The 57,671-nt window shown below is 41.4% G+C and carries 54 protein-coding genes, 2 tRNA genes and 2 pseudogenes (2 of these 58 only partly in view); 40 read left to right on the forward strand and 18 right to left on the reverse strand.

What is annotated here, in order from left to right:
* Together MKS91_RS01095 and MKS91_RS01100 are read left to right on the forward strand one after the other, a co-directional pair.
* Nucleotides 1–575, forward strand: the end of a protein-coding gene (locus tag MKS91_RS01095) for a hypothetical protein (protein WP_258568999.1). Its footprint begins 1,126 nt before the window's first position; only the last 575 of its 1,701 coding nucleotides appear in the window; its start codon lies off the left edge, out of view; its stop codon occupies nt 573–575.
* 86 nt (nt 576–661) lie between these two features.
* Nucleotides 662–1,264, forward strand: coding sequence for a hypothetical protein (locus tag MKS91_RS01100; protein ID WP_258569000.1), 603 nt, complete (start codon nt 662–664; stop codon nt 1,262–1,264).
* Between the two features lie 320 nt (nt 1,265–1,584).
* On the opposite strand, the gene MKS91_RS01105 is transcribed toward MKS91_RS01100, so the two are convergent.
* From MKS91_RS01105 to uvrB, 4 genes are all read right to left on the reverse strand, one after another.
* Nucleotides 1,585–2,301: a queuosine precursor transporter gene (locus tag MKS91_RS01105; protein ID WP_258569001.1), complete on the reverse strand. Its 717-nt coding sequence runs from the start codon at nt 2,299–2,301 to the stop codon at nt 1,585–1,587.
* 66 nt (nt 2,302–2,367) lie between these two features.
* Nucleotides 2,368–2,865, reverse strand: coding sequence for a hypothetical protein (locus MKS91_RS01110; RefSeq protein ID WP_258569002.1), 498 nt, complete (start codon nt 2,863–2,865; stop codon nt 2,368–2,370).
* Between the two features lie 167 nt (nt 2,866–3,032).
* Complete coding sequence (locus MKS91_RS01115) at nt 3,033–3,164, reverse strand: hypothetical protein (RefSeq protein ID WP_258569003.1); 132 nt, start codon at nt 3,162–3,164, stop codon at nt 3,033–3,035.
* A gap of 58 nt (nt 3,165–3,222) precedes the next feature.
* The gene (gene uvrB, locus MKS91_RS01120; protein ID WP_258569004.1) at nt 3,223–5,208 is read right to left on the reverse strand and encodes an excinuclease ABC subunit UvrB; all 1,986 of its coding nucleotides are present in this window, start codon (nt 5,206–5,208) and stop codon (nt 3,223–3,225) included.
* A gap of 79 nt (nt 5,209–5,287) precedes the next feature.
* On the opposite strand from uvrB, the gene MKS91_RS01125 reads away from it, so the two are divergent.
* Nucleotides 5,288–6,484: a pyridoxal phosphate-dependent aminotransferase gene (locus MKS91_RS01125; protein WP_258569005.1), complete on the forward strand. Its 1,197-nt coding sequence runs from the start codon at nt 5,288–5,290 to the stop codon at nt 6,482–6,484.
* Between the two features lie 45 nt (nt 6,485–6,529).
* Nucleotides 6,530–6,605 (forward strand) — tRNA-Asn (locus tag MKS91_RS01130).
* Nucleotides 6,606–6,614: 9 nt separating this feature from the next.
* On the opposite strand, the gene MKS91_RS01135 is transcribed toward MKS91_RS01130, so the two are convergent.
* The gene (locus MKS91_RS01135) at nt 6,615–7,547 is read right to left on the reverse strand and encodes a hypothetical protein (RefSeq protein WP_258569006.1); all 933 of its coding nucleotides are present in this window, start codon (nt 7,545–7,547) and stop codon (nt 6,615–6,617) included.
* A 50-nt stretch (nt 7,548–7,597) separates the two neighbouring features.
* Complete coding sequence (locus MKS91_RS01140; RefSeq protein ID WP_258569007.1) at nt 7,598–8,002, reverse strand: hypothetical protein; 405 nt, start codon at nt 8,000–8,002, stop codon at nt 7,598–7,600.
* Between the two features lie 112 nt (nt 8,003–8,114).
* On the opposite strand from MKS91_RS01140, the gene MKS91_RS01145 reads away from it, so the two are divergent.
* Together MKS91_RS01145 and MKS91_RS01150 are read left to right on the forward strand one after the other, a co-directional pair.
* Nucleotides 8,115–8,612 (forward strand): hypothetical protein, encoded by a 498-nt coding sequence (locus tag MKS91_RS01145; protein ID WP_258569008.1) that lies wholly within the window; start codon nt 8,115–8,117, stop codon nt 8,610–8,612.
* A gap of 18 nt (nt 8,613–8,630) precedes the next feature.
* Complete coding sequence (locus tag MKS91_RS01150) at nt 8,631–9,041, forward strand: hypothetical protein (protein ID WP_258569009.1); 411 nt, start codon at nt 8,631–8,633, stop codon at nt 9,039–9,041.
* Nucleotides 9,042–9,092: 51 nt separating this feature from the next.
* Here MKS91_RS01150 and MKS91_RS01155 read toward each other — a convergent pair whose 3' ends face one another.
* Nucleotides 9,093–9,512 (reverse strand): hypothetical protein, encoded by a 420-nt coding sequence (locus MKS91_RS01155; protein WP_258569010.1) that lies wholly within the window; start codon nt 9,510–9,512, stop codon nt 9,093–9,095.
* Between the two features lie 131 nt (nt 9,513–9,643).
* On the opposite strand from MKS91_RS01155, the gene MKS91_RS01160 reads away from it, so the two are divergent.
* A complete protein-coding gene (locus MKS91_RS01160; protein WP_258569011.1) occupies nt 9,644–10,468 on the forward strand; it encodes a DUF2797 domain-containing protein in 825 nt (274 codons plus the stop codon).
* Here the strand turns inward: MKS91_RS01160 and MKS91_RS01165 are convergent.
* A complete protein-coding gene (locus MKS91_RS01165; protein WP_258569012.1) occupies nt 10,446–11,828 on the reverse strand; it encodes a class II fumarate hydratase in 1,383 nt (460 codons plus the stop codon). The genes MKS91_RS01160 and MKS91_RS01165 overlap by 23 nt on opposite strands.
* Nucleotides 11,829–11,928: 100 nt before the next feature.
* On the opposite strand from MKS91_RS01165, the gene MKS91_RS01170 reads away from it, so the two are divergent.
* The 3 genes from MKS91_RS01170 (at nt 11,929) to MKS91_RS01180 (ending at nt 16,174) form a co-directional block, all read left to right on the forward strand.
* A complete protein-coding gene (locus MKS91_RS01170) occupies nt 11,929–13,539 on the forward strand; it encodes an acyl-CoA dehydrogenase family protein (protein ID WP_258569013.1) in 1,611 nt (536 codons plus the stop codon).
* Nucleotides 13,540–13,602: 63 nt separating this feature from the next.
* Nucleotides 13,603–15,783 (forward strand): hypothetical protein, encoded by a 2,181-nt coding sequence (locus MKS91_RS01175; protein ID WP_258569014.1) that lies wholly within the window; start codon nt 13,603–13,605, stop codon nt 15,781–15,783.
* A gap of 43 nt (nt 15,784–15,826) precedes the next feature.
* Nucleotides 15,827–16,174, forward strand: coding sequence for a thioredoxin domain-containing protein (locus MKS91_RS01180; RefSeq protein WP_258569015.1), 348 nt, complete (start codon nt 15,827–15,829; stop codon nt 16,172–16,174).
* Here MKS91_RS01180 and MKS91_RS01185 read toward each other — a convergent pair.
* Together MKS91_RS01185 and pssA are read right to left on the reverse strand one after the other, a co-directional pair.
* Nucleotides 16,171–17,394: an MFS transporter gene (locus tag MKS91_RS01185; protein WP_258569016.1), complete on the reverse strand. Its 1,224-nt coding sequence runs from the start codon at nt 17,392–17,394 to the stop codon at nt 16,171–16,173. The two genes, MKS91_RS01180 and MKS91_RS01185, sit on opposite strands and share 4 nt — an antisense overlap.
* On the reverse strand, nt 17,384–18,136 hold the full coding sequence (gene pssA, locus MKS91_RS01190; protein WP_336604802.1) for a CDP-diacylglycerol--serine O-phosphatidyltransferase: 753 nt from the start codon (nt 18,134–18,136) through the stop codon (nt 17,384–17,386). Before pssA ends, MKS91_RS01185 begins: the two co-directional genes overlap by 11 nt.
* Nucleotides 18,137–18,261: 125 nt before the next feature.
* Between pssA and MKS91_RS01195 the strand changes: the two genes are divergently transcribed.
* Nucleotides 18,262–18,927 carry an LOG family protein gene (locus tag MKS91_RS01195; protein ID WP_258569018.1) on the forward strand — a complete coding sequence of 222 codons (666 nt, stop codon included), beginning with the start codon at nt 18,262–18,264 and terminating at the stop codon, nt 18,925–18,927.
* Entirely contained in the window at nt 18,917–19,444 is a 528-nt protein-coding gene (locus tag MKS91_RS01200) for a CDP-alcohol phosphatidyltransferase family protein (protein WP_258569019.1), read from the forward strand. The genes MKS91_RS01195 and MKS91_RS01200 overlap by 11 nt, the downstream gene beginning before the upstream one ends.
* On the opposite strand, the gene MKS91_RS05295 is transcribed toward MKS91_RS01200, so the two are convergent.
* Nucleotides 19,423–20,376, reverse strand: coding sequence for a sodium:calcium antiporter (locus tag MKS91_RS05295; protein WP_258569020.1), 954 nt, complete (start codon nt 20,374–20,376; stop codon nt 19,423–19,425). The two genes, MKS91_RS01200 and MKS91_RS05295, sit on opposite strands and share 22 nt — an antisense overlap.
* Nucleotides 20,377–20,475: 99 nt before the next feature.
* Here MKS91_RS05295 and MKS91_RS05350 point away from each other — a divergent pair, with 99 nt between their 5' ends.
* The 13 genes and pseudogenes from MKS91_RS05350 to MKS91_RS05355 form a co-directional block, all read left to right on the forward strand.
* Nucleotides 20,476–20,901, forward strand: coding sequence for a signal peptidase II (locus MKS91_RS05350; RefSeq protein WP_425248418.1), 426 nt, complete (start codon nt 20,476–20,478; stop codon nt 20,899–20,901).
* 36 nt (nt 20,902–20,937) lie between these two features.
* Nucleotides 20,938–24,042 (forward strand): isoleucine--tRNA ligase, encoded by a 3,105-nt coding sequence (gene ileS, locus MKS91_RS01210; RefSeq protein ID WP_258569021.1) that lies wholly within the window; start codon nt 20,938–20,940, stop codon nt 24,040–24,042.
* A 94-nt stretch (nt 24,043–24,136) separates the two neighbouring features.
* Nucleotides 24,137–25,876, forward strand: coding sequence for a hypothetical protein (locus MKS91_RS01215; protein WP_258569022.1), 1,740 nt, complete (start codon nt 24,137–24,139; stop codon nt 25,874–25,876).
* Between the two features lie 3 nt (nt 25,877–25,879).
* A complete protein-coding gene (locus MKS91_RS01220) occupies nt 25,880–26,614 on the forward strand; it encodes a ubiquinone/menaquinone biosynthesis methyltransferase (protein ID WP_258569023.1) in 735 nt (244 codons plus the stop codon).
* Entirely contained in the window at nt 26,596–27,141 is a 546-nt protein-coding gene (locus MKS91_RS01225; RefSeq protein ID WP_258569024.1) for a hypothetical protein, read from the forward strand. Before MKS91_RS01220 ends, MKS91_RS01225 begins: the two co-directional genes overlap by 19 nt.
* 103 nt (nt 27,142–27,244) lie before the next feature.
* Nucleotides 27,245–28,777 carry an AarF/UbiB family protein gene (locus MKS91_RS01230; RefSeq protein ID WP_258569025.1) on the forward strand — a complete coding sequence of 511 codons (1,533 nt, stop codon included), beginning with the start codon at nt 27,245–27,247 and terminating at the stop codon, nt 28,775–28,777.
* Nucleotides 28,759–30,081, forward strand: a complete 1,323-nt coding sequence (locus tag MKS91_RS01235) for a TolC family protein (protein ID WP_258569026.1) — start codon at nt 28,759–28,761, stop codon at nt 30,079–30,081. The genes MKS91_RS01230 and MKS91_RS01235 overlap by 19 nt, the downstream gene beginning before the upstream one ends.
* Nucleotides 30,074–31,141 (forward strand): efflux RND transporter periplasmic adaptor subunit, encoded by a 1,068-nt coding sequence (locus MKS91_RS01240; protein WP_258569027.1) that lies wholly within the window; start codon nt 30,074–30,076, stop codon nt 31,139–31,141. Before MKS91_RS01235 ends, MKS91_RS01240 begins: the two co-directional genes overlap by 8 nt.
* Nucleotides 31,128–31,781 carry an ABC transporter ATP-binding protein gene (locus MKS91_RS01245; RefSeq protein ID WP_258569028.1) on the forward strand — a complete coding sequence of 218 codons (654 nt, stop codon included), beginning with the start codon at nt 31,128–31,130 and terminating at the stop codon, nt 31,779–31,781. The genes MKS91_RS01240 and MKS91_RS01245 overlap by 14 nt, the downstream gene beginning before the upstream one ends.
* Nucleotides 31,778–32,929, forward strand: coding sequence for an ABC transporter permease (locus tag MKS91_RS01250; protein ID WP_258569029.1), 1,152 nt, complete (start codon nt 31,778–31,780; stop codon nt 32,927–32,929). Before MKS91_RS01245 ends, MKS91_RS01250 begins: the two co-directional genes overlap by 4 nt.
* A gap of 29 nt (nt 32,930–32,958) precedes the next feature.
* Nucleotides 32,959–34,158 (forward strand): acetyl-CoA C-acetyltransferase, encoded by a 1,200-nt coding sequence (locus tag MKS91_RS01255; protein WP_258569030.1) that lies wholly within the window; start codon nt 32,959–32,961, stop codon nt 34,156–34,158.
* Nucleotide 34,159: 1 nt separating this feature from the next.
* Nucleotides 34,160–36,097 carry a 3-hydroxyacyl-CoA dehydrogenase NAD-binding domain-containing protein gene (locus MKS91_RS01260; protein WP_258569031.1) on the forward strand — a complete coding sequence of 646 codons (1,938 nt, stop codon included), beginning with the start codon at nt 34,160–34,162 and terminating at the stop codon, nt 36,095–36,097.
* A 429-nt stretch (nt 36,098–36,526) separates the two neighbouring features.
* A pseudogene (locus MKS91_RS05355) lies at nt 36,527–36,715 on the forward strand (leucine-rich repeat protein); the annotation flags it as partial.
* Between the two features lie 355 nt (nt 36,716–37,070).
* On the opposite strand, the gene MKS91_RS01265 reads toward MKS91_RS05355, so the two are convergent.
* A complete protein-coding gene (locus MKS91_RS01265) occupies nt 37,071–37,220 on the reverse strand; it encodes a hypothetical protein (RefSeq protein WP_258569032.1) in 150 nt (49 codons plus the stop codon).
* Between the two features lie 187 nt (nt 37,221–37,407).
* On the opposite strand from MKS91_RS01265, the gene typA reads away from it, so the two are divergent.
* The 13 genes and pseudogenes from typA to recR all read left to right on the forward strand — a co-directional run bounded on the left by typA (nt 37,408) and on the right by recR (nt 50,879).
* On the forward strand, nt 37,408–39,213 hold the full coding sequence (gene typA / locus MKS91_RS01270) for a translational GTPase TypA (protein ID WP_258569033.1): 1,806 nt from the start codon (nt 37,408–37,410) through the stop codon (nt 39,211–39,213).
* 39 nt (nt 39,214–39,252) lie between these two features.
* Nucleotides 39,253–40,932 carry an arginine--tRNA ligase gene (gene argS, locus MKS91_RS01275; RefSeq protein ID WP_258569034.1) on the forward strand — a complete coding sequence of 560 codons (1,680 nt, stop codon included), beginning with the start codon at nt 39,253–39,255 and terminating at the stop codon, nt 40,930–40,932.
* Nucleotides 40,932–41,240: a hypothetical protein gene (locus MKS91_RS01280; protein WP_258569035.1), complete on the forward strand. Its 309-nt coding sequence runs from the start codon at nt 40,932–40,934 to the stop codon at nt 41,238–41,240. Before argS ends, MKS91_RS01280 begins: the two co-directional genes overlap by 1 nt.
* A 69-nt stretch (nt 41,241–41,309) precedes the next feature.
* A tRNA-Met gene (locus MKS91_RS01285) sits at nt 41,310–41,386 on the forward strand.
* Between the two features lie 53 nt (nt 41,387–41,439).
* The gene (locus MKS91_RS01290; RefSeq protein WP_258569036.1) at nt 41,440–41,853 is read left to right on the forward strand and encodes an LSm family protein; all 414 of its coding nucleotides are present in this window, start codon (nt 41,440–41,442) and stop codon (nt 41,851–41,853) included.
* A gap of 1 nt (nt 41,854) precedes the next feature.
* Entirely contained in the window at nt 41,855–43,348 is a 1,494-nt protein-coding gene (gene nusA, locus MKS91_RS01295; RefSeq protein ID WP_258569037.1) for a transcription termination factor NusA, read from the forward strand.
* Nucleotides 43,349–43,809: 461 nt separating this feature from the next.
* Nucleotides 43,810–45,522, forward strand: a pseudogene (infB, locus tag MKS91_RS01300) (translation initiation factor IF-2); the annotation flags it as partial.
* Nucleotides 45,515–45,868, forward strand: a complete 354-nt coding sequence (locus tag MKS91_RS01305; protein ID WP_258569039.1) for a ribosome-binding factor A — start codon at nt 45,515–45,517, stop codon at nt 45,866–45,868. The pseudogene infB and the gene MKS91_RS01305, both read left to right, overlap by 8 nt.
* Complete coding sequence (gene truB / locus MKS91_RS01310) at nt 45,855–46,733, forward strand: tRNA pseudouridine(55) synthase TruB (protein ID WP_258569040.1); 879 nt, start codon at nt 45,855–45,857, stop codon at nt 46,731–46,733. Before MKS91_RS01305 ends, truB begins: the two co-directional genes overlap by 14 nt.
* A 233-nt stretch (nt 46,734–46,966) precedes the next feature.
* Nucleotides 46,967–47,242 carry a 30S ribosomal protein S15 gene (gene rpsO / locus MKS91_RS01315; protein ID WP_258569041.1) on the forward strand — a complete coding sequence of 92 codons (276 nt, stop codon included), beginning with the start codon at nt 46,967–46,969 and terminating at the stop codon, nt 47,240–47,242.
* Entirely contained in the window at nt 47,239–49,380 is a 2,142-nt protein-coding gene (locus tag MKS91_RS01320) for a polyribonucleotide nucleotidyltransferase (RefSeq protein ID WP_258569042.1), read from the forward strand. The genes rpsO and MKS91_RS01320 overlap by 4 nt, the downstream gene beginning before the upstream one ends.
* 145 nt (nt 49,381–49,525) lie before the next feature.
* Nucleotides 49,526–50,314 (forward strand): hypothetical protein, encoded by a 789-nt coding sequence (locus tag MKS91_RS01325; protein WP_258569043.1) that lies wholly within the window; start codon nt 49,526–49,528, stop codon nt 50,312–50,314.
* Nucleotides 50,283–50,879: a recombination mediator RecR gene (gene recR, locus MKS91_RS01330; RefSeq protein WP_258569044.1), complete on the forward strand. Its 597-nt coding sequence runs from the start codon at nt 50,283–50,285 to the stop codon at nt 50,877–50,879. Before MKS91_RS01325 ends, recR begins: the two co-directional genes overlap by 32 nt.
* Here the strand turns inward: recR and MKS91_RS01335 are convergent.
* On the reverse strand, nt 50,876–51,391 hold the full coding sequence (locus MKS91_RS01335; protein WP_258569045.1) for a hypothetical protein: 516 nt from the start codon (nt 51,389–51,391) through the stop codon (nt 50,876–50,878). The genes recR and MKS91_RS01335 overlap by 4 nt on opposite strands.
* Before the next feature lie 90 nt (nt 51,392–51,481).
* Between MKS91_RS01335 and MKS91_RS01340 the strand changes: the two genes are divergently transcribed.
* Together MKS91_RS01340 and MKS91_RS01345 are read left to right on the forward strand one after the other, a co-directional pair.
* On the forward strand, nt 51,482–52,054 hold the full coding sequence (locus tag MKS91_RS01340) for a hypothetical protein (RefSeq protein ID WP_258569046.1): 573 nt from the start codon (nt 51,482–51,484) through the stop codon (nt 52,052–52,054).
* Nucleotides 52,055–52,104: 50 nt separating this feature from the next.
* Nucleotides 52,105–54,567 carry a hypothetical protein gene (locus MKS91_RS01345; RefSeq protein WP_258569047.1) on the forward strand — a complete coding sequence of 821 codons (2,463 nt, stop codon included), beginning with the start codon at nt 52,105–52,107 and terminating at the stop codon, nt 54,565–54,567.
* Here the strand turns inward: MKS91_RS01345 and MKS91_RS01350 are convergent.
* From MKS91_RS01350 to rlmB, 5 genes are all read right to left on the reverse strand, one after another.
* Nucleotides 54,524–54,775, reverse strand: coding sequence for an FAD assembly factor SdhE (locus tag MKS91_RS01350; RefSeq protein WP_258569048.1), 252 nt, complete (start codon nt 54,773–54,775; stop codon nt 54,524–54,526). The genes MKS91_RS01345 and MKS91_RS01350 overlap by 44 nt on opposite strands.
* The gene (gene dnaB / locus MKS91_RS01355) at nt 54,772–56,136 is read right to left on the reverse strand and encodes a replicative DNA helicase (protein WP_258569049.1); all 1,365 of its coding nucleotides are present in this window, start codon (nt 56,134–56,136) and stop codon (nt 54,772–54,774) included. The genes MKS91_RS01350 and dnaB overlap by 4 nt, the downstream gene beginning before the upstream one ends.
* Nucleotides 56,133–56,582 carry a 50S ribosomal protein L9 gene (rplI, locus tag MKS91_RS01360; protein WP_258569050.1) on the reverse strand — a complete coding sequence of 150 codons (450 nt, stop codon included), beginning with the start codon at nt 56,580–56,582 and terminating at the stop codon, nt 56,133–56,135. Before rplI ends, dnaB begins: the two co-directional genes overlap by 4 nt.
* Before the next feature lie 16 nt (nt 56,583–56,598).
* Nucleotides 56,599–57,150, reverse strand: coding sequence for a 30S ribosomal protein S6 (gene rpsF, locus MKS91_RS01365; RefSeq protein ID WP_258569051.1), 552 nt, complete (start codon nt 57,148–57,150; stop codon nt 56,599–56,601).
* 106 nt (nt 57,151–57,256) lie between these two features.
* Nucleotides 57,257–57,671: the 3' portion of a 23S rRNA (guanosine(2251)-2'-O)-methyltransferase RlmB gene (rlmB, locus tag MKS91_RS01370; protein ID WP_258569052.1), read on the reverse strand. 284 nt of this gene lie beyond the right edge of the window; only the last 415 of its 699 coding nucleotides appear in the window; its start codon lies beyond the right edge, outside the window — the gene reads right to left on this strand; it ends in the stop codon at nt 57,257–57,259.

Genomic DNA, 57,671 nt, shown 5'->3' on the forward strand with positions numbered 1-57,671 from the left:
AGGTCTATATTTATAATAACTATTATCAGACTCATTTTGAGACATTGGGTGAATTAGAACACTTATGTGATACCCATGAAGTGACAGGATTTTTGACGTGGGTTTCCAGATTTTTTGCAGATAAGGATCTAACAGCCAATAGTACCCTTACTCCAAAAAGCTCAGAATCCCTTACGCCAAAACCCGTGTCTGAAATACAACCAGTAGCGCATGAAAATAATATGTCAGAATTGGTTGCTGCTATCATTTCCTCACTAGATGGCTCATTGCCCCAACTCAAAGCACAAAATATGGCACAAAGCTTTCTAAAGGCGCATCCTACTCTTAGCAATTTAACGGATGAAGACTCTAAAATGATTAAAGATTTCATGAACAATGAGAGTCTAAGTCCTGAAAGCGCCCAACAGTTTAAAGAAAGCATCAATATTGCTGCCATCGTAACGCATCTTATGCCTTTAGCTTTGGGTCTTGTTGCACCAAACTATTTACCCATGCTCATTATTTTGGTGGCGCTGTGGCTTGGTTGTGTTAAAACCTGTGACCCTGAAAGCTTGGTCACCAAAAAACCAATTTAAAAACATGTTTTAAAAAGTGTTTCTCTAATAATGCCTTGAGTAAATGTTCAACTTCCTTAGGTTATTATATATAACTTAAGGATATTATGATGAACAACAAACACAACTGGAACAATGCCCTATTCTTATTAGAACAGGTTATCAAACTATCAAGCGACCTTGATAAATACACAATGATACATCAAAGCCCTGAAATCAATATGGTATTTGTTGAAGTCTTAGCATCTAAAAGCGGCACAGTAACCGAACGTGATGTTGCAAATCTACTCGCTCAACATAATATCCCACATCATATCAGACAATATGCACCATTTGGGATCCAAATCACCCAATTAACAGAGCGGACGCCGCCCCTCTATGATGCATACCATCAGATAACAAACAAACACTGCCAAGCTATCTTAAAAAATACTGGGCACAAATCTGATACCATTAGAAGCTTGCACCAATTCATGAAATCTCGGTCCCAAACAGATACATTTAACGTGGTTAATGCTCAGTATCAACAGACCCTTTACCGCTTAGCTTGCCACTTATCTGATATGCTGCATCCTAGCGTCACACAAGATCCATTAGCCACCAAACAACCACAAGAAGACATTAAGAGATACCCTCAAAAGCTGAATAATCCCATTTGCCCAAAGGCATCTGAAGAAGACAGTTTGATATTTGACACACAGTGTCAATAGTAAAAACGGAGTTTCATATGCCAACACCAGAAGAAATATTTGGTAGCCAGATTGCATCCGTACTGCTAAAAAGTTAAAACCCTAACCCAAAAGGTTAATGCCCTTAACCAAGATATTGAAGAACTGTCCTCTGAGATTGACCAGCTACCAAAGACCGCTTCTGCAGCAATTCTTCACGAAGCCATCCAATCTATTAAGCAACAGACACCCTCTCAAAGAAATCATCCTCCCCCTACCCTACCTATAGATAGGTGTGACACACAAGATAAATCGACATCTTCTACTAAGCACTAGTCTTCCAAAAAAGCCCGTTTTATCGATTAAGAGGCCTGGCTAATTTTCTGCCATAAGCCTGACAATCTCTGTGATATGGCTGTATTAAATACCATACAGCCTGAGCAGAGTATCTTCACTAACGATGAGAACACAATAATATCCCACAAAGATGCGGCAATATCGCCCAATGCATACAGACTAAATAGTACGGTATCTAACACTTGAGAAAAGATCAGTGAGAACAACACACGTGCCATGAAGTATCGATCTCCGGCCAGAGTGCGCATCCATGAGAACAGGCGATTGTCAACATACTGCACCACCAGATATACCACAGCTGACACCATGACAATTTTAGGGAAAGGCTGCATGAGCTGATGATAGGCAGCATCCATCTTATCGCCAGGCAACGCTTCATAAGACACCTGAAAATATGCCGCCAATGCCAGTAATGCCAAACCTGCAAAGGAATACACCATGGCTTGGTGCACTGCCTTATCATCATAAGACTCACGAATATAGTTTAAGACCAAGATAACACCCACAGCATACACATCTGCTGTTGTTACCTGCAAACCAAATAATGACATTTGCTTCAAGACCATCAGATTACCTAAGATAGCATACACAACCATCAAGGTTGTTTGCACCTCAGCAGATTTATGGCGACAATAAAAAGCAAGGCTACCAACCCAAACGATATGCACAAAAAACCACAATTCATTCATCACATTCTCCAAATCCCTTTCTAAAAAAGACATTAATTATCATTGTGATAAATATATCACACTTCATATTGAATCGCAATATAGACAATCATAATGTCTTTAGGAGTCTGTATCTGACCGTGCTGAGGATATTTTGATCATAGCCCACATGATGAAGGCCAACACCGTACTCATCAACGCAATGTTTTGAACGTTAAAGCCATTATCACTCAAAAACACATAGCCACAGGTCAGTAACATAATAGCAAATGACCCTTGGATATAACTGCTTAATCCCCTTCTAATACATAACGGAATAAACACCAACCGCCACAGCACAAACAGTATGACTGATTCAAAAAAACCAATGCCAGGGGAGTGCTCTTCAACCCCCTTACCCGGAAAGGAAATCCATTCATAATTCACCACAAGCAGCATAAAAATAACTTGGGTAAAATGATAACAGCTTACCTGACACGCTTCAGCATAACGGGCTAATTTATCAACATTAAAAACCATTACCCTAAAAAGAGCAAATAATGCCATTAGGGTTACCAATGTGCCTATGGGGTACTCGCAAAACAATCTCTCTGGAAGCAAAGGCGTTGTAGACGACATGTAAAATATCCATATTATAAATAACACAAAGGAAATAATTCGCATACTGATCCTATTGTGCCAAGTCACCAAATCGCCAGTCGAAATAAAATATGCAGGTATTAAAATAAGCATCAACATGTAGATGAATGCACCAAACATTGGGTATTGCAAAAGAACTGGACTCGTTAACAACAATGCAAGAAAACTAACGCCCCCGTGACAAACAACAGTGCAGCTACAGCCTCCAACTGGGTTCGGCTTTTCTTGACTTCTAAGAACACCCTACTTTTTGTGTTATTATTAACAATCGTGTGCATAATTATGATCCTTTATTTAATAATTCATATTATAACCAAGACACAATCATCTTGCAACTTACTGAAACAAAACTCGCTTTAAGCGCTTGAGTTCATCTCGACATTCCGCAGCTGTTTCAAAATCTAGGGCATCGACTGCTTTAGACATATCTTTTTCAAGCTTCTGGATCATCGTTTTGATTGTATCATCTGACAAACCGTGTAAATCATCATGGGCATGATCATCTTGGGCATCTTTAACATCATTGGATAAAATGTCTCCAACCTCTTTGCGAATGGACTCTGGCGTAATACCATGTTCTTCATTATAGGCCTGCTGAATCTCACGACGACGGTTGGTTTCATCCATGGCTATTTTCATGGACTTGGTCTCTTTATCAGCATACATAATAACCCGACCATTCACATTCCTTGCTGCACGACCAATGGTTTGGATTAATGACGATGTTGAACGCAGAAAGCCTTCTTTATCGGCGTCCAGTATCGCCACCAATGCCACTTCTGGAAGATCAAGACCTTCTCGTAATAAATTAATACCTACCAGAATATCAAAGTCTCCACGCCTGAGTCCTTTCAATATTTCAATACGCTCAACCGTTTCAATCGATGAGTGTAGATACTTGACCCTCAACCCTTGCTCATCTAAATAACCCGCTAGATCTTCAGACATCTTCTTAGTGAGTGTTGTCACCAACACCCGCTCCCCTTTAGCGATGGCTTTTTTAGCTTCTCCTAATAATGAATCAACCTGGCCCACAGCGGGTTTTACGGTGATATGGGGATCCAGCAAACCGGTTGGACGGACCAGCATTTCTACGGTTTGGGATGCGTGCTCTTTTTCATAAGGGCCTGGTGTTGCTGATACATAAATGGTTTGAAAATCCATTGCATCAAATTCCTCAAACCTCAGTGGACGGTTATCCATAGCTGATGGCAAACGAAATCCATACTCTACCAAGTTACTCTTACGTGATCGGTCACCATGATACATCCCACCAATTTGAGGCACTGTGACATGAGACTCATCAATGATCACCAATACATTTGAAGGAAGATAGTCCATCAGTGTTGGTGGTGGATGCCCCGTAGGTCGGCCCGATAAATACCGCGAGTAATTCTCCACACCTTGGCAATAACCAATCTGTTCCATCATCTCGATATCATGTAAGGTGCGCTGCTCAAGACGTTGTGCTTCTAATAATTTACCTGCAGCTTTAAACTCAATCAAACGCTTCTCAAGATCCGTTTTAATCTCTGAGACCACCTTTGGAATCCGGTCTTTTGGGCTAACATAGTGCGTCCTTGGATAAATCACCACCTCTTTTTTATTCTCCATCACTGCACCTGTGAGTGGATCAAACAGTGCGATCGACTCAATCTCATCATCAAACAAGGTGCAACGAATGGCCAACTCTTCTGATTCAGCTGGGAATATGTCAATCACATCGCCTCTGACCCGGAATAATCCCCGCTCAAAAGACAAATGGTGCCGACGGTACTGCATCGTGGTCAAGGCATGAATGATATCACGTTGGCCTAAAGTTTCACCAACAACCAATGACAGTGACATTTCTTGGTATGATGTGGGATCACCCAGCCCATATATTGCAGACACACTGGCGACAATAATGGTATCATCATGTTGTAAAATAGACTTGGTCGCTGCAAGTCGCATTTGCTCAACCTGTTCATTGATTGCGGCATCTTTCTCAATAAAGGTATCTGTCCCGGGAACATAAGCTTCTGGCTGATAATAGTCATAATAAGACACAAAATATGCCACATGGTTATTGGGGAAAAAGGCTTTCATTTCACCAAATAACTGTGCTGCTAGGGTTTTATTCGGTGCCAAAATGATGGCTGGGCGACTGGACTCTGAGATAATATTTGCCATGGTAAATGTTTTACCAGAACCCGTAACCCCAAGGATCGTTTGTTTCTGATGGTTATTTAAACCTTTTACAAGTTTTTCAATAGCTTTAGGCTGATCTCCTTGGGGAGAAAATCCAGAATTTAGTTTAAAATGATTTGACTTAGTGCTCATAGTAATATACATAATAAATACCATTCATGATGACATAAGATCGTTATGATATCTAGTATCAATGACCCAGGAGGCATATATGTCATTTAAACTTAGCAAACGATCCCAAAGACTTAAGCCGTCTGCCATGTTTGAAATATCTAGCAAAATTTCACGTATGCGAGAAGCAGGTCATGACATCATTGCCATGGGTATTGGAGAAACCGATGATATTGATACACCACTACATATCAAAGCAGCTGCTATTGATGCCATTCATGATGGAAAAACCAAATACACCCCTGTCGATGGTATTCCAGCTTTAAAACAAGCCATTGCACACAAGCTACTACAAGAGAATGATTTAGAGTATAACCCTTATGAGATCATTGTATCCACTGGGGCAAAACAGTGTATTCACAATGCACTGATGTGCCTGGCTGAGCCTGGTGATGAAGTGATCATGTTCGCACCGTATTGGACCTCGTATATGGATAATGTACATTATACGGGCGCCACCCCGATTGTGATCCCCTCTTCTATTGATCATGGTTTTAAAATCAACCCTGACCATTTAGCAGATGCCATCACCGAAAGAACTCGGGTGATTATTTTAAATACCCCCAACAACCCTTCTGGTGTCCACTATACGCCGCAAGAACTAAGAAAAATTGCAAATATTATCAAGAAACACCCTGATATTGTTGTGATATCAGATGAAATCTACGAACACATCCTTTGGTCCAATGAGCCGGTTCAAAACATCCTTAACATCGCGCCAAAGCTTCAGGATCGTACCATTATTATCAATGGTGTTTCAAAAGCATATGCCATGACAGGATGGCGGATTGGTTATGCCGCAGGCCCGAATGAAATCATTAAGCAGATGAAGAATATTCAATCTCAGTCCACATCAGGCACCTGCAGTATTGCTCAACATGCTGCCCTGGAAGCTTTAGATGGTAACCAACGTTCTATTGAACAAATGACTCAAACATTTTTAACCCGACATAACCTCCTATATAACTTCCTGAATAGCTTGGAAGGCTGCAAAGTCCATCCTGCAGATGGTACCTACTATTTATTCCCAGAAGTCTCAGGAATCATCCAAAAATTAGGCCTTAAAAATGATATTGAACTGGTCGATTACCTGCTTGAAAAAACCGGGGTTTCTGTGATTCCTGGTAGTGTCTTTGGCATGACGAATCATTTACGTATCAGCTTTGTCTCCTCTGAAGAGAAGATCCAACAAGCCATTTCTCGGATTCAAAGTCAATTAACGCCCTTAGATGATTAAAACCCTCTTGACCTCAAGTTAAAAAGGGGGTAATATTTCGAACGATCCTCGGTAGCTCAGTTGGTAGAGCAGGTGACTGTTAATCACTTGGTCGGCGGTTCGAGTCCGTCCCGGGGAGCCAACTTCTTATCTACTTGTATGCAACATCTAAGCCCAAAGCTATTAACTGGTCAACATCTCCAGTACCAAGTTTTTTATTTACAATAGCATCACACAGTGGCCTAGAATCCAAAACTTGTAGTGGCATGGCGCCATATACGGCTATTTTTGCCACAACCTCACCTGAAGCACCTGCTGTTAGCGTCCGTACAAAAGTCATTTTTAACTGCTCACAAGCCAAACTCATGGTTGAAACACCAAGGGGATGTCCAATCTTTGGAATGTGCCCAGACCATGGTTTCTCAGCCTCACATGTCATGAAAATAGCAGACCGTTCCCCCTTCATCACTTTACCCCAATAAAATGTTACAAATGTAACAACCTCTGGAATAATCTGGAAGGTAAGCAAATTATCCGTTCTTGGGAACGAACAAACACCAGATAATGGCTGATAAGAATCATCAACAGACATGAAAGGAATGGCTGTAATGCGCTTTTCTGCCATAATATCGGTGACACCGCAAACCATTAGCGATAAGCCATCGACACAACCCAGACTTTTAGCAAGGGCCACACGATCTCTTATTAATGCAATCGCAGGTATCAGTGCCCCCCAAAGTATTCCTAAGGCTTTATAATGCTCCAAGTAAGCATGTTGAATCTTGGCATTAAACATGCTAACCACCTGAGATAATGCGATACCGTCAGGTGAGAAATCCGTTGATAATGATAATGCACAAAACTTACTCTGAGCCAATGCCATCACTTTTTGACATTCATCAACAAACTTAATAATGGGTCTTTTCTTCAATAACGAATCAGGTATTAAAGCGATCATAGCCTCTTCAGCACTCTGAGCCTCCCCTATCTCTATATACTTTTCATCTCTATGTGGCTCAAAAATTTCCATCGCCTTGATTGCTGTTTGTAATATGGTTAATTCTTTTTTATTATCGATGGGCATATGTAACCTTTATACTAATTTGAGAGTATTGCATTATATGCACGATTTATTTATAGCGCAAGGTGTCCATGAAAATAATCCCATGGGTTAGCAATGGTAGGATCCGAGGGCGACTCTATAGGCAATATTACTGTCTGAGTCATAGGCTCTACATATGGCATCATTGTCAATAATAGGTTGCTCTGTTGGATCTTCATTAGCCGCTCTTGCCGATTCATCCGCCGAACTTTTAACCTATTGACGCTATACACAGAAAGACTTTGTTTCGTCTCTTTAGCCTTATCTTTGTGTCTTGCTACTCGGTTAGCCTTTACTTTTTTTCGCGTTATGACAGACTTTCTTGCTCTTATGGCCGCTTTAGTGTTTTTAAACAACATCACATCGACACAGCCAAATGTGACTTCACCCTCATCACTTGGATGCTTAGAATGATTATTTTCAGGGATTGTTCTCATATTAGTACTTATTTTTCCTTGAAATATACCCTAAATAATTAACAAAATCAACATAATGTTGACACACTGCTAAAAACACACTACACTATGCAAAAATCAAAAAGAGAATATTATGTTTTTAACAACAATAGCTATTACTGCAACTGCTGCTTACTTCGCTTACAAACAGTACACGCAGTCACCTGCAACTGAAGCACCTGTCAGCGTCTCATTTGACGAAGCCTTTAAAGACGCCGTAGAACTTCTGCGCGCACAAGCTCGTCGTGATCAAAAGATCCACGAACTATGGGCAAAAGTCAATAAAAAACCCGCTCAAAAGATGTTAATCATGCCATGCACAATCATCGATAATTTAATCAAAAACTATAGCAAAGGGGCAGAGTGTGAAAAATTGATGCTTAAAGTGGCATTCGTTCGTACGCTTGCTATGTTGCATAAGACGGATGTCACAATTAATACAGTTTCTAGAAATATGCTCATAATATCATTAATAAAGTTGCGTAAGTCTCTTCCTGGTGTCAAAGAGGCTTATCCTAGCGACCACGACAACATTAAGAAGATGCTCCCTGATGCAACAGCCTTTTTAAAAAATTGTTCTAAACCTAAATAAAACCACGAGGAAATAACAATGAACATATATACAATCATCGATTCAATTCGCAACATCTTTTTCCCAGAAGCTGACACACCGATAGACGAACCATATGTACTCATTAGCAATGAAGAGGTCCAGGCTGAACAAGAAGAAGAGCTACGCGCTGCACAAGAAGAAGAGCTACGCGCTGCACTAGCAGAAGCAGCAAGAACCGCTGAAAGATTAGCAAATGTAAACGCTGAGGCCTTGGCTCTAGTACTCCAGCACAATCAGTTAAGCGCACAACTTGCCGACCAGCCTATGTCAACATCTATGACTTCATCTTTGACTTTAGAGGAGTTATTAGCTCAATTAGAAGAAAACCCTGATGAGAGCCAGCAGTTGACTGATTTACAATCTGAAGCGCTCGAAAATGAGCTTAGAAGTGAAGGTCTAGACATTTAAATCACTTGACAACATCCTGTGAATAATTAAAGACCGCTTTGGCGGTCTTTGTTATTCTGAGGACTTAACCTCTGAAACATGATCAACCTCTTGGTCAACCATATCCCAAAATGATTCAAACTGAGACATAATGCGACGATGCTCTTTGTGCGCCATCTTAACATGCTTTGAAATATCATCAGCGCTAAATGGTTTATAATGCATTCGTTGCTTACTACCTGATTTACCACTACTCCACTGATAAGACCATTGGCTATTTTGAGACAGCGCAGGTTTGAGCTCTGATAATCTAGCCCAGCCTGTTGCCTTGGTTTCAACATCGGTTATTTTAACCCAGTCTTGAGTCTCTATAATATATGCATGCTCAGCATCAACATCACCAATCACAGCTGTTTTTGCATCTGGCTTCTCATACATTTGCACAGAATAAGACACCACCACGGACATCAACAACGCTGTTCTATGAAACATAACTCCTCCTGTGTGACTGATTACATTTATCATAAAGAATGCCTAAAATGAAGTCAATCGATTCTCAGCCGCTTGAACTTGAAATATAGCACTACAATTTAGTACAGTAGTTCTATTTATGGGAGACAGTTATGAGTACTACAGGCTATCTACAAAAGATGTCTGGCACTCAAGGTGCCGAAGTTGAATACAGTCTGTTACTCAACCAGAAAACACTGTCGCTTTCTCAGGCACTGGGGCAATTCATTACCATCAAATATTTAAATCATATACAATGCCAGGCATGCCATAAGTCCACTTCCAAAAGCTTTAACCAAGGTTTTTGTTATTCGTGCTTTAAAAAACTTGCAAGAAATGATCGCTGTGTCATGAGTCCAGAACTGTGCCACTTCGCCCAAGGTACCTGCCGTGAACCAGATTGGGGAATTGCACATTGCATGCAAAAACATATCGTGTACCTTTCTTGGACCTCTCAATTAAAAGTGGGTTTGACAAAACCCTCTCAAATCCCAACACGTTGGATTGATCAAGGTGCAACAGCTGCTGTTGCCATTTGCGAAGTTTCCTCGAGGTATCATGCTGGCTTAATTGAAGACTACCTAAGGCAATGGTACAAAGACAAAACACAATGGCGAAAAATGCTAGAAGGCGTCGATATGTCAATTGACTTGGCTTCAGCTGCTGCCGAAGCACAAGAGAAAATCTCTCAAGGCAGTTTTTCTCAACCCCTGAAAGATGATGTTAAGATCCTTGATATAAACGTGCAACAATTTAACTTCCCTATCGACTATGATGGTCCAATCAAAGCACTAAGTTTGGATAAACAAAACATTGTCCAGGGCTATTTACTTGGAATCAAAGGCCAATATCTACTATTTGATACCGGCGTCTTCAATATTCGCAAACACACCTCTTACAAAGTAATGCTTGCCATCACACCATCTCGTCCGGATTAACATGCTGGTCATAGTCCGCTTCTGAAACCAGCCCCAGCGACATCGCAGAAGCTTTTAACGTTAACTGGTTCTCATGAGCATGATGGGCTATCTTAGCACAGGCTTCATAACCAATCACTGGTTTTAATGCTGTGATCAACATCAGTGACTCTGACAAGGTGTCTTTGACCTTTTCTTCATTTATAGTTAACCCAACCAGTAGATTGTCTTTAAAGCTAATACACGCGTCATTAACCAACTGACATGACTGCAAGATATTATGAATAATAAGCGGCTTATACGTATTCAGCTCAAAATGCCCCCGACTATTGGCATTGAGAATTAAATGATTATTTGCCATTACCTGCAAGCACACCATTGACATCGCTTCACATTGAGTAGGATTCACCTTACCCGGCATAATGGATGACCCTGGCTCATTGGCGGGTAACGATAACTCACCCAAACCACAACGTGGGCCTGAACCCAGCCAACGAATGTCATTGGCCATTTTTTCAAGATTTGAAGCCAAGACTGCCAATTGGGCACTGAGGCGGCTGATGGCATTATGGGCACTTAATTCTGAAAAATTATTAGAGGCTTTGGTAAATGGGATATTTAACTGATCCACCAAGTTATCAAGAACCGCATCCACAAACCCTTCTTGTACATTGATCCCAGTCCCTACAGCAGTAGCACCCACTGGCAATTGGTACAACAAACTTAATGTATCATGAATCTGATCAATCGCCTCTACTACAAAAGTATGGTAAGCTGAAAATGATTGGGTAAAAGTAATTGGAACAGCATCTTGCAGATGGGTACGCCCCACCCTCACAACACCATCAAAATCTTCCATCTTTTGCTCAATAGCGCCTTTAAAAGACACCAAGGTTGGCAATAAATCCATCACCAAAACTTTACATAACGCAATGTGCATGGCACAAGGAAAGCTATCATTAGAGGACTGCTGCGCATTAATATGATCATTCGGATGCAATGCCTTCTTATCATCATTGGCAAGATCTAGAGTTTTATTCGCAAAATGTGCAATGACTTCATTCACATTCATATTGCTTTGTGTCCCACTACCCGTTTGCCAAACACTTAAAGGAAATTGATCATCTAACTCTGATTTCATAATCGCTTGGCATGCTGATTCGATAGCCTCATACTGCGCCTCTGAAATCACATTGCATGCTTGATTTGCAATAGCACAAGCTTGTTTAAAATGCGCATAACCATAAATCAGTTCAAGCGGCATCAACTCTTGACCTATCGCAAAATTCTCTATAGAACGTTGCGTTTGAGCCCCCCAATAAGCCTCTTTTAAGACCTTGATACTGCCTATACTGTCTTTTTCAGTGCGATATTCTGTCATCGTAAATTCCTTTAAATCTCTCATAAAACTGACATTATACTAATCTTTCCAGACAAGTTCTGCAAGTGTGCTATAATTCTAACATGAAGGAGGACAAAGAATGTATAAACCACCATTAGCAGATTACCAAAACCTGCTAACACAATATGCCGGTGACCACAAAGAGTATGACTTGGCCACAATGCAACAATTTTTACAAGCTGTTGGCAAATTTAGCCAAGAGCGTTTATGGCCTACCAATAAGATTGGCGACCAAGAAGGCATTATTTATAACCCTTCGGAGCATTCAGTTTCTGTACCTAAAGATTTTCATGAGTGCTATAAAATCATCTGTGACAATGGCTATACCTCAACCGCATTAGACCCCAAGTATGGTGGTGGCGGCGGTCCATGGGTCCTACACCATATCATCTCTGAAATGTTAGCCTCGGGTAATCTATCACTCAGTACCTGCCCAATGCTCACCAACGGCGCAGTCACAACCCTCATTGCCAATGCCAGTGATTCTCTCAAAGAGCAATATATTGAACCAATGGTTTCAGGAAAATTCTCAGGCTCTATGTGCCTAACTGAACCACAATGTGGTACTGATCTTGGGCTCATTAAAACATTAGCAGAACCCAAAGATGATCACTATCTCATCACAGGACAAAAGATTTGGATTACATTTGGGGAACATGACCTTAGCGACAATATCGTTCACCTTGTATTGGCAAAAACACCCAATGCCCCAGATGCAACCAAAGGTATTAGCCTTTTTCTTGTTCCAAAATACTTACCTGATGGCAATCGTAACCTGGTATTTTGTGGTGGCGTGGAACATAAAATGGGTCAACATGCATCCCCTACTGCTGTATTAAACTTGGACAAAGCACAAGGTTGGCTTGTTGGCGAAGAACGCCATGGCATGAAATGCATGTTTGAAATGATGAACCCAGCTCGGATTGGTGTTGGCGTACAAGGATTGGCCGTATCTGAAGCGGCATATCAATTGGCCTTTGATTTTGCCTCACAACGCCGTCAGTCACGTTCATTAGACCCAAAACAACAAGACCAGGGGCATACTGCCGATATCATCCTGGTTCACCCAGATATCAAAAGAATGCTTTTAATTATTGAATCAACCAATTATGCCATGCGCCACTTAATTGCATACTGTGGCTACCACCAAGATCAAAATAACCTAGATATCGTTGATTTACTGACCCCGATCATTAAAAGCTACGTGACAGAACAAAGTCTTGATAATGTCTCTTTAGCCATGCAATTAATGGGGGGGATGGGTTATGTACAGGATGGACTTTGTGAACAATTATACCGTGACGGGCGCATTACGATGATATATGAAGGCACCAATGGTATTCAAGCACTGGATCTCATTGGTAGAAAAATAGCCAAGGACCAAGGGAAATCCTTAATGCGCCTTCTGAAACACCTCAAACCACCAAAAGATATTGAGGCACTGATTAATCAAGCCAACACAACCTTATTACAAAACACCCAAAACCCTTCAATCATTGCTGCCATAGCGCCTTCTTACTTGAAGCTTTTGGCAATTTCTATCCAGTATTGCCTGATCACCCAAGACAATCATGCCGCAGATTCTTTAAAAACCTTTTATACAGACTATATCCTACCAGAAACAAAGCTTTACTTAGATCAGATTCAAAAAGGATCTAGCAGCTTATTGGATCATCAGAAATATTTATAAGATAAGTCTGTCAACTCAAAAATACCGGCTATAACACTACCATAATATTTAGGAACCTGTGTTATGCAAAACTTAAGACCGGAATTTGATGCTGAAAAATTTAATTCCGCTGTAACCAAAACGTCAGCACCCACGCTATCTGATAGCACAGGAAAAAAAGTAGGCGGACTGATCAACCAATTTGCCGAATATATCATCGACAAGCTTGATGAACGCATGCCCATGATTGGTATTTCACCAAAATTAAAAGCATTTCTCAAAGCCGTCATTAAAGGTTTTATTAGCGTATTCTTAGTCAGCCTAGTTACTGCGTTGACTACGCTAGTGGTTACTACCCCCGCAAATATTCTTTTTATTATAGGGCTTACCTCCTTTTTAATTATGGCATCCGGAACCTTTGATTCGGAGATAGAGTATTTTTTGAGCAAAAAGCGCAATAAGTCATTCTTAAGTGAGAGCACAGAAGAGATTGGCCTTAGGGAAGAAGTGCGATATCAAGGCCTTGAGGAAAAGGCCTCATGCATTGCTGGTGTGCCTAGAAGAGGTTTTGAGCGCTATCCCTTCAGTATTAAAAGCCGAGATAATGCAGAAAGAGCAATGGACTTGTTCGATAAAATTTCAGAAAACAACCCGCCTTTAGAACAATATCAAGATCTAGTCACTAGAAAATCTGCTCTTCAAGAGTTTGTCAACAGTCTAGAAACAAGCCCGACAGCCTTAACTCCAGAGATACTTGCGGAGAAACTCAATGACATATACACTAAACTGGATTTTAAAACGATAGACATCACCACAGATGAGGCCAACCAAACCATCGAAAATGCACTGCACTCCAGGCTTTTTGCAGATTCAGATACCGACGCATCACAAGCCCTGCGTATTGCCTACCATCACTATGCAGAAGAAGCATTAAAACCCTATGCACGCTTGATAGGCCACCCATCACCATTAGAGTTTTTTCAAGAAGATACGGCCTCTGAAGAAGACAAACACCTACTGCCCCACCTTCGGAATGCCCGAGCGTTATCAGAAGCACTGATAAGCCCCAAAGCTGATGACCGCCTAAGCGCTATCATGAAAGCCTTTAATTTAAGGATGGATGCTGGCGGCTTTGATCAGACCAAGAAAGCTTTTGCTCTCTTAAACCAAGCTTCATCAAAAAGCGCCTATGTATTATCAGGTATTCCAGTTTTGCCGCACAATGCCAGGGATTTAAATGTATTTTCAGCAATGTTTGAGAAGGAAAAAAGACCCAAAGGATGCGTGGTTGACTATGGTTCTGCACAACATCTAATGCGATTAATCAACAACCTAAATGCACTACAATCCCAACCCCAAGAAGCCTTAAAAGCACAAATTCAAGCCGACATGGTGGGACTAACACCTAACATCCTGGCTATTATCGACCATCCAAAGACTGGTGTGAGCACACAGAATTTAAAAATCATCAATGACCACTACCATGAGATACTCAATCTCCGCATGCTGTACATTATGAAAGAAATGCCTCTTAAAGTTAGCACTGCAAAATTAGCAGCCATTATAAAACAAATGAACCACCTTGGTCACCACGAAACTGCTGCAGAAAGTATTACCGTTGTAGCTGTACCAGCAAAAACATTACGAGCAACACCAGCAGCAGCGCAACAAACACGTACTTCTGAGCTTTACCAACTTCCAGAAGCCACTGTTGCTGTCACTTCAATGGCAGAGCCTGTCCCAACAGCATCAGCTGGTGTATTCCAGCCCCCCTTGCAAAATACTTCAGAAATACTTAAATGGGTTAAGGGCGCATTTAGCTCAGATTCTGATACGCCTCAAACTATAGCTGACTTGAATAGATTCATGACCAACTCCCCCGATCACCTATTGACTCAATTCATTCAAGGAATTGTAGGGGGGACAGAGGCTACTCAAGAAGATACTGAAAAGATTCAAGCAATCCAGTATAATTCAGAAAATCAACAGATATCAAAAACCTGCCAAAATACTGAGGAGACAAGTCAATTGATCAAAGCCTTAGCCTCTCCTGACCTAAGATTAACCGTAGAATTACACCATACAACTAAGGCCGATGCCAATAGTTTTATGCGCTCTGTTATTACTGATGCTCCTGAAAATGCGAGCATACATTTTTTTAGCCCATCCTTAGAAATAAGTCTACAAGTTAATAGTGGCAATAAAGATATTACTTTAGATGAACTGCATAAGGCTGAGCGTCCTGATCGTGGATTAGGAAGATAGTAACGGTCTTGACCATCAGCGCAACTTCATATACAATATTCTTATGTTAAAGTATCTATTAGCACTAGTCATAGCCATTCCAGCCTACGCGAGTACGCTGTCGTTAGTGGCCATTACCCACCATGCATGCCCAGTTTGCCTCAAGTGGCACAAAGAAGTTGAACCATTCTACCATCTTTATGTGAAGAAACAGGATTACCCTGAATTAAAACGTTATGATGTGAGTAAAATTGAAAATAGGCATTGGGTGAGAGAACATGTGGGACCCCTCACATCATTACCGACTTTTGCTTTGATGGAGGATGATCAAGTGATCACCAGGTTTCATGGCTATCTGAATGCTCAAGACTTTTTCCAAGTACTGGATGATGCCCTTAAAAAGCAATACTAAGTAGCTTCTTGTACAGAATATGTCGCTGCAAACTGATACACGCAAATGCGCCAAGATAATATACTCATCACTACCCCCGCCACCATAAAGCCATCCCATCCGTAGCCATCAATGACCCACGCGGCAACAGGGCCTACAATCACGCGACCAAATGCAGCAAGCCCATACCATAAAGAGAAACAAAAGGCTGGAATGCTTTTATCAGCACGCATCATTAGCCATACCCCGCTAACGGCACCAATGCCACCTTGTAGCATACACTCTGCCAGTACCAATATCGCCACAGCAGAGAAAGCATTAAGGGTGTTGACAGTCAAACAATAAAACCCACCACAAATAAGCACTTGAAAGAACAATAGCCATTGAATCAACACCACCAAAGAACATTGTTTCACAAGGCGGGCCAATACCCCTCCACCAATCAGTAATCCAACCACGCCAAATACTTTATATAATACGCCAACATCTTCTACCCCCATCCCTAAATGCCGCATGAGAAAGGCTGGTAACATGGCTTCAATCCAAAAAATACTAAGACGATGGGTTAAAAGAACCGCGATAAACCGATAGTCTTGTATCGTTTGTAAAAAGTATTTTTTTGACAAACGAATATGTTCTCTTAACGAAAAAGCTACCGGCTCTACCCTGCCATTGGGCGCCATAAGCATCAACATGGCCATGCCGATCATCATAATGGATGATAAACGAAAAGCTGTTGACCAACCATAATTTGCTGCAAAAATCAGTCCAACCCCTCCTGATAGCATCACCCCAACTCGAAAGGCCAATAAAGACACACTCACACCCGTTGCATAATGATCTTTGGGTAACACAAAAAGCCGATACGCTTCAATCAAATGGTCCTGGGTTGCTGAAACAAATACAATACCCAGCGCACATAACAACACCATGGTATACGACGTTTTTGGATCAGAAATGGATAACCCCCAAATACCTACGGCCAGACAGATAAAGTTTACCGACAAAAAATAACGCCGATGGTTTTTTTGCTTTTGCGCAATGTAATCAACCCAAGGAGCCCACAAAAAACTAAACATACTGGGAATTAATAGCAAGCTCACCCGACCCACATGTTCGATAGAACACCCTGTGTCTAACAACCACGTGATCAGAATTTGAGACGGAATCAGTAACACAAACCCTGAGCAAAACGCGAGGATGGATACCCAAATTAACGGCTGTTTAATCTCATCCTGCATTTTGCTCCGCTAGCTGCACCTTACGCTTAGCAAGATAACTTTTTACAAACAGTATCGGTGAAACAATATATAAGAACAATACCGCAGCCAGTGTATGCAACGGCCATAAATATAGACCGACCAACAAAATACTAACAACGTAAAACAAACCCAGTGTCATTAACCGCTTTTTCAGCGAGCGATAATTGATGTTTGAATTCATTAAAAACGCCACAGCCAAGGTAATACTCGCTAATAACTGACCAAACAATACGGTATCACTTAGAAAATAGCACATAAGAACAATAAATGGCCCACCTGCAGTACATGGCAGCCCTTGGAAATTCTCAGAGGCACTATCGTTGGCATTAAAGTGCGCCAAACGCATCGCAACAGCACAACTATAAATGGCTGGAATAATCCATGAAAGCGCAGAGTCCCATGTCAGCAAATTATTCACAATCATTGCTGGCGCTAACCCAAATGCAACCATATCGCACAAACTGTCATACTCTTTCCCAAAATTGGTCACCGTATTGGTTTTTCTGGCAACCCAACCATCTAGAAAATCAAAGACCATAGCCAGCATAATTGCGTGAATGGCTTTGACCAAAACCCCTTCTAAAGCCAAGGTGATAGAGTAAAAACCACAGACCAATGTTAAAGAAGTCAAAGCATTAGGAAGCCAATAAAAATTAAATCTCAATGTTAACCCATCGTTATGATATGTTACAAATATACTAAAATGGTCGAAAAAATGCAAACATTCTGGGGTTGTTTGAGCGATTTAACACAACACCCACCCCAATAACGATAAAGACCAATCAAAAACTTGATTCAAGATAGCGAAACAGGATACCATGGCACAAGCAAACACACAAATCTATCATGAGCACTTACGAATCATTATCTAGAATACGTGGCGTAGCGCCTATGTTCAAATTCATCAGCAAGCTCACCTATGAAATGGTCTCAGGGCTCTATGCTTTTCGGCAATTGGATGACAAAGTCGTCACGATCTACGGTTCTGCACGCTTTAAGCCCGACAACCCATATTACCAAAAAGCAGAGGCGTTTGGAAAACTATTGGCACAGAATCAAATCAATGTCATGACTGGTGCAGGCCCTGGCATTATGGAAGCAGTCAACAAAGGCGCATACAATATCAACAAAAAGTCACATGGCTGCAATATCATCCTACCCTATGAGCAGAAACAGAACCCTTTCATCTCCTGCGCTTACCAAACTCAGTTTTTCTTTGTAAGAAAGTTCCTTCTACGCCATTCCTCAAAAGCGCTTATTGCATTCCCCGGAGGATTTGGAACAATGGATGAACTGTTTGAAAGCTTAACATTGATTCGAACCAAATGTGCAAAAAAAATCCCGACCATCTTAATAGGCATAGACTATTGGTCAGGACTCATTGACTATCTCCAAAATGTTCCACTCGATCATGGTACTATTTCACCGGAAGATTTGTCTCAGCTCATTATTACTGATGATATCAATGAAGCCCTAGAAATCATTTTGAAAGAATTAGCCAATGACTCATAATATTTTAACCATACCCAACATAATCAGCCTTTCACGACTGGTTCTTGCATGGCCCTTGGCTCTAGCTGTCTATAATGAATCCATTGTGACTGCAATCATTTTGGGATCCATTGCCATCATAACGGATTTTTTAGATGGCTACTTATCTAGAAAGCTCAACCAATCTAGCAACGCTGGCAAAATCATTGACCCCATAGTCGATGGTATATTGGTGTTTTCTATCATGGTTGCATTATCTCAGCGCCAATTGATTCCTGTCTGGTATATTGGTACCATTATCGTGCGCTACAGTATTTTGTTTGTATTGCTATCTGTTTATCAGTTTCGACATAAAAGAACCCCTCAATCTATTATGTCTGGCAAAATTGGCATGTGCTCAATTGCATTAACAATATTTGTTGCTATTGTCCACGACATAATTCCTAGCCTGCTCACACCATGCATCATCATGAGCACGGCCATACTGATCATTAGCCTCATTGATTATCTCATTACTTATCTGAGCAAAAGGAATTGATAGACACCAAAAACACTGAGCATGATCACTGCTTCATAGCGGTTTATTTCCCACTCTTGATCAAACCCCATAGAGAACAACCAAAGAAATACTGAGGTCAACCCCATAAACAAATAATCAAATAACTTATCAGATAACACAACATGAGTGGAACTGGTTAAAAATATAACAGGTAGAACCAGTAGCAATAATAGAACATTTGCACCCAATACATTCCCCAGAACCAGTGATGATTCTCCCCGAATTGCACCATAAACACCACTTGCCAACTCTGGCAAACTGGTACCCACTGCTACAACAGTCAACCCTACAACATAAGGCTTGACGCCAAACACCAAAGCCAGCGATTCTGCTGAAGCAATAATCAAACCTGAGCCCCATTGCATACTGGCAACGCCCATAACAAACCACACAACCGTTACCCACCAAGCACAATCCAATGACATATCTGGAATCCCCTCATCTCCCTGGACATTACACACCAGCCAGATCAACCAGCCAACCAGACCTGCTAGCATTGCAACGACTTCCCACATCTCTATATATGGGCCTAAAGAACTGATCACCAAAACCATAAGTGCAGCAATCATAAAGGGAATTTGCCGGTGTATAATAATATACGAAACTTTGATGGGCCGGATCAATCCAGCAACCCCTAGAACCAAACCAATATTAGCGACAAATGATCCAAAAACATTTCCAAGAGCCAAACCGACCTGACCTTTTAAAACAGAGATCACTGAAACCATTAACTCTGGTGATGTTGTTGCAAGGCTCATAATAATTGATCCAACCAATAACTTTGGAACCTCAAAGCGTAGCGATATCGATATCGCAGCCTCGATAAACCAATATGCTCCCAAACAGAGATATACCAGCCCCAAAAAAAAGACGATGACTAAATACCCCGCACTGACTGAAATAAGATCCACAAATTGCCCCCATTAAGCTGACTATACCATACATTGAATCGGCCACTAATGACAAGAGAATTGAATTGACATGCTGCCATATCTTGCTAATATGAATTCATGATAATTCTTGTTTTTCTCCTAACGCTCATCGATCAATTGTTCAAATGGTCTTCCATAAACAATTATATAGGCCACATAGACTGGGGGATTGTTACTTGGACGCTCCATCTGAATAAGGGAATGTCATTAAGTATTTTTAGCCTTGCTCCTTACCCATTATTGGCCTGCATACAACTGGCTGTATTGGTTTCTTTATATTATTTCAATATGCCAAAATTATCCTATCACTTATGCATTGCTGGCGGCTTAAGCAATCTGTTCGATAGAATCATACATGGTGCCGTCATTGATTATCTTCACTTTCATCTATTCAGATGGTACTGGCCAGCAATAGTCAACTTGGCTGATATCTATTTATGTGTCGGCATGATCTACTGGTTTTACAAGCAATATTCGATAGAGAAGACTAGAATTATTGTGTAAAACCGGCTACAATCGGATGAGTTTAAACTATGATTAATGATGTCTTTTTCCTTTGTTGATAATGAAGCCCGCATCCGCCAGTTTTGGCATGATGAAGATATTTTTAAAAAATCTCTTAAAAAAACGGAAACGAAACCGCGTTATACATTCTATGACGGCCCTCCGTTTGCAACGGGAAAACCCCATCATGGTCACTTACTTGCATCAACCATCAAGGATGTTGTTCACCGCTATTTTACCCAACAAGGTTACTATGTTGAAAGACGGTTTGGCTGGGATTGCCATGGCCTTCCTATTGAGCACGAAATTAACCAATCACTTGGACTACAGGCACATGAAGCGGTAGAACAACTTGGGGTTGCGGGCTACAACCAGGCCTGTAGAGACATTGTCATGCGCTACAGCGAACAGTGGCAAAGCACCATTGAACGCTTAGGACGCTGGGTAGAATTTGACAACGACTACAAAACGATGGATTGCGACTTCATGGAATCAGTATGGTGGGTGTTCCATGAACTCTGGGACAAAGGCATGATTTATGAAGGTGTCAAGGTTGTGCCCTTCTCGACCAGCTTAGAAACCGCACTGTCAAACTTTGAAGCGGGCTCAAACTACCAGTCAGTCCAGGACCCTTCCATTACCGTTCTACTGTCACTGGTAAACCAAGATGCTTACCTGGCGATATGGACAACCACACCATGGACATTACCTGCCAACCAAGCCATTGCGGTATCTCCGGAGATAACCTATGCTTTGGTTGAAATCGAAGGCTATGACAAACCCGTTTGGCTCTGTGAAGCCAATCTTGATGCTATTATTAAAAAAACACCCTATACTGTGATTGAAACAGCCTCTGGTGCTTCACTGGTTGGACAACGCTACCAGCCTTTGTTCCCTGAGCTAAACCATGACCTGGAAGATAGCTGCTTCCAAATATTACCTGCTGATTTTATTGAGACAGATACCGGAACAGGCTTGGTGCACTTAGCCCCCTCTTTTGGTGAAGATGACTACAATGTTTGCCAAGCACACGGAATATTAACATTGCTCTGCCCCATCAATGACCAAGGCAGGTTTAACGAAGAGATTGCTGCTGTTGCAGGCCTCTACATCAAAGATGCTGACAAAGTCATTATAAAAACACTCAAAACAGAGAAACGATTGTTCAACCAAGATGTCATTGAACACAGTTACCCATTTTGTCCTAGATCTGATACCCCCCTCATCTACAAAGCCATTCCCTCATGGTTTGTTGCCGTTAGTAAAATCAAAGACAAACTGGCTGCAAACAATCAAAAAATTCGTTGGGTTCCTGAGCATATCAAAGATGGCCGTTTTGGCAAATGGATTGACAATGCGAGAGACTGGGCCATCTCTCGTAACCGTGTATGGGGCACCCCTATCCCCCTATGGCGCAATGATGTGACTGGCACAATTATTTGTATTTCTTCAGTCCAAGAATTGGCCTCACTCACTGGAAAAACACTAACAGATCTCCATAGAGAACACGTTGATCCGTTAACCTTCGAAAAACCAGGAGAGGAAGGCACCTATCGACGCGTGCCCGAAGTCTTAGATTGCTGGTTTGAATCAGGCTCTATGCCCTATGCGCAAGCACACTACCCATTTAAAAATCAATCTGATTTTGAACAAACCTTCCCAGCAGAATTTATTGCCGAAGGCCTTGACCAAACAAGAGGTTGGTTTTATACCTTAAACATCCTATCGACAATCTTATTCGACCAACCTGCCTTTAAAAACGTGATCGTTAATGGCTTGGTTGCTGCAGAAGATGGGAAAAAAATGTCCAAACGATTGCGTAACTACACTCCCCCTGATGAGCTCATGGCCACATATGGTGCCGATGCGCTGCGCTTATATCTCATCTCCTCTAATCTAACCAAAGGAGAAGAGCAACGTTTCGCCAACAATGGTGTTAAAGACATCACCAGAACCACATTATTACCATGGTATAATGCCTTTAAATTTTTTCAAACTTATGCCGAAATTGATCAGTGGCAAAGCTGCACAACCCCGCTGCCTTACACCAAATTGGATCAATGGATCGTTTCAAGACTTCAAACCCTCATTGAAGGTGTTAATCAAAACATGCAGGCGTACAAACTCTATTTGGTTGTACCGCCATTACTGTCATTCATCGACGAACTGACCAATACGTATATCCGCATGAACCGTAGCCGATTCTGGGGAGATGGACAATCCGATGACAAGAATGCCGCCTACCAAACCCTCTTCCAGGTTTTAAGCACACTGTCTAAACTGATGGCACCATTTGCACCTTATCTATCTGAACACATTCACCTAAGCTTAAAACCTTTTAGCTCAGAAGATACCGAACAATCTGTGCATCTTTGTGATTATCCAACGGTGGATGTCACTCGACAAAATATACAATTGGAGACCGGGGTTCAAATGCTGCAAGAGATTATCACAATGGCGCGAAACCAGCGTGTGTCTGCACAGATCAAAACCAAAACGCCACTTCAAAGCATCACCATCATTCACAAAGACCCAGCAATCATCGAAGCTCTTGCACAATTAAGTGACCGGCTAAAAGTCGAGCTCAATGTCAAAGAGGTTCATTTCAGCCAAGATGAAGCACACTATGTCACGCTCTATGCAAAACCAAATTTACCCATATTAGGCAAAAAATACGGCAGACAACTACCAGAAATTAAAGCCATCATTGCCAACCTAGCAGACTCAGAACTGAGAACCTATGAAGCCACTGGCACACTGACACTTGATAAGACCGATTTTGAAGCAGGCGATCTTTTAGTCTTACGTGAGATAAAGTCCAATGTTAAGGCAGTATCCAATTGCCACATTACCATATCTCTTGATACCACACTTACAGAGACTCTAATTCAGGAAGGTTTGGCAAGAGAAGTCATTTCTCAAATTCAAAAAACACGTAAATCTTTGGATCTCGCTGTAGACCAAAGGATTCGTTTGGTTGTTTCTGGAAATACCGCCACAACGTCATTATTTAAAGCGCATGAGGACTATATTCTGAAAGAAGTATTGGCGCTGGACTGGCAGCACTATGAAGCTGAACAAAATCATATATTTGATCAAATCGAGGGATCATTCAGTATTGTCTTACATGACGAAGAATAAGCAAAAACAAAACTGATTAAAAGCGCAAACACGGTATTGCATTCACATACCGCTAAGCGTACAATGATTTAAGTCATATATATATGGAGATATTATGCAAGCTTTAGATCAAAAATCTCAGCAATCCTCACCTTATATTTCGTCATTCGCATTAGCGCTAGCCATTACTGTTGGGTTTGGCCTTACAGGCGGTATATCATTGACCGCAAGCTATTTAAAACCCATATTAACCGTCCTGCCGGAGCCAATGTTCAACCTACTGTTGAATATCGTGTTATGTGCCAATATTGCGCTATGGACAGGCATTCAATTTACCGGCATGAAAGGCCTGTTTTCATACATACAAGCCTCCCCTAAAGATAAATATGACAAAAGAATGGATACCATTAAAAGCTACTATCCCCAACATGAAGCTGACTGGGCTACTATTGAACATCTGGTACAGGCAAGAATTCGTGATGAACAAAAGGTTAGCCTGAAAAATCTAGACCTTGTGCAGGAGCAAATATCAAAAGACTCAGCATGGGTATCTCAGTGGTGGGCTCTTGGAGGCTTATACAAAGATTATCTATATAGTATGGCAAATACGGGCCAGCTAATAACTAGAAATAGTTACTTAAATGCGATAATACAACCTGGGGAGACAATTTCGACAAGTAGCCCAGTCAATGAGGATTTAAAGGAAATTGTAAACTTAGCCTACCAGGCTATAGAACTTGACTGTCCTCAATGGCAATTCAAGGCAGAAAGAGCGCTTCACAATACCATTAAAAGTGTTGTGTACCCAATGACGTTAATCAATGCTTTCATGATCAATAATATTGGCTTCATCATGTTTGGCGCCATGTCATTCATTCAAGTGATGGGCTTAAGCAATCCAATATTAATGTGGACCGCGGTTGGTTATTTTGGGCTGGTGGGATCGCTCAGCGCATTGAGCTTTTCAGGCCCCAGCATTCTTGGAGCTATAGACACATTGTTTGGCTACAACGCACAAGCTCAAAAAAGCCTATCAGACCTAAGAAAGCTCAGCAAGTCCAGTGGATTTTTCCCACTTCCTTCATATGCTCAAAAAGCTTTGGCTATTTTTATGGGCGCAGGGATCGCTGTTGGTAACTTCATGGCCAATATTGCTTTTGGCGAAGTACTATTTGCAGGAAAAAGTTTATTTGATGCAACGTTAATGACAAGTGTTTTTTCAGCACCTTTTTCAGCCTCTACCCCAAGTATCATTCTTGGTGTGGTTGGCGGCATCACAACCTGGGCTCTTATGAGTATTATGTTTATTGCTGGCACACTCACCATCAATCTTCCAAACCCCAGTGACACTAAAGAATCAGAATCCTCTACCGTCAGAAGTCTGTTTGAGCGTGGCGCAGCAATTTGTCTCGCAGCCTTCTCATTGGCTTCAGGTGCAGCATTGTATCTTGGCCGCAGTATCGGCCCATTTCTCAGAGCTCACATTGCACCTTTAATGCTCATCTCATTGAGCATTGTGGGCATACTAGGATGTTACCAACGGTGCAGTGATGATGAAAACACCCTCTTGACCAATATGATTGTGAGCATCTCAATGATCTCAACAACATTTGTATCATATTATCTCAATGTGCTGCCCTCAAGCATCTACTTTCAAGTATTACCAAAATCTTTGGGATATCTTGCAGCTGCCACAACCAGCGTTGCAAACCTTGAGCTGTCACTACCGATATTTAAAAGTGGCTGCCATACCCTAAATAATGCGACACCGAAGTTATTGCCTGAAAGCACATCTTTAAAAGATTCAAGCCGATCGTTTGGTGAGATGATTCGCAACATGATCCCAGGAGTCTAAATAATGCCAGACACATACTTTGGTCATGAGAGCGTCTCAACAGATGAAAAAAAAGAGCGTGTAAACCATGTTTTTGACCAAGTATCAGATGTCTATGACTCAATGAATGACGCCATGTCGTTGGGCATCCACCGGCTCTGGAAACGCCAAGCAGTTTTATCACTCGATTGCTCTGAAAGTGATGTTGTTGCAGACCTTTCTTGTGGGACAGGTGATATCAGTCAATTAATATTGCCATCAATTCCCTATGGAAAGCTTTACTGCATTGACCCCAATGCTAAAATGCTTGAAGTGTGTAAAACCAGACTGGAAAAACGCTCCAACCCAAACATTCAGTTTGTTCAATCCTCAGCAGAGGCACTTAGCTTACCTGAAAAACTTGATAAATTAATTGTTAGTTTTGGAATCAGAAACTTTAGTGATGAAATTAAGGGTCTTGAGAGAATATACCAATCCATGAAGGCTGGTGGAAAAATTGTCATCATGGAGTTTAACCCGCCAGAGTCTGGCGCTTTTGAAACCCAATATAGCATTTACTTAAAATATGTTATTCCATGCTTAGGCAGCTTACTAGGACAAAGCAAAAGCAGCTACCAGTATCTTGCTGACTCAATTGCCATGCAACCAACGCCAGAACAACGGATAAAAACGCTCGAGAGTGTCGGATTCGAGTTTATTAAACACACCCCTCTAACGATGGGTGTTATTGGCCTATTTGAATGTTACCGCTGCAAATGATTCTCGATAGCCTATTAAACCAACTGTCTCCATTACTCTGCCAAAACCATGAAGGCTTTCAGCGCTTTGCACAGCAATACTTAGGTGACGTTATTGCGATAAGGCTTGGGCCGTTTCATAAACACCTATATATCCACCAATCGGGTCTACATGTATGTGAGCGTCAGACATCCCCACTTTCTACGATCCACATTCACATTCACCTTGAAGGTAAAAAGCGTTATACCCTCTCAATTGAAGGGGATCAAAAAATGGGGATCATTTTTTGCCAACTATTAACCAAAGACTCCATGAACCTTTTTGGTCTATTGGATGATATATTACCAAGCCCTGGTGCGCTCTTTGCCATTGAGAGCATTAACGCTATTAAAAAAACAACACAGTGTCTTAAGGGGCATGCTAAAAACCAAACTATTGATTTTATCTGCTATGAAAAAGGCTGGTGTGTTACTCAGCAGGAAGCCAACCGACAATACGAAGAAATTTTTCATTTAAAGACAATGGTTGAACAATTAAAATCATACTAACGCATTATTTCTTTGCATCAAACGCACCTTATCTGTAGAGTGGTGCCTATAACGGTTGTTACAAGAAGATTGGATGCTTTACAAAACCAGGCGAATTATCTCAATGATTAAGGTCCTATGCAAATATGGATTGGATCAGCATATTATTTCTAAATATTTTGCACCTTCGGTCATGCTCAAAGTGCTTCCACGGTACCAAAAATACCATCAGTTAAGCCTGGGTGAGAAGTGTTACCATGTATGTGTCGAGCTAGGACCATTATTTGTGAAGTTTGGTCAGCTCATTTCAATTAGGCACGATTTATTCCCTGAGGATATCACGGAGCCCTTATCGCAACTACAAGACAATGTGCCTCCTTTTGATAATGACACTGCCTTTAAAACAATCGAATCGGATTTAAACAACAGCATTGGGGATCTGTATCAAAGCTTTGATCCTAAGCCAATTGCGAGCGCTTCAATCTCACAGGTGTACCAAGCAACGCTAACGGATGGCTCAGCCGTTGTTGTCAAAGTATTAAGGCCTGGAATAAAAAGAATGTTAGCGATTGATATTGGCATACTACGTAGAATTGCGAAAATGATGAGCCTTAGGCTACAAATAGACAACAGCATATTCCAAGCATTGATTGAAGAGTATGACTATACTTTAAACCAAGAGCTCAACCTAAAGCATGAAGCCTGTCACTACAGTCAAATGCAACATCATTTCAAAGAAGATGCGCGGTTATATGTGCCTAAAGTGTATTGGTCTCATACCTCAGAACTTGTTTTAACGATAGAGAAAGTTTCTGGCATCCCCATCGATGAAATCAAACACTATCCTGATGTCAATCGTAAAAAATTGGCTGTCAATGGCGTGAATATTTTTTTCACTCAAGTCTTCCAACATCGGTTTTTTCATGCTGACATGCACCCAGGCAATGTCTTTGTTGATATTAGTCAACCAGATGAGCCAAAATATATGGCGGTTGACTTTGGGATAGTGGGTGTATTGGCTCCTATCGACCAGTACTATTTGGCTGAAAACTTTTTAGCATTTTTTCATCGTGATTACAATCGTATCGCTTCACTTCATATTGAGGCTGGATGGGTTGGGAAAACCACCGATTTGGTTAAGCTTGAAAGCGCCATCAGGCATGTGTGTGAACCCATATTCTCTCGTTCTATTGAGGAGATTTCTATTGCCGAGCTCATGCATCGTTTGATTGAAGTTTGTAAGCCTTTTGACTTAAGAATACAGCCTCAGCTACTGATTTTACAAAAAACCCTTTTTCATGTAGAGGCACTTGGACGATCGTTGTACCCTCAGCTCAATCTTTGGGAAGCTGCAGAGCCCTTTATCTCAGATTTCATGAAACAACGAGCTGGGGTGAAAACTGGATGGAAAGCTCTGAAACAGGAGTTGCCGAGACTATTAATCAATTCACCCAAACTACCTTTTTTACTTCAAGAACATTTATCAAAGCCTGCTGAAACCATAACACCAAACCAAAACCATAACGCATCCTTGTTCATTGCAGGACTTATCATTGGAGTAATATTAGCAAACCCTAGGTACTTGACAAACATAAACATCTATTACATAATATCGCAGATTTTAATAATGACATTTTTATGGAAACGAATAAAATAGCACGCCTTATTCTACTACCCCTCCTTCATGTTTCCACACTTGGGAGCCCACAATCATTAAGCCTTGATGATGCCGTTGAACAATATAAAACGCATAACCCTGAAATCCATCATATTCAAAAGCAGCTGCTCATTACGGAACAAAAAATTGCTCAAAGCAATAAACCCTATTCACCATCCCCAAAACCTATTGAAATTAACGTAGCGCCTTTTGAAGATAAAGCGGTTATTAGTACTGGCATTCGTGCAGACTTACCAACAGGTGGCCAATTAGAGGCACATTATCGCTCAACATTGGATGATCATGATCAGTATAGTATAAAAATTCATCAGCCCATCACTCAAAATATTGCTAAAATTGAGCGGGCTATTCAGCTTATTGACCAAGAAATTCAGCAGCTACAATATCGTGACAATTACCAAGATAAAATTTTACAGTTTAAAAAACGCTATCGTCAAATTGTGCTACAGCAGCGGATGGTTGAAGATAAAAAACAACAACTGGACATCTTAACCAGTCACTCAAAAGAACAAGATGTGCGATACAAATATGGTGAGATTTCAAAATCAGAACTCAATATCAGCCAAACCGCACTTGAAGAACAACGTCTAAATACCTTGAAAGATGAACAACTCTTAGAAATGGCCATGATTACATTAAAAGTTGAAATGTTTATCAATATTAACAAAATCATAGTGCTAGATACCGACATTCACTTTACCAATAACATACCCACCCCCTCTGAAACCATTAATCAAGCAGTTCGATTGAATACCCAGAGTCAAATAGCAAAACTACAGTACCAACGAGCAAAATACCAAAAGAAGATTTTTGAAAAAAAGCAGCGCCCTGCTCTATCTCTGTATGGCAGCATTGACCAGGATCAGAAAACTTCTGCGGGAATCTCACTGAAATTTAATCTGCCTACACAGACAGACCAATTTGAAAGGAACTTGCAAACATTGCAATACCAGCAATCTGCTATGCAAGCCTATCATGCCAATAATACCTTACGAACCACAATCCATCAAACCCTGATCAATCTTCAGCACCAACAAGCGTTAATCAGTGTTGCTGCAGATCACTTAAAACACCAACAGCAAAAGTATGCTGCCGACTCTATTAAATTCAAATACCATCACATTTCGGCAGAAGAATTCCAACAATCTTCTCAAAAAGTCAATTCCGCTTATCAACAGGCACTAGGTGCGCAGATCTCTTATTGTAACCTTTATGAAGATTTACAAAAAATGACCGGCCAATTTGAGCCTTTAATCAACACTCAGGATAATACCCATGCATAAAATATCATTTTTCCTTATTCCTTTAATGGCCATAAGCCAAGCGTTAACGGTTAGCAGTCAACCAGTTCCTCAAGAGTTACTGCTTAAAGGTGAATTATGCTCTAGCAATGCGCAAGTCATTCAGCTACCTTTTGATGCTCAACTCACGCCTATTGCGGACTTCAATAGCATTGTTAGTAAAAATCAACCCTTATTTGCCATCTCATATATGAGCAAAGATAATAGCTTGGCAAAAGTTATTTATGAGTTCTTCCAAAAAGAAATTCGAGTGGAGATTGCTGATAAAAAGCACCAAATGATGCATGAGCTGCTTCAAATTGAAGCGACTTCTGCGCTTTCGTACCAAGACGCTGTACAGGCGTATGAAGAAGAGAAGGCTGGACTGCATAATGTTAAAAGCACATTAGTTTCTGAGCTTAAAAACCACAACAAAGTGTTTTTAGATATTGAGCATCTTCGAACAGCCTCACTGAGTCAAATTGATGAGTTCATCCAACAGCAAATTCCAAACCAAGTGTTGGCAACTCACGATGGTATCTTTCTTTCCTCAGTGGCTGATACCTCTCAAACCAGCCCTGCATTTTATAAAAAACTAACCAATATCGCCCGCATTGTTGACAATCAAACCTTTGAGCTTCATGTTAAGGTCAATGAGAAACAAGTTGGTCAATTACAAGCAGGGCAAGACGTTGATGTCAATATCGCCTCTTTGGACAAAATCCTTCAAGGGCATATTGCAACGATCGGCCATTTTCCAGAACAAAGTACTTCAGGCAATCACAGTTACCCCATCGTCATCAAACTAGAATCTCTAGAAGCAGTGACACTTAACCAACTTCGAGTTGGCATGAATGCCAGTGTTAGCATTAAAATGGGTGAGGAAGAGATGATTATGATACCGATAACTGCCGTACAAACTTTATATGGGAACAATACCGTCAAAGTTAATGCGAGCGGTACCAACGAGTCCAGGAACGTCACTTTGGGCATTGTGAGTGGTATGGATATTCAAATTACATCTGGTTTAGACGTTGGCGAGGAAATCATTGAGCATCATTAAACTACATAATATTACCAAAACTCATGATGAGGTGATTTTACAAGACCTCAACCTTGAAATCAGCGATGGTGAATTTGTGATTATTACAGGCCCCTCTGGCTGCGGTAAAAGCTCGTTGCTACAAATTTTGGGCTTGATTGAGCCTGCAACATCTGGACAATATATCATCGATCATGAAGATATTAAAGACCTTAGTCCCAATAGGATTGCCGTATTGCGCCATGCTCTTTTTGGATTTATCTTTCAACGATATCATCTAATTGAGCACTTGACGATCCTTGATAACATTCTATTACCACTACAGTATGGTGAGCACCATGATGGCCCTGAGCGTGCTCAGGAGTACATGCAATCACTTGGGATTGATCATTTGAAGAACCGTCATCCTAGTCAACTGTCTTATGGACAACAACAACGTGCCTCTATTGCACGTGCGATGATCACACAACCAAAGATCATTTTAGCAGATGAGCCCACCGGATCATTAGATCCAGAAAATTCTATTCTTGTTATGGAAGAACTCAGAAAGATCCATAACCAAGGTCAAACTGTCATTTTGATCACACACAATCTTGAGCTGATTCAAAAAACGGACATTCATTATAAAATCGAGAATAAACAGATGGTAAGGGTTTCATGATTCATTTAGTAAAAGAAGCACTCAAACAATATCGTTACCGATGGAAAATGGCCATGTTTTCATCATTGGGTGTGATTGTGGCGACACTAGCATTGGTTGCATCGGGGCATATTACCAACATTACTAAAATGCACATGTTATCTGAGTTCTCACAACAAGGTACGAACCTGCTCACGCTCATGATCAGCGATCCAGAAAATAGGCTTTCTATAGAGGATATTAGCCGTGTTATGGCTGATACACCACATGTTAGCTCATTCCACCCACTCTGCCAAACGCAAATTTCTTATGATGAAAATATCCAAATCAGCATCCTGGGCACATCAGTTAATTACCCAGACTTACTCAGAACACAGGTTATTGAAGGCAGAGACCTTCATCCAAATGACATCAAGCCCTATCTTGTACTGTCCAAAGAACTGCAACAATCCTTGAAACAAGAAGGTTTACTGCTATCTACTCAGAGCCAACTATTAGGGGATTTTGGCGTACTTGAGGTCATTGGCGTTGTCGATGGATATCGTGCTCCCAATATGATCAGTCAAAACAGCAATGGTATTGGCATTACCTCATTAGAAACACTTGCCTCTTTGGTTCCAAATGCCTCACCAAATATGATCTACGTCGCTGTAGATAGTCCGGAAGCTATTGACCAAGTAACCCACCTTATCACTGGTAAAATAAAATACCTCCACCCATCAATATCGATTAATGCCTTTCCCATTAGCGCCTTACTGTCTATGACCAACACCATGAGTGATGGACTTAATGTCATTGCTTATGCCGTTGTTGCTATTTGTTCATTGCTCGGTGGCATTGGTATCATGAATATGACCATTGCCAATATCACGGAGAGAAAAAGTGAAATGGCACTTCGAATCGCATTTGGGGCCAAGCAAAGTCATATTCGGCGTATGCTCATTATAGAAACATGCATTTTATGTCTGGCCAGTGGCTTTATGGGCGCATTATTGGGCCTCATTATCAGTTACTATTTTGCGCAATTTAATGGCTGGGATTTTGTTTTCACTCCCTCAACATTACCAGGCAGCATCATCTTCTCTCTTTTGGTAGCCACTTTTGCGGCCCAATACCCTGCCTATTTAATCCAAAAAATACCCGTTGCATATCTGCTCAAAGGTGAATAATATAAGATAAGCTATACTTGAATGGATTCATGGAAGATTGTTATATTATTAACGCTCAGCGAAGCCCACGTGGCATTGGTAAGCCCACGGGATCTTTGTATAGGATCACTGCCGTGAATCTATTGGCACAACTCTTAGATGCCGTGACGACTCCAGATTTATCTCATGAGATTGAGGAGGTCATTACCGGTTGTGTTATGCCCGTTGGTGAACAAGGGGCAAACATTGCCCGCTCTGCCATACTGTGCTCTCGATTACCCATTCATGTACCTGGTATGCAAATCAACCGATTTTGCTCATCAGGATTGGATGCGATTAATCTGATGGCTTATAAGATAATGGCAGGACAGGCAAACATAGCGATTGCCTCAGGTGTTGAGTGCATGTCAAGAGTGCCTATATTGGCTGATGGCGGCGCCCTTGTTGCAGATCCTCGTGTTGCATTTAGACACAACATTATTCCACAAGGAATCAGTGCTGACCTGATAGCAACGTATTTYCAATATAGCCGGACCCAATTAGATTCATTTGCCCTATCTAGCCAACAAAAAGCCAAAAATGCCATGGCGAAAAAGTTATTCAAGTCGATCACACCTATTGTTAACATCTTAGGAAACGTGGTACTTGAAGAAGATGAACACCCCAGACCTGATACCACCCTTGAAGCTTTAGCAGACCTAAAACCCAGCTTTGCCATGATGGGCGCTCTAGCAGGTTATGATGATGTCGCATGTTATCAATACCCTGCAGTTGAGAAAATACAACATCGGCACCATGCAGGAAATTCATCGGGGATTGTTGATGGCGCTGCTGCAGTCCTGTTGGCCAGTCGCCATGCCATTAAAAAACACCAGTTACAACCCTTAGCGCGTATTGTCAGTACCGGCCAAGTAGGCATAGATCCTACCATCATGCTAACCGGTCCGATTGAAGCCATTCAGCAAACGCTCAAACGAGCAAAACTCACCATTGAGGATATTGATTTATGGGAAATCAATGAAGCATTTGCTGCAGTCGTGCTCAGAATTACCGACCAGCTCAGCATTCCTTTGAAACGGGTTAACGTAAACGGAGGCGCTATTGCTTTTGGTCACCCACTTGGCGCAACGGGTACTATGCTCATGGGCACATTAATCGATGAGCTGCATCGAAAAAAGAAACGCTACGGGTGCGTGGTCTTATGTACTGCAGCTGGTATGGCCAGTTGCACGATAATCGAACGGGTCTAATATGAAACACTTTACACATTCCACCACCGATCAGATCATGCATATTGAATTTGATATGCACGATAAAAGCGTCAACTTACTTAACAACAGCACCCTGCTTGAACTTAAGCAGTTGATTAAAACGGCCAACTCCGATAAGAACGTATATGGTGTCATCATTTCAAGTAAGAAAGAACACTTTTGTCTCGGTGCAGACGTGCCCTTCATCCTACGTATGATAAAAAATCATCCAAAACCTCAAGATTTGTATGAAAAAGTATGGGAAATGCAATCACTTCTTAGCAACTTTAAGAAACCAACTGTTTGCATCGTACATGGTCAATGTTTGGGTGGTGGACTGGAATTAGCGCTTGCCTGTCATTACCGAATCGGTATTTCTGGCACAAAACTACGGCTGGGACTGCCAGAAGTAAGACTGGGCATCATGCCAGGATTGGGTGGAACCCAACGCTTACCAAGACTGATTGGCCTAGAGCCTGCACTAAATATGCTATTAAAAGGCACAACAGTGAGAGAAGACATTGCTGCTAAACAAGGACTCATTGACGAACTTGCTACAACAAAAAATCAAGCCCTACATACTGCAAAAGCACTATTACAAAAAAAGACTTTACCCAACGATAAAGCCGTCTCACTCTATAAGCCTGAACATGTCATGACCTTATCTGCTGCTTTTGCACTGACAAAAAAGCAATCTCAGGGCTGCTATACCAATGTTGAGAATTTACTCCAGGCCATTTACGAAGGTCACTTGGTTGATTTAGACAACGGCTTAAAAACAGAAACAGAGTATTTTGTTAAAACATTACTAGAACCTACGACCCAGAATATGATTAAAACGTTGTACATTGACCGCCAACACTTAAGAAAGCAAGCGAAAAAGTCACTCAGCACCACCCCCATAACAACTCTTGGTGTGATTGGTGGAGGGTTCATGGGAGCAGGCATCGCTGCCCATGCCCTCCAGCAAGGGCTCAACGTTGTGATTATTGAGCAAAACAATAAAGCGTTACAATTGGCCAAAACACGTCTTGATGAACTGCAGCAAAAATATCCACCTGGAAAAATCGGCAAACTTACCATAAGTACTGACATGCATCCTTTAAAGACGTGCCAAGTAGTGATTGAAGCGGTTTATGAAGACATGGCACTCAAACAAAACATTTTGCAACAAGCAGAACATTATTTAGACCAGAAGGCTATTTTAGCCAGCAATACCTCAACCATCCCTATCACCCACTTGGCATCTGTACTCAAAGATCCAACCCGGTTTGTTGGCATTCACTTTTTTTCTCCTGTTGCAAAAATGCAATTGATCGAAATCATCCAGGGTCAAAAAACTCAGCTTAAAACACTGGATATTGCTCGAGGCTTAACTGCAGCCCTCAATAAAGTACCCATTACTGTTAAAGATACGCGTGGCTTTTACACGTCACAAATCGTGATGGGTTATATATTTGAAGCCATCACCTTAATCACCGAAGGTGCCAATCCCATTGAAATAGAACATGCCGCCAGGCAAATAGGCATGCCAACCCCGCCGCTTGCACTTCTTGATGAAATTGGCATTGATATTGCTTGGCATATTATTCAAGAAAACCACAAAGACCCTGAGTCACCCCCACTAGCCAATGCGGCTATTGAGCTAATAAATGAACTTTACAGTCATACGCGTCTAGGACGCAAAACCCAGCAAGGGTTCTACAGTTATCAGCCAGAAAAACATCTATGGCCTGAGATACTTCATAAATATCCAGCAAAAGAACATCTGTTTGAAGACCTTAAAAAGCGCTTACTGAATATTCAAGTCACCATGGCACACACCATACACCAACAAGGTCTCATCAAAAAAGAAGATGCCAATGTGGGTGCAATCTTAGGACTAGGATTTTGCCCCTGGAGTGGTGGCCCGATGTTTGTCTCTCCAGAGACATCATAACCCACATCAATGCCACCTACTCACTCAGCATATGCCTGACCTAGTTCACCATTAAGACTTAGCAATATGTAATATATGCTAGCATTATGGCAACTTACTTGGGTCTTTGTTAGATAAACGAACAATCCATTCTGAACCATCGCCCGTTTCATCTCCTCACATAAACATGTCATCTTTTAACCCTACCATGCAAAATATTAATCTCGCAGAAAAATAGCCCAGGGACTGAATGCCTTGTAGGCGCATGATATAATCTAATAAAAAAATGAAATTATGCACGTAAGACAGAAACTATGAAGCGAATCGCAACTTGAAATTAAGATACACAAAGACAGCATCGTACCGAAAGGATCATTCCAAAATCGCCTAGATATTGTGCATGCTATCATCGAAGATAATCTCTCTATTTCAGAGTAAGCATTTCAAGGATGTCATAACCTACACCAGGTTACCATAGGAAATCAGGTTAACATTGGTCTCAGAGCATTTAGCAGCTGTACCAACCTGAAACAAGCATCCATTGGTGCTTTCACAAATATTGGTAAACTGGCTTTTTATGAATGTGTGTCGCTCAACAACGTATCACTTGGTGCCGAGCAAACAGTAGACAGTGGTTAATTCCTCAGCTGCCACAGTATTAAGCACCTAACTATTGACCTAGAAGCAAGATCAAGACGAGAGAGCTTAACATCATGAAAGGACATGAATCCATTCGCCTCGGTAAAGCATTAGCACTCAATAGTCATGCATTCCATACACTGCCAAAACTGAAAACCATTAGTTGCAGCTTCATCCAAGCATTCGATCATACCAAATGTATAGCACTCGCAAAATCTCAAACAATACAACTTATCAGGCAACCTTGGCTATTCTTAGCCTGACCCTATAATCGACATGACGGTATTGCAGATATTGCAAACAGAGCTTCCACTAAAAACATATTCACCATTTTATCCATTTGCTGAAATCGACGCTATACCCAAACAGCAGAAGACGTCATGATTGCCCTTGCGGCCACACCTGAGATGCTTATACTGACCCCACAACACGACCATGCTGAAATAGCAGAAGGCACATCACAGACCATCTCAGCAGAATCTGTTAAGGTCATACCAACATACAAACTTGCTCTCCGTATGATTTGTTCTTTCCTTCCACCCCAACCAACCTTTAGACCAGAATACTCCTATGATCATAATAGGCTTGCTCCCAAGAAGAACCCTTCTATAAAAAATTCTGGCTAATATCTAGTAAAAGTTAATAACTGTGCTATAATAGCACACACTGACATTACCGGAAAGGCATTGATAATGAGCAAAAAACTAAGAAACATCGCAATTATTGCACACGTAGATCACGGTAAAACCACACTGGTTGACAAGCTTTTAGAACAATCTGGCACCATGAAAGCCGGTGAAAACAGAGTCATGGACTCTAACGATCTAGAAAAAGAAAGAGGCATTACCATTTTGGCAAAAAATACTGCCATTAACTGGAAGGACCATCATATTAATATTGTCGACACCCCAGGACACGCAGATTTTGGTGGTGAGGTAGAACGAATCCTGTCTATGGTTGACACTTGCCTACTACTTGTTGATGCCGTTGAAGGACCAATGCCACAAACGCGTTTTGTGACCCAAAAAGCCTTCCAACATGGCTTAAAACCCATTGTTGTTGTGAACAAAATTGATCGTGATGGCGCACGTTGTGATTGGGTTGTAGACCAAGTTTTTGAACTGTTTGATCACTTAGGAGCCAGTGATGAACAGTTGGACTTCCAAGTGATGTATGCTTCAGCCATCAATGGCTTTGCCACACCTGACCCAGACATGGCCAGTGATACCATGGCACCGCTTCTTGATATGATTCTTGAACATGCTCCTGCACCTGATGTTGATCATGATGGTCCTTTTCAAATGCAAATTACCAGCCTTGACCACTCATCTTATGTTGGTACTATCGGTATTGGAAGAATTCAGCGCGGCAGTATCAAACCCAATACACCGATCAAAGTCATCAACCGTGAAGGCGCGATTCGTTCCAGTCGGGTACTACAAGTCTTGGGGCACATGGGGCTAGAGCGTTATGAATCAGAAGAAGCTCAAGCTGGTGACATTATTGCCGTTACTGGTGTTGGTGAGTTAGACATTTCAGACACACTCTGCTCACCTGAACACGTTGAAGCACTTCCAGCTCTTAGTGTTGATGAACCGACAATTTCAATGGTCTTCTCCGTTAATGATTCACCTTTTGCTGGCCAAGATGGTGAATTTCTAACATCGCGTCAAATCAGAAAACGTTTGATGGATGAAGCAGAGCATAATGTTGCCTTGAAAATTGGTGATGCTGGCTCTAGCGAAAAATTCTTAGTATCTGGACGAGGAGAGTTACACTTATCTATCCTCATTGAAAATATGAGACGGGAAGGTTACGAACTTGCTGTGAGTCGTCCTCAAGTTATTTTAAAAGACATTGATGGCGTCACTTGCGAACCTTATGAGTCAGTAACAATCGATGTTCTGCAAACACACCAAGGAAGTATCATTGAAAAACTCAATGCAAAGCGTGGAGTGCTTGTTGATATGGTTCCTGATGAACATGGTAGAGTTCGAATGGACTATGAGGTTCCCTCTCAAGGCCTGTTCGGTTTTCAAAGTGAGCTAATCAGCATGACTCAAGGAACTGGCATCATGCACCATGTCTTCTTGGAATATCGCCCTTATAGCGCGATGGACAAACAATTTAGACACCAAGGTGCTTTAATCAGCATTGCGCAAGGTACTGCAACAACTTACGCCCTATTCAACATCCAAAGTCGTGGTCGCATCATGATCAACCCTGGTGATGATGTCTATGAGGGTATGGTTGTTGGCTTACACAGCCGTAGCAATGATTTGGTGGTAAATGTTTGTAAGACCAAACAGCTTACCAATGTTAGGGCCTCAGGGACAGATGACAACCTGATATTAACGCCACCATTAAAGTACTCATTAGAACAGGCTCTTGGCTTGATCACTGATGATGAACTTGTTGAGATCACGCCTAAATCCATTCGTATCAGAAAGAAGTTCCTAAAAGAGCATGAGCGAAAACGTGCCAGCAGACAGAACTAAACTTGCTAAGATCAACATATATGCTAAAATAGGATTGCTATGAACGAAATCATTAAACAGGAACTGCTCAAACGATTGGCACAACATGGCTGGGCTAATAAAGTTGATTTAAAAATTTCACGCACCAAAAGTGCAGATCATGGCGATTACTGCTCCAATGTTGCGATGATGCTAGCAGGGAAGTTGGATCTTCCTCCCATGAAAATTGCACGCAAGATTCAGGCAATTATTGATCATCCTGATATCACGCGTACCGATGTTGCAAGCCCAGGTTTCTTAAACTTCTTTATCACTCGGGATTTCACGCCCTTAATCCAAGGCATTATTGATGAAGATGCTGCATTTTTTGCACCGGATATTGGGAAAGGCAGCCAGGTTCACCTAGAATATGTCTCTTCAAACCCAACCGGACCCGTTCATGTTGGCCACGGGCGATCAGCGGCCTATGGTTCGTCCCTAGCAAACATCCTACGACAAACAGGCTTTAATGTTCATACGGAATACTATGTCAATGATGCCGGTCTACAAATTGATATCTTAACAGCCAGTATCTGGCTTTGTATCTTAAACATACAAGTTCCTAATGGCTGCTACACTGGTGACTATTTAAATAGAATCGCCGTCGACCATCCAGAAATTAACACACAGATTCCTGATGATTTGCAAAACCTCTTGGCCAACTGGCCTGAGGAAGACATGACACCCGCTATAGAAACACTCATAGCCTGCTGCAAGTCTCACTTAAAAATGAATTACACCACGCTAAAAAAATGGGTTGTGCAAGACATCACCCAACAAATAGAAACTGATTTAGCAGAATTTGGTGTGACTTACAATGCATGGTTTCATGAATCAAGCCTGGTTGAGAACCAACAGATCGATAAACTAATCAATACGTTAGAGACCAACGGACACACTTATGAGAAAGATGGTGCCGTCTGGTTTAAATCTTCTGAATATGGTGATGAGAAAGATCGAGTCCTTAAACGGTCAAACGGTATTTGGACATATTTTGCAAACGATCTTGCTTACCACCAAAAAAAGTTTGAGCAGTCTCCTGATAGAATGATTGATGTCTTTGGTGCAGACCACCATGGATATGTCCCAAGAGTTGTTGCAGGACTCACGGCATTGGGGATGGATAGTGAGCGATTTCGTTGTATATTGATTCAATTTGCAAGCCTCTATCGCGGTAAAGAAAAATTAGCAATGTCGACAAGGAGCGGGCAATTTATCACATTAAGAACCCTCTATGAAGAAGTCGGCGTTGATGCTGCCAGGTTTTTTTACTGCATGCGACGGTCTGATCAGCATTTAGATTTCGATCTGGAACTGGCCAAAAGTCAAAATAGCCAAAATCCAGTTTATTACATTCAGTATGCCCATGCTCGTATCCAAAGCATTTTTGCAAAGCATGGCCAATATATCCCAACGACATCCCACTGGCAACAACCAAGCCATGATGAAGTTCAGCTCATTGAGCTCCTATCTCAGTATCCAGAGGTGCTTATCAAAGCCAGTGGTAAAACGGAAGTTTATCGGTTGTGTCAATACCTATTAGATATCGCAACGCTGTTTCATAAGTACTACAACAACACCCCCATACTGTCTGACGTTATTAGCGAGCGCTATCACCGGCTACTCCTGTGCTCTTTAACCGCAAAATGTATTAAACAAGGTTTGTCTCTTCTCAACATCAGTGCACCGGAGTCCATGTAGTGCCTCGCTTAAGAATTCGTTATCCTCTGACGGTTATTGCCATCATCGCTTTAGCCGTGACCTTACCCAGCACGATCCCGTCTCCTTCACAAACCCATGCTCAGATGTCTGAAAACCCTGATTTAAACAAAGGGTTTTACTTACGACTTCATGCGCCTGTGAAACTACCTGCAACCATCCCTCATAAGAATAGTGGAGAGATGACCTATGTGGGCCCTTTAGCGCACATAAAAGCATGCCACAACCAGCGAGCCAAGATAAAACCCCTGTATCCTGGACTCAACACAGATATCGTTAAAATTAATTAATATGTTGTTTTGTAGAAGCATTCAAACATTTTCCTTGCAATAAATTTAAAAATGACTATACTCATAAATAGCGGGGTGGAGCAGTCTGGCAGCTCGCCGGGCTCATAACCCGGAGGCCGTAGGTTCAAATCCTACCCCCGCTACCAAATTTATTACGTAATTAAACCCCTTTTGGGGTTTTTTGCTTCATAGGGGGAAAATGAATCAAATTAATGAGATAATAAAAGCTGCAGTAACAGCTTGCGACATGAAACTTTATGGGATTGATAATACCCATGAAGGGATTACTGTATATATCGAAAAAAATGATGGCGTGATCAGCATTTCTGATTGTGAGATTGTTATGAAACAAATAAACTATAGCACTGATACAGACCATTTACATATAGAGGTGTCCTCAAAAGGCGCATACCCTCTCCTCTTCACCCTTGAGCACTTTCAAGAGGCGCTCGGCGAAAACGTCAAAGTAAGAACTACCAACAAATCCTATTCAGGAACATTGGCTCTTGCAAACCAAGATCAGCTTCATATTCAGAAAAATGATGAAACCTTCATTATTGATACCCCTACTGTTAAAAGAGCACGGTTAATCCCGTCAAATATTGGAGAATAGCATGACACAAAACATTGTTACTTATATTAAAGTGCTAGCAGCTGATAAAAACTTGAATCCAGAGGATATCTTTATTGCATTAGAGCTTGCCCTAGCGACAGTCACTGAAAAAACATTTGATGAAGATGTCCATTTACAATGTGCTATCGATCGAGAAACGGGTGCAAGTAGCTACCACCGAGTATGGACAGTTGTTGCTGATGACTATGAAGACTTCAACACAGCAAGGCATATCAAGCTTTCAGATACTGAAAAAGACTATGAAGGCTTGGAGGTTGATGACAACATTATTGAAGACATTGAAATCAATATCAACGCAGAAGAATCTGGAACTGAAGTTGGTCGTATTGAAATCGAAAAAGCCAAACAAGTAATGCTGCGTGCCGTGCGTGATGCGGAGCGTGCTCACAATGCACGTGAATACGAATCGCTTATCCACACCTTAATCTCTGGTGAAGTAACCCATGTAACCCGAAACGCTGTCTTGCTTGATACGGGTAATGTACAAGCAGAGATCACCCGCTCAGAGTTAATTCCAAAAGAGATCATTCGCAAAGGTGATAGAATTATGGGCTGCTTGGTAGAGATTAACTACCATGGCAGAGGGGCCCTGCTACAACTATCCCGCCGGTGCCCTGAAATGCTAGAAGCCCTATTCAAGCAAGAAGTTCCAGAAATCCAAGAAGGCTTAATCCAAGTTAAATGTGCTGCCAGGGATCCAGGATCTAGAGCAAAAATAGCTGTTAAGTCAAATGATCTAAGAATTGATCCAATTGGTGCCTGTATCGGTGTCAAAGGGTCTCGGGTACAAGCCATCTCAAATGAGCTTCATGGTGAGCGTGTTGACATTATTAAATGGGATGATGATCCAGCCATGCTAGCAATTAATGCGTTGTCACCCGCAACCATTAATGCCATAGAAGTGAATGAATCTCAAAAAATCATGCATATTGCTATTGAAGATGAAATGCTATCAAAAGCCATCGGCCGTAATGGACAAAATATTAATTTGGCCAGCCAGCTTGTTGGCTGGAAATTGAAAATCATTTCAGCATCTGAGGCTACTGAAAAACAGCAAGCAGAGATTGACAAAACCATTGAACTGTTTTCAACTCAACTTGATGTTGATAACAATGTTGCCGAAGCACTGGCAAGAGAAGGCATTAAATCGATGACAGAACTTGTGAACACATCACCCAAAACCATTGCAAAAATTGATGGATTTGCCATTGATATTGCTGAAGAACTTATCAGCCGAGCTCAGGGCCACCTACTTGAAATGGCACTAGAAGATGATGATGGCAGCTTAATGTCAGTGGACGGGATGGATACAGCAACAGCTGAAAAACTTAAAGAGCATGATATTCAAGACAAAGAATCTCTTGCTGATATGTCAGTTTCTGAAGTAACTGACCTGATCAATATTTCTGAAGAGCAGGCTGGGAAGCTGATATTAGCAGCACGTTCCCACTGGTTTAGCGATGACAACAAATAGAGGCATTTATGGCAGTAAAGTTTACACTCGATCGATTATCCACTGTCACCGGCATCTCTCCTGATGAGCTCAAGGAGTTATTAAAAAGCCGCGGCGTTTCTGTTGATACTGATAATGAATTAACCAAAGAGCAAGTTGATATCATTAAAGATAGTATCAAAAATCGTAAAAAAGTTAGCGTTGAAACAAAATTAGGAACTCAAGCAACTGCTAATGGCAGCCAAACCCTAATCACACGACGTGCATCTGCGAGCGTAAAGCCGAAACTAACCCTGCCCAAACGCATCAAAGACAAGCCCCCTGCACAATCAGCGAATACAAAAAAACCTGCTACTCCAAAAGAACCTGAGACGCCGGTTGAAGCAATTCCTAGCCCGCAAGAAGAAGTTACTCCTGTTGAAGTGGCACCGAAACCAGTGAAGAAGCCAGAGGTTACATCAACAGTAAGCGCCATTGAGCTTAACGATGAAACCAGCCTTGCAGAATTGGCGACAAAAACCAAACTCAGCGAAACAGATCTTGCACAAGTATTCTTTAATCATGGCTATATGATTAAAAAGAATGACCCTATTGATTTCGACACTGCAGCGCTTCTGCTTGATACTCTAAATATCAGCACACAGCTTAAAACAACGAAAGCACCCAATCAAGTTATCGCAAACACGCCTCATGAAGGGGCAAAAGACGTTAAGACACCTGTCGTGACCATTATGGGCCATGTTGACCACGGAAAAACATCTTTAGTGGATTATATTCGATCAACCAAGGTTGCGGCAAAAGAAGCCGGCGGTATTACTCAGCATATCGGTGCATACCAGGTTAAAACAAGTCGTGGGCTCATTACCTTTTTAGATACTCCTGGGCACGAAGCATTCTCTGCAATGCGGGGACGTGGCGCCAACATCACTGATATCATTATCCTGATTATTGCTGCTAACGATGGCCTAAAGCCTCAAACCATTGAGTCCATACAGCATGCAAAGTCAACTCAAACGCCCATGGTTGTTGCAATTACCAAGATGGATATTGCCGAGTCTGGTACTGTTGACCAAATTTTGAGTGAGCTGGCTAGCCATGCAGTGGTCACTGAAGCGTGGGGCGGTGATGTTCCTGTCGCAAAAATTTCTTCCAAAACAGGCGAAGGAATTGATGAGTTGCTCGAACTCATCTCACTACAATCTGAGCTTTTAGAGTTATCTGCATTCCCTGATGCCACTGTATCCGCCCGGGTGTGTGAAGCAAAAATTGATCGTGGTAGAGGGGCTGTTATCACCTTGCTCATCGAATCAGGCACTCTGAAAAAAGGTGACATTCTTTCTATTGGACCTGGATACGGTAAAGTCAGAACAATGGTCAATGCTTTAAACAAGCCATTAAAGTCAGCCCCTCCAGCAACGCCAGTAGAAATTACTGGGATATCGCCTTTGCCCAAAGCGGGTGATAGCGCCCAAGCGTATCCCGATGAAAAATCAGCCAGACTTGCTGCTGAAAGATTTAGTGATTCCAGTACCAACAACAAGTCCAAACACTCTTTAACCTTGGATGATTTGTTCAACAAAGAACCCGAGAAATTGCAACTGAATTTAATCCTGAAAGCCGATACCCACGGGTCTCTTGAAGCCATATCCACAATATTGAATGACATTAATGAAGAAGGCACCGAAGTTAATCTCTTGGATGCCCAAGTAGGCAGCATCAACTCATCTGATGTCACCTTGGCCGCAAGTACCCAAGCTGAAATTATTGCGTTTCATGTGAGCATTGAATCTACCGCCAAAAAACTTCTTGACCAGCAGACAGTATCCGCCAAACAGTTCAAAATTATTTATCAGCTTATTGACCATGTTAAAGAATCACTGGTTCGCCTGAAAGGCCCGATCATGAAGGAAACCTCTCTTGGTCAGGCTGAAGTAAAGGCTGTATTCCGCTCTTCTAAATTTGGCCAAATTGCTGGTTGCATTGTCACAGATGGGACCATTCAACGCGGGAAAATGGCTCGTATTAGACGAAAAGATGACATCATCTTTGAAGGTGACATCGCTTCTATCAAACGAGAAAAAGAAACACTCACTGAAGCCAGAAAAAACACCGAATGTGGGCTTGGCATTAAAAACTTTGCTGAAGCCGCTGTTGGGGATAAAATTGAATGCTACATGTTAGAAGAAGATGTATAAAAAAGAAAACCATAGTCTTGCAAGAATTAATAAAAATCTAATTGCATCAATCAATCAGTGGCTCATTATGAACCGTGAGATCGATGAGCGCATTCTAACACTCAGAATAGATCGCCTTGACACCTCAAAAGACTTATCATCAACAAAAGTCTATATCTACCACGAAAACAACGCTGAAAGCTTGGCTAAAAAGTTAAACAAACACCATTCTCACCCCATCCACCAGTATCTGTTTCAGAACCTAAGAATCCGTCGGGTTCCTAAGATAAAATTTATTGCGACTGATCGAGTCTCTCCTGAGCAAGAAATTATACAACTACTCAATGACATCGATGATAAGTCTTGATCATGGTTTCCTCATTGTCAACAAACCAAAAGGAATCAGCTCTAGGAAATTGGTCGATCAAGTCAGACGATTAACACCCCATAAAGTTGGACATACTGGAACACTTGATCCCCTAGCATCTGGCATGATGGTTATTGCTATTGGAAATGCGACACGATTCAGCCAATGGATCGTCTCCAAAGATAAATGCTATGATGCCCACATTCAATTTGGCGCTCAAACATCTACTGATGATGCGGAAGGTGAGACCATCCACACCAGCCAAACGATCATAAACTTAGAACAACTTAATGCCGCACTGCCCTCCTTTACCGGCAAGATATCTCAAGTGCCGCCTCAATACAGTGCCATACATATTAATGGTAAACGAGCCTATAAACTGGCTCGTGCCAATCAAGAAGTCTTGATGCCCAGTAGAGACATCACTGTCTATAAAATAGAATGCCTGAGCTTTGATGTGAAACAACAACAAGCCTTGGTACGCATTCATTGCCAATCTGGCACGTATATTCGATCTATTGCCAGAGACATTGGTTTGCACATGAACTCAAGAGCCTATCTTTCTGATTTAAAACGCTTATGGGTTTCCCCATTTGAAGATATGCCATTATTAGATCTAGACCATGAACACCTCAGCGTACTTGATTTAGAGACTTACTTTACCCAGCATAGTGGTATGCCCATTGTAGATTTAAATCAAGACCAAGCGCTCAGCCTGGCCCATGGCAAAAGAATTACCTTAAGCCTAACACAAGTAACTGCTGCCTTTTATCAAAAATCTTTTATAGGGATCATTGAACCTATTAAAGAAGGTGAATTCAAAAGCCTCAAACTCATTCCTAACGTGCTGTCTGCAATTGTGTGATCAAGATAACGCCTCAGGCTACTTTATTCATCACTGTTCCTTGACTTCCCTGACCACAACGGGTGTGTCATGGTAGAAAATATTATGTTAAACATAGCAAATCATGCGATAGATGAATTACTTAATCGTCATTTGCTATAGAAAGAGCCGTAAAAAAGACTTGTATCACGAGAAAAAAACAGTTAATATTGTGAGTATTTTTATAGAAACCTAAAAACAGATTGGGAGATAATATGTCAACTGACAACCAAAATATCGACATTTCAGCCTATAAACGGTCCGAAAACGACTGTGGATCGCCTGAATATCAGATTGCTAAATTGACAAAACAAATTGCTGAGCTTACAGGGCATTGTCAACAAAACAAAAAAGACAAAAGTGCAATCAAAGGCATGGTGTCTCGTGTGAATAAAAGAAAAAAACTACTAAAATACCTGTATAATACATCTTACAGCACCTTTACCAAAATTGTTAAAGAACTCAAGATCAGATACAGGATAGCACAGTGACTACAGCCAAATACGCTTCATTAAGCAACAAGCTTCAAACAAGCTTTCAGTTCGGTAATCAAACCGTAACTCTTACCGCAGACTATTTGGCGAAGCAAGCCAATGCCAGTGTGCTTATTCAAATGGGTGATACCTGCGTTCATATTGCTATCACTACGGGTCCATCTCCGGAAAATACCGACTTTTTACCACTCATGGTAACGGCTGTTCGAAGACACTACTCAACTGGCCAGATTGCTGGTGGGTATATCAAACGGGAAAATACCCGAGGAACTGAAGATGAAATCTTACTATCCCGGCTGATAGATCGTGCTATTCGTCCCCTATTCCCTGATAATTTCAATGATGAAGTTCAAGTATACTGTTATATCATGTCTGTGGATCCTAACGTTACCCCAGACGTACCAGCATTTTTAGGTGTGAGTGCCGCTCTGGCAATTTCAAATCTACCCTTCAATGACATTATTTCTGCAATCAAGATAGGTCGAGAAGGTGACAACTATACCGTTAACCCTAGCAACCAAGAATTGGCATCATCCAGCATGAATCTATTTTTAGCGGCTAAAGGTGGTGAGAGTGGTGATGGTATTATCATGATTGAGGCCAGTGCCAATGAAATCAGTGAAGATCAAGCGCTTTCTGCCATTCCTTTTGGCATTGAAAGCATGCGCCCTGTATTTGATGGGATTCAAGAATTTCAAAAAGCGTATAAAGCCAAGCACCCTTCTTTTGCAAAACGTGCAGCGCCAGCGCCTAAAGACTTTAGTGAGCTCATCGAGCTTTTAAAAGAAGAAGCCCATGCTTCTTATGAAACTGCTTATAAGATCACCAACAAGCTTGAGCGTAAAGAGAAAATCAAAGCAGATCATAAAGCATTGATTAAAAAGCACGAAGAGCAACATGCGCCTCAGCTTTTAACAGAAGCACTTGAGCGCATCAACAAGCAATGGGTTCGTGACTTTATGTTTAGCCAAAAACAACGTATCGATGGCAGACAGTTTACTGAAATCAGACCTATTGAGTCTGAGACCAGTGTGCTTCCACGAGTGCATGGTGACTGTGTATTCCAACGTGGTGAAACCCAAACTTATGTGGCTGCAACATTGGCTGCTGTTGGCAAAGGTGAGAACTACGAATCCTTGATTGGTGAAGAGTCTAAAAGAGACTTTATGCTCTACTATAACTTCCCACCATATTGTGTGGGTGAAGTTGGCCGTATGGGTCCACCGAAGAGACGTGAGATTGGACATGGAAACTTAGCACGAAGAGCGCTTATTGCAGTACTTCCTAACCAAGAAGTATTCCCTTACACCATTCGTGTAGTTTCAGAGACCATGGAGTCTAATGGCTCTAGCTCAATGGCAACTGTATGTGGTGCCACTCTTTCCATGATGGCTGCAGGAGTGCCTATTAGCAAACCTGTCGCAGGTATTGCGATGGGACTGCTTAAGTCTGACAGCGACCAATGCATATTAAGTGATATCCTAGGTGATGAAGATCACCTTGGCGACATGGATCTTAAAGTAGCTGGTACAGATAGCGGTATTACTGCCCTGCAAATGGATATTAAAATTGATGGTATCACGCATGACATGCTGGTTTCTGCACTGAATCAAGCCAAAGAAGGCCGTCTTCATATCCTAGGCGAAATGAGTAAAACACTCTCCGCTGTCCAGGAAGTATCACCATTAGCACCTCGTATGATTAACTTTAATATCAAAACTGATAAGATTAGAGAAGTCATTGGTAAAGGCGGTGCGGTTATTCGTGAGATTATTGAAAGATTTGGTGTTGAAATTGACATCACTGATGATGGTTCGGTAACAATCAGTGCCGTTGATGGTGCTGCTGGTGAAGCGTGTAAAGCTCATATCTTAGATTTAGTCAGTGAGCTTGAAGTTGGACAAGTTTTTGAAGGCAAGATCACTAAAATACTAGATTTTGGTGCGGTTGTTGACCTTAGTGGTGGTAAAGATGGATTCTTGCATATCTCTCAGATCTCCCATCAAAGAGTTAATAACATTCATGACTACTTGAGTCTTGGACAAAACGTCAAGGTGAAGGTTTCTGAGATTGATCGTAACAACAAAGTTCGATTGTCTATGAAGGAGTTTGAGTCTGAGCAAACGTCAGAATAGTCTTCTTCTAGCGATACCTCGCATTTGTCAGAGCTTTGCAATCCTATTCTCATGGACACTAGAAAAGCTAAGCTCTAGACATGCCTTGGGCCTGTACTTTTTTAAGTTAAGGCCCTTTGCATTACTCCTGTGTATTCCCATCTATATGCCAGCCCAATACTTCATCCTCTACAAAAAAAGATGCCAAGACCAGCTTATTGATCGTGCACTGAGCACCACTTCTCACAAATATAGATCCGGTGGTGCATGGCATTGGATACTGCTGATCGAACAATACTTATATGCCTTTGTTTATGTGCTGTATGACTTCTTGTCCATGTTCAATATTATCAGTTACTTGTTTATGGGAACGCTACACATCACAGCCCTTCCTCAAGAAACCATCTTTTTTGGCTTAAGCGTCATCTATGCTTGTTGCGTCCATTATATGTGTCGCATGCCGGACTTAGAGCAACAATATAGTGCGCTTCAGCAGATTATGGCTCAAAAGCCACTAGAGATCACAAAAAGTGCATTAATCTATGCCCTTATCCCTTTATGTCCCATTGTTGGTTTTCTAACATTATCAGCCACTGCTGCTTTTTCACCAGCTCTTGCAATAGCACTATTATTTGCAACTGGATACTTCTGCTACAAACATGCCACACAAATTACTGTTGGGTCATATAGCAGCTGGCTACAGCTATCATTATTTTCATCACTACAACATTTTAGCCGAATCATTAACCGTCAACTGCAGACATTTGGAGTATCCACCATAACACCTTTATTGGCATTTATATCCAATGCTGTATTTTTATGTGTTGCGGTGGGCTATGGTGCCATTTATATTTCATCTGCAGTCAGGAAACAAATTATTCTTAACGACTTACCCTCTCCACCACCCTCAACAGCTAGTTTACATGACCCCATTGCTTCAAAAGCTCATCCATAGTTTCCAATTCCTCCCAGGAATTGGTGAAAAAACCGCACAACGTTTTGTACATCACATCTTTGGGCACCAAAAGCACTTAGCACAAGGTTTTGCTGAAACCCTTTTAGAGGCCATTGAAAAGATTAAACATTGTCAAAGGTGCCAGAACTTAAGTGAGGATGACTTATGCCAAATATGCGCCTCATCAGAGCGGGATGAATCTATCTTATGTATTGTTGAACATCCCTCAAATGTGAGTATCTTTGAATCAACGCAATCCTATGATGGTAAATACTTTGTACTTCATGGGGTACTATCACCTATTAATGGCGTAGGACCTCAAGACCTTGGGATTGGAAAACTCGACATTCTATTAAAACAACATCCTATCAAGGAAGTACTCATTGCGACCAGTAGTAAAGTAGAAGGGGAAGCCACTGCCTATTACCTTTACGAATACTTAAATGACAAAGTGGCTAAGATAACCCGTCCTGCGCATGGACTGCCTATTGGCGGATCTCTGGACTATATTGATGGCCAAACACTCACACGTGCGCTGAGAGGTCGTCAAGAGATGGTTGATTAAACCCCTCCTCCTAACAATGGTTGCCTAAGAGGATGTAAGGAACGTACTTTGGATTGGCCACCAATACCATCTTTTAAACCTTTAGCACATGCGGATAAATCATGGGTAACACGACGAATATCCTCAATATCACCCGTTGACGGCATCACCTTCCCAGATTGTTTATAAACAACCTGACTCTTACCTATCTTCTCAATCAAACTTGAAATACTCACCATCTCCCCAGATAGGCTTGAAGCCACTACTCCATCCAAAGACAGCTTAGACACAACATCCACAATGACAACAAAGATCACTGACGCTGCCAACAAATTCCCAAATACTGCGCTTTGGTTCACATAATCCACTTCCAAAGACTTCATGGCTTTCAAAAAATCGTGATATTGTTTTTTGGGGAGTAATGAACGGATTGGTTTGAAAAATGCTTTACGGCATTTATCTGACCAGATCTTTTGCGTATCTCCTAACACCCTTTTCATATAATCTGATATAGCCGTACTTGGTTCATACATTATCTTCCCCCCTCAATGCCTTTCAAATAAACACATTGCCAATATAAGTAATTTCAGATAACATTACAAACAATGATATTTGCTAATTTTATGGATCCAACCCAACTATTTCTCTCACTGGAAGACACGCCTGAAATCGAGTCTTTACAATACTACATCACCAGTGAATTGATCTTGGAACCTAAACCTGAAAAGTTATTAGAACTCACAAAACTACTGGATGCACATTTAAAACATGACAGTAGTTTGAATGACAAACAAGCACAATGTATGCAATATCTTTACAGGGACTGGGGGTATAACCATGTAAAAGAAGACTGTAACACCGAAGACAAAAAAGCATTATTCACCATCAATGAGTCAGAACATCCCAGTGGGCTTTTTTTAGATGCCATCAACTTTGCAAAAAGAAATCCTAAAAACAATCGAAAACTCATCAGCTTTAGCCTGATGCTACTGACCCATTCTGCCAATAGCAGCCATCAAAATACACTTAAGATTGAAGCCATCGAACAATTTTTACACCATATAGAACCGCCATCTTATGAACCCATATACCCAGTAACCAATAACTTACCCATGAAGTTACTACTGACTGCGAATATCTTGGCAAGTATCTACTGTTTATGGTCCATTTCCATTCTCAATCACCCCTTCATATGATTATCTCTATTGCACTGTGCATGATTGCATCATTTTTTATTAGCCATTTCATGCCTGCACCGGTCGTTGCAACCATATCATCCTGCACCATATTGCTATTAATCTTCATGATCTTAATTGATCATGCTTTCGCCAAACGACACCCACTGGCACGAAAAATCCATGCGGCCATAAAGCAACAGCACACTGACAAACATTTATTACTTAATGTGTCGGGCCATTCATGCAATACACTTTTTTCATCAAAAACCACATTAAAGCTCTCTCTACAATATAAAGAATGTGAAATCAACTTGTTTTCAGAGCCCAATGGAGAAAGTTACCTTTGCTTATCTCACCCAAATAATGATATATCCGCCATCATGGCTCTATGGCAACAGCTCAGCAAAACGCAACTAAAGTTTCAGACATTTATGCTCGCAGCATCCCCCAACCAGCTGTCTGAATTACCCCATCTTTTGAGCACAGAATGGCAATTTTATACTCGAATTATGCAAACCTCAAAACAGGTCATGCTCACAGTGACGACAGAGGATATCACACAAGCTTGTCATGCTATCAAAGCATATGGAATCCTACCACCGACCATCATCGCGCCTCCCTATCTAAAATTAACCCATATATTCCATCGCATTACCGTGCAAATTCACCAGATGGTACAATCTATTTTCAGCCAACGAAACGAACTGTGTCTTTGCCCTCCCATCAGTCAAAAAAACCAATCCACCATTTTTTTACTACCCAGCATTATTTCCTCATTAAAACCTCACCTTTTGTCGAGTGCCTCCGGATTACTGCAACACAATATCCCTTTAAGCGCCATTAGCATTTTAATTAGCAGCCCTCCAAAACGATCTTACTTACTGGGCTTAAGTAGGTACCAATACCTATTCTCTCGCTTATTACTCACCTTGATCACATTAGGCTTTATACTGACAGTTTTTAATATCACTGTTTCAAAAAATATTCAAAATACCTTACGTCATGATGAGACGCCGCAGCTGGTACAGCACCTGAATAAAATCAATGGGGTAAAACGATATCATCATATCCAAAAAGAATATTTAACTGTCTTAAAGAATCGGTATTTAGAACATTTTTCTACCGATGAACAACTGTTATTTGAGCGGCTTTTAACCCCCCATCCAAAAGTCAGTTCAGGGTTTCATACCTGGGTTGTTGATATATTAACCCAGCACACTTTAGATGAGCAGTATAAACAGTTTTTAGTCTCAAAGTGGGTGAKAAATCACACGCAGTCAGAAAAAACATTAACCTTATCCATTGCAGCAAAGACCGTTGAGACACCCTATATTCATGATATTTGTTACTACTTTGATCATATCCCTCATGATCAATGCGCCGCTCAGCTACACAATATCAAAACCTATTATGACCATGAAAACCAACTTCTCAACATTGAAGAAACACTGTTGCCTTTAAACTATACGGACTATCAGCAAGTGATACGACAACTCTCATACTTCAAAGCGCATCCCCAGCAATTAGGGGAAGCTGGCAAAGTAAGTTTGCAAAAAACCATGTTACAACTACGCCACACCAAACAACAGCGCTTACTAACAAGAGCAAAGAATACCGCCTCTATTATCCATATGCTCCAGTCAGAATTGGGACAACACATCTTACAGCACCTACTTAACTTTTATACAGCCCTAAGTCATGTTGAAACCAACGAAGAAGCGCATCAGTTTCTTCAAACCATCTATCTGCTTGAGGATCATTCACTCCGACAGCTATTGGATATGCAGCAAGGACTGTCTGAACATCAAGCTCGCTGGTTGGAAGGCTTATTTAAACCCACACTAGACAGGATCGCTAAAAAAGCAACAACGCATTTAAAAGATACCTGGAATCACGATATCCTACCCCATATCAAAAATGCTTCCATATACTATCCATTCAACCCAGAGAGCAGCAAAAGCATTTCCTCAAAAGATATGTTTGCATTATTTGGTAAAAACCAAATTCTTGACACATTCTACCAAAACCATCTCCAAAGCTATGTCCAACTTGATGATGGCAGCATGATAACCAAACCTCTTCCTATAGATTTCAATATTCCAAACCCCGTATTAATGAGCATGATTTATACCCAGCTGATTCAATCTGCCATTGATATAAAACCAGATCATATGCATGCCTCCTGGGCTGCAAACATCAATACTCTATCCCATCCTATCCAAAAAATATCACTCCATAGTAGCGATCATGTCCAAGAGCTCAATCCACAAAACAGTGTTGTCTTACACTGGGATTCACGATACCACACAGGCATTGATGTTTACTTGGAGTCCGGTAAAAAAATCACTTTAATCAAACATGATACTTGGAGCCTTCTCCGGTTTATTGGAATGTTTGAAAAGAATGAAAACCAATATCATTATCAGGATAATCAATTTGATTGGGCACTTGATCTACAACTCTCATCTCAGAAACAAATTGATCTACTCAGTGACCAGATTTTTTATCACTTCCCTCAAAGCCCATGGTAAGCCTTATTTTATTCAATAAAGGATCATCCTGAGTATTATCCATCATTAACGCCATAAGCGCTGGATCCTCTAATAACAACAGCTGGAAAAATTGTTTTTTTTCTAATACTGACAACAGATCGTACTGTGACTTAAAAAACCGAGATATTAAAATATCTAGCTCTAAAATACTTCGTCGGCAACGCCACTCTACTTCAGATTGGCTCATCCATCTACCAATGATAACAACTCTTCATCTCGTGCATGGTTTTCAAAACGTGTATAACGACCTAAGAACGTTAAGACCACTTTCCCAATCGGACCATTTCTTTGCTTACCGATGATAATCTCTGCCAAGCCTTTAGCATCTGATGCCTCATTATACACCTCATCCCGATAAATAAATGCAATAAGGTCAGCATCTTGCTCAATCGCACCTGACTCTCTTAAATCAGACATGATAGGCCGTTTGTCCTGCCGTTGCTCAAGGCTTCTATTTAACTGAGATAAAGCAATCACGGGTGTTTCAAACTCTTTTGCAATGGTTTTTAGCATACGTGAGATCTCAGAGATCTCTAGTGTTCGATTATCCCGCAGCTCTGGTATGCGCATTAACTGCAAATAATCCACCACAATCAAACCAACATCACCATGTGAGCGCACAATACGACGTATTTTAGCACGCATCTGACTGGGCGTAATCCCAGGCGTATCATCTATAAACAATGATGACTCAGACAACATACCCATAGCGGATGTTAACTTGGTCCAACCCTCGTCACAGATATCTCCTGTTCTGAGCTTACCTTGGTCAACCCGAGCTAGTGATGCCAAAAGCCTCATCACCAAAGCATCTGCTGGCATTTCTAGACTGAACACAACCACTGCTTTCTTGCTATTCATAGAGATATTTTCTGCAATATTCATTGCAAAAGCCGTTTTACCCATTGATGGCCTTCCTGCCACAATCACCAAATCAGCTTTTTGTAGACCCGCAGTCATTTGATCCAAATCTTTATAACCGGTTGGTGTTCCTGAAATTGTCCCCGACATTGCTGAAAGCGCATCTAACTTCTCTGCAACCTTAGGGATAATTTCATCAATTTTCACCGGGTCATCATTTTTATCTTGCATCTGGCCGAGTCTAAACAATTCCCGCTCAGATTCATCCAATAAATCAACGACTGGTTTATTGCCTATATTATAAGCGGACTCTGTGGTTTTCTGTGCAAACTGGATCAGCTGCCTCAATAAATACCGGTCCCGAACCAATTGTGCATAAGATTTAATATGAACTGCTGAAGTGGTCTGATTGGCCAAATCAAACAAGTACGTTGTCGAGCCTATTTTCTCTAGCTGCTGAGACTGCTCAAGCTGAGCTTTAACCATCAAAACATCATAGGGCTTGTTGGCTTTTGCAAGATCTAGTATCGCCTGATAAACAATAGAATGGGCTTTGTGATAAAAGCTATCAGGCTGGATCACATCCATCACATGCTCAAGAGACTCTGCATCAATGAGCATAGACCCCAGCAAAGATCGCTCCGCCTCTATCGAGTGCGGAGGCGACTTTGGGGAAATATCATTCATCCTTGCTTCGTGACATTCAAAGTAATTTTAGCCACAACATCAACGTGACAAATAATTTCAACTGGATGCTCACCCAATGCTAGAATCTGACCTTGTGGTAAGATAACATCGCGCTTATTCACAGTCACACCTTCTGCTGCCAACAGCTTTGCAACATCATTTACGCCCAAGCTACCAAACAGTTGGTTCTCTTCATTGGTCTCCACCTTGATAGACAAAGACAATGCTTCAATGACTGCCTGCAATTTCACTGCTGCATCTTTATTTTCTTTTTCACGAGCGTCAATCTCTGCTTTACGCGACTCTAAAACAGCCATGTTATTGGCATCAGCCAGCATCGCAAGATTGTTTGGAATAAGATAGTTACGTGCATAGCCTGCTTTCACAGCCACGACTTCACCACTTCTACCCAAATGATTAACGGATTCTACTAAAATAATCTTCACTTTTCTCTCCTAAAAATTACAGTGAGTCAGGATGTCTGTCGCAATACGGTATCAATGCCAAGATACGTGCCACTTTAATGCTGCGCGTGATTTGACGCTGTTGTCTTGCATTCAAACCTGTTGTACGTCTTGGTAAGATCCGCTTGGTTTCCATAATACAACCCTTCAAAAACCTAACGTTTTTAAAGCTATAAAACTCAGGGTGAGACTCAGTAAATTGGTGCTCAGAAGAATCTTCACCATCAGAGTACAAAGGTGACTTTTCTTCGATCTTCACTGGCATCTTAGCAATCCAGTGTCTTAAAACAGCATCATTGTGCTTCAAGTACGTCTGCTCAATCACTTCAATCAACTCATGAGTTGCCGCGAAGTTAATGTACAAATAATGACCTTTAATTTGACGATTGATGACATAAGCCAACTTTTTACGCCCCCAGTTTTCCATACGGATGACTTCACCGGCATGCTCTTCAACCAAATCTGAATAACGCTGGAGTGTTTCATCTGCTTGCTCACTTTGAGCAGGGTTGATCACGAGGACCATCTCATATATTTTCTTTTCTACCATATCATAGGCTCCTTCTGGTTTACATCAGCGCATATGCGCAAGGACTGGCTATTTATACACCAAAAAAACAATCTTTTCAAGACTCTAATCAATAAACTTTATGTTTTTATCCTTGAAAGATGCTATGCAGTAAAACACCAGTAGCCACTGAAACATTCAAGGTCGACAATCGTTCAGTCGTTGCGATTTTTACCTGATAATCACAGGCTTCAAGAAGCTTCTGCCGAACACCTTCGCCCTCAGAACCCATGACAATCCCCAAACTTCGGTCTAACGGTATGTCTTTCAGTCCAGCATCTGCACGTTCAGACGTTGCAATAAACCAAACCCCTCTGTCTTTTAATTCACTCACCGCTTGGCTTAAGTTACTAACCTGTACCAAAGGCACAACCAATGACCCACCACAAGACACCTGATGCACAGTTTCACTCAGCGGTGCCTGGCCGCGTTGCGGGATGATCACAACATCAATACCAAATGCTGCGGCTGAGCGCATACATGCACCGAAATTATGAGGATCT

Source organism: Candidatus Synchoanobacter obligatus, assembly GCF_024259865.1.
GTDB classification, from domain to species: domain Bacteria; phylum Pseudomonadota; class Gammaproteobacteria; order Comchoanobacterales; family Comchoanobacteraceae; genus Synchoanobacter; species Synchoanobacter obligatus.

What these genes read in the sequence shown, in the direction of transcription:
- MKS91_RS01100 (WP_258569000.1), top strand. Translation starts at nt 662, where the DNA reads ATGATGAACAACAAACACAACTGGAACAATGCCCTATTCTTATTAGAA.
- MKS91_RS01105 (WP_258569001.1), bottom strand. Translation starts at nt 2,301, where the DNA reads ATGTCTTTTTTAGAAAGGGATTTGGAGAATGTGATGAATGAATTGTGG.
- MKS91_RS01110 (WP_258569002.1), bottom strand. Translation starts at nt 2,865, where the DNA reads ATGTCGTCTACAACGCCTTTGCTTCCAGAGAGATTGTTTTGCGAGTAC.
- MKS91_RS01115 (WP_258569003.1), bottom strand. Translation starts at nt 3,164, where the DNA reads ATGCACACGATTGTTAATAATAACACAAAAAGTAGGGTGTTCTTAGAA.
- uvrB (WP_258569004.1), bottom strand. Translation starts at nt 5,208, where the DNA reads ATGAGCACTAAGTCAAATCATTTTAAACTAAATTCTGGATTTTCTCCC.
- MKS91_RS01125 (WP_258569005.1), top strand. Translation starts at nt 5,288, where the DNA reads ATGTCATTTAAACTTAGCAAACGATCCCAAAGACTTAAGCCGTCTGCC.
- MKS91_RS01135 (WP_258569006.1), bottom strand. Translation starts at nt 7,547, where the DNA reads ATGCCCATCGATAATAAAAAAGAATTAACCATATTACAAACAGCAATC.
- MKS91_RS01140 (WP_258569007.1), bottom strand. Translation starts at nt 8,002, where the DNA reads ATGAGAACAATCCCTGAAAATAATCATTCTAAGCATCCAAGTGATGAG.
- MKS91_RS01145 (WP_258569008.1), top strand. Translation starts at nt 8,115, where the DNA reads ATGTTTTTAACAACAATAGCTATTACTGCAACTGCTGCTTACTTCGCT.
- MKS91_RS01150 (WP_258569009.1), top strand. Translation starts at nt 8,631, where the DNA reads ATGAACATATATACAATCATCGATTCAATTCGCAACATCTTTTTCCCA.
- MKS91_RS01155 (WP_258569010.1), bottom strand. Translation starts at nt 9,512, where the DNA reads ATGTTTCATAGAACAGCGTTGTTGATGTCCGTGGTGGTGTCTTATTCT.
- MKS91_RS01160 (WP_258569011.1), top strand. Translation starts at nt 9,644, where the DNA reads ATGAGTACTACAGGCTATCTACAAAAGATGTCTGGCACTCAAGGTGCC.
- MKS91_RS01165 (WP_258569012.1), bottom strand. Translation starts at nt 11,828, where the DNA reads ATGACAGAATATCGCACTGAAAAAGACAGTATAGGCAGTATCAAGGTC.
- MKS91_RS01170 (WP_258569013.1), top strand. Translation starts at nt 11,929, where the DNA reads ATGTATAAACCACCATTAGCAGATTACCAAAACCTGCTAACACAATAT.
- MKS91_RS01175 (WP_258569014.1), top strand. Translation starts at nt 13,603, where the DNA reads ATGCAAAACTTAAGACCGGAATTTGATGCTGAAAAATTTAATTCCGCT.
- MKS91_RS01180 (WP_258569015.1), top strand. Translation starts at nt 15,827, where the DNA reads ATGTTAAAGTATCTATTAGCACTAGTCATAGCCATTCCAGCCTACGCG.
- MKS91_RS01185 (WP_258569016.1), bottom strand. Translation starts at nt 17,394, where the DNA reads ATGCAGGATGAGATTAAACAGCCGTTAATTTGGGTATCCATCCTCGCG.
- MKS91_RS01195 (WP_258569018.1), top strand. Translation starts at nt 18,262, where the DNA reads ATGAGCACTTACGAATCATTATCTAGAATACGTGGCGTAGCGCCTATG.
- MKS91_RS01200 (WP_258569019.1), top strand. Translation starts at nt 18,917, where the DNA reads ATGACTCATAATATTTTAACCATACCCAACATAATCAGCCTTTCACGA.
- MKS91_RS05350 (WP_425248418.1), top strand. Translation starts at nt 20,476, where the DNA reads ATGATAATTCTTGTTTTTCTCCTAACGCTCATCGATCAATTGTTCAAA.
- ileS (WP_258569021.1), top strand. Translation starts at nt 20,938, where the DNA reads ATGATGTCTTTTTCCTTTGTTGATAATGAAGCCCGCATCCGCCAGTTT.
- MKS91_RS01215 (WP_258569022.1), top strand. Translation starts at nt 24,137, where the DNA reads ATGCAAGCTTTAGATCAAAAATCTCAGCAATCCTCACCTTATATTTCG.
- MKS91_RS01220 (WP_258569023.1), top strand. Translation starts at nt 25,880, where the DNA reads ATGCCAGACACATACTTTGGTCATGAGAGCGTCTCAACAGATGAAAAA.
- MKS91_RS01225 (WP_258569024.1), top strand. Translation starts at nt 26,596, where the DNA reads ATGTTACCGCTGCAAATGATTCTCGATAGCCTATTAAACCAACTGTCT.
- MKS91_RS01230 (WP_258569025.1), top strand. Translation starts at nt 27,245, where the DNA reads ATGATTAAGGTCCTATGCAAATATGGATTGGATCAGCATATTATTTCT.
- MKS91_RS01235 (WP_258569026.1), top strand. Translation starts at nt 28,759, where the DNA reads ATGGAAACGAATAAAATAGCACGCCTTATTCTACTACCCCTCCTTCAT.
- MKS91_RS01240 (WP_258569027.1), top strand. Translation starts at nt 30,074, where the DNA reads ATGCATAAAATATCATTTTTCCTTATTCCTTTAATGGCCATAAGCCAA.
- MKS91_RS01250 (WP_258569029.1), top strand. Translation starts at nt 31,778, where the DNA reads ATGATTCATTTAGTAAAAGAAGCACTCAAACAATATCGTTACCGATGG.
- MKS91_RS01260 (WP_258569031.1), top strand. Translation starts at nt 34,160, where the DNA reads ATGAAACACTTTACACATTCCACCACCGATCAGATCATGCATATTGAA.
- typA (WP_258569033.1), top strand. Translation starts at nt 37,408, where the DNA reads ATGAGCAAAAAACTAAGAAACATCGCAATTATTGCACACGTAGATCAC.
- argS (WP_258569034.1), top strand. Translation starts at nt 39,253, where the DNA reads ATGAACGAAATCATTAAACAGGAACTGCTCAAACGATTGGCACAACAT.
- MKS91_RS01290 (WP_258569036.1), top strand. Translation starts at nt 41,440, where the DNA reads ATGAATCAAATTAATGAGATAATAAAAGCTGCAGTAACAGCTTGCGAC.
- nusA (WP_258569037.1), top strand. Translation starts at nt 41,855, where the DNA reads ATGACACAAAACATTGTTACTTATATTAAAGTGCTAGCAGCTGATAAA.
- MKS91_RS01305 (WP_258569039.1), top strand. Translation starts at nt 45,515, where the DNA reads ATGTATAAAAAAGAAAACCATAGTCTTGCAAGAATTAATAAAAATCTA.
- truB (WP_258569040.1), top strand. Translation starts at nt 45,855, where the DNA reads ATGATAAGTCTTGATCATGGTTTCCTCATTGTCAACAAACCAAAAGGA.
- rpsO (WP_258569041.1), top strand. Translation starts at nt 46,967, where the DNA reads ATGTCAACTGACAACCAAAATATCGACATTTCAGCCTATAAACGGTCC.
- MKS91_RS01325 (WP_258569043.1), top strand. Translation starts at nt 49,526, where the DNA reads ATGCCAGCCCAATACTTCATCCTCTACAAAAAAAGATGCCAAGACCAG.
- recR (WP_258569044.1), top strand. Translation starts at nt 50,283, where the DNA reads ATGACCCCATTGCTTCAAAAGCTCATCCATAGTTTCCAATTCCTCCCA.
- MKS91_RS01335 (WP_258569045.1), bottom strand. Translation starts at nt 51,391, where the DNA reads ATGTATGAACCAAGTACGGCTATATCAGATTATATGAAAAGGGTGTTA.
- MKS91_RS01340 (WP_258569046.1), top strand. Translation starts at nt 51,482, where the DNA reads ATGGATCCAACCCAACTATTTCTCTCACTGGAAGACACGCCTGAAATC.
- MKS91_RS01350 (WP_258569048.1), bottom strand. Translation starts at nt 54,775, where the DNA reads ATGAGCCAATCTGAAGTAGAGTGGCGTTGCCGACGAAGTATTTTAGAG.
- dnaB (WP_258569049.1), bottom strand. Translation starts at nt 56,136, where the DNA reads ATGAATGATATTTCCCCAAAGTCGCCTCCGCACTCGATAGAGGCGGAG.
- rpsF (WP_258569051.1), bottom strand. Translation starts at nt 57,150, where the DNA reads ATGGTAGAAAAGAAAATATATGAGATGGTCCTCGTGATCAACCCTGCT.